Source organism: Rubrivivax sp. A210 (assembly GCF_904426505.1).
In the GTDB taxonomy this organism is placed as follows: domain Bacteria; phylum Pseudomonadota; class Gammaproteobacteria; order Burkholderiales; family Burkholderiaceae_C; genus Rubrivivax.
Genome location: NZ_CAJGBN010000010.1, coordinates 1 through 55,933 on the forward strand (window position 1 = coordinate 1; position 55,933 = coordinate 55,933).

Below are 55,933 nucleotides of genomic sequence, written 5' to 3' on the forward strand. Positions count from 1 at the left end.
TGTCCTCGGCGATGGCTGCCAGGGTCACAGCGGAAGTCGTCGGTGCATCGTTGACGGGCGTGATGTCGAGCGTCGCAGTGCCTGAGACCGACTTGGGATCGGCGCCGCCATTGGTCGTGCCGTTGTCAGTGATGGTGTAGCTGAAGCTCACCGAAGCGTCGTCATTGGCGGCGGGCGTGTAGGTCCAGGTGCCGTTGCCGTTGTCGACGAGGCTGCCATTGCCGCCAGTGATGGCCAGGTTGCTCGCAACCAGCCCATTGCCTTCGATGTCGACGGCATTGCCCAGCAACTGGGCCTGGGTGATGACGCGGCCACCGCTGTCCTCGGCGATGGCGGCCAGCGTCACAGCGGAAGTCGTCGGTGCATCGTTGACGGGCGTGATGTCGAGCGTCGCAGTGCCTGAGACCGACTTCGGATCGGCGCCGCCATTGGTCGTGCCGTTGTCGGTGATGGTGTAGCTGAAGCTCACCGAAGCGTCGTCGTTGGCGGCAGGGGTGTAGGTCCAGGTGCCGTTGCCGTTGTTGACCAGGGCGCCATTGCCGGCCGTGATGGCCAGGTTGCTGGCAACCAGCGCATCGCCCTCGATGTCGCCGGCATTGCCCAGCAGCTGGGCCTGGGTGATGAGGCGGCCACCGCTGTCCTCGGCGATGGCTGCCAGGGTCACAGCGGAAGTCGTCGGTGCATCGTTGACGGGCGTGATGTCGAGCGTCGCAGTGCCTGAGACCGACTTGGGATCGGCGCCGCCATTGGTCGTGCCGTTGTCGGTGATGGTGTAGCTGAAACTCACCGAAGCGTCGTCGTTGGCTGAGGGCGTGTAGGTCCAGGTGCCGTTGCCGTTGTTGACCAGGGCGCCATTGCCGACGGTGATGGCCAGATTGCTCGCGACGAGCGTGTCGCCGTCGATGTCGTTGGCATTGCCCAGAAGTTGGGCCTGGGTGATGACCCGGCCACCGCTGTCCTCGGCGATGGCTGCCAGTGCCACGGCCGTAGTCGTCGGCGCGTCGTTGACAGCGGTCACCGCGATGGTGGCTGTCGCCGTGGATGTGCCGCCATTGCCGTCGCTGATCACGTAGCCGAAGCTGTCGCCCGCCGTGTCGTTGGCGAGCGGCCGGTAGTCGATGCTGCCATCCTGCTTCGCGTAGAGCGTGCCGTGGCTCAGGACCAGTTGCTTCCAGCCATTGGCGGCCAGGTGGCCGGCGTCGCTGCCGCCGGTCAGGCTGGCCCAGGCCGTGCCGTTCAGGCTGCTCATCAGCAGCGTGTCGCTGTCGGGCGCGCCGTCGTTGTCGTTGCTCAGCAGGTTCGCACTGAGCAGTGTGTCTTCGGCCGTGGTGTAGCTGTCGTTGCCGGCCACCGGGGCGACATTGCTGACCGCCCAGGTGAAGCTGCGCGTCACGTTGGCCACGACGCCGTCGACGTCGCTGGCGGTGACCTGCACGGTGTAGCTGGGGGTGGCGCTGGCGTTGCGCAAAAGGGTGCCGCTGATGATGCCGGTGCTGGCGTCGATGGCCAGGCCCGAGGGCAGGCCGCTGGCCGCGAAGGACAGCGTCGCGTTCATGTCGGCAAACTTGTCGCTCACGTCGAACTCGACCACCGCGCCGTCGGTACTCGCCTGGTTGTCGATGACGATGGGGTTCACATAGTTCACCGTCATCGTCACCGTGGCCGTGCTGCTGCCGCCGTTGCCGTCGGCAATGGTGTAGGTGAAGCTGTCGGTGACGGTGGGCGTGCCCGCGGTTGGCTTCACCGTCAGGCTGGTCGGGTCGTAGAGGTAGCTGCCGTCGCTGCGTGCGAGCAGGCGCGCGCCCGAGGCCAGCGTGATGGTGTCGCCGATGTTGCCGGCCAGGCCGTTGACGGCCGTCATGGTGAGGGTCTGGCCGTCGACATCGCTGTCCACGCCGCCCGCTGAGGCGCCATTGCCGTCGTCGCTGATGGCATTGCCGGTGGCCTGCTTGTCCATGCCGATGGAGCGTGGGTTGGCGGCCGCCACCGGGGGCGAGTTGACGGTGATGGAGGCCGTGCTGGTGTCGCTGGCGTCGTTCCAGTCTTGGTAGCTGGCAACCAAGGTCCGCGCGGCTGGCATGGCCGTGAAGTAGGCTGCGGCGGCATTTCGCGTGGCCAGGTCGCCGGCATGTGTGGCGGCGTCGCCCAGGTCGGACTCGAAGAGTCCGTCGGTGGCGGTCTCGGTCAGGGTCACGGTGTAGCCGTTGACCGCGGCGGTGATGCTGCCGCGCCCGGAGTTGTCGAGGTCGGTGATGCGCAGGTAGGCGCGTGCGCCGCTGGCGTAGAGGGCGCCGGCGTCGCCGCCGCCGCTGGCCGTGAGCTGGGTCAGGAAGCGCGCATTGGACGGCGTGCCGAGGTCGGTCTCGGTAACCAGGATGGCGGCACTGGCACTGTCGCTGATGGCCTGTGCGCCGATCTCCAGGCCCTCATGGGCCGTGACACCCACGGTGTAGGCGCCGACGTTGTAGACCGTCTGCCAGGCGTATTCGTAGGTCTTGTAGCCGCGCCCGTCGGCGCCCGCGTCGATGACCGCGGCGTCATCCAGATCGAGGGCCAGGTCACCCAGGGCGCCGGGGCCGTCGATGGCCAGCGTGACGCCCGAGACGTCGTAGTCGCCGAAGGGGTCGGCCACCTTGACGCGCACATAGACCACGCCGCCGGCGTCGACGAAGCCGCCTGCAAGTGGGGTGCCGCCGTTGGCGAAGGACTTGTCGAAGAAGGCCACCTCCTGCACGCCAGCGGTCACCGCATCGGCGTCGACCAGGTTGATGACGGTGGTGGTGGGCAGCTCGATGCGCGAGCGCGTGTTGGCACTGTCGTAGGCGATGCGGAAGGTCTGGCCGGCGGCATTGTTGGTCACCTGCAGTTGCAGGGCCTGGCCGGCTGCGATGGTGCGGGCACCGGCCAGCGGGGCGAAGGTCCAGGTCAGCGTGTGGTCGGCCAGCGAATAGACCGGCGTGCTGGAACTGGCGATGGTGCTGGCGCCCACCTTGAGCGTGGCATTGATGCTGGCGCCGGTGAGGTTGGTCTCGCCGCTGACGTGGCTGACGACCTTGATCACACCGCCCGTGGGCATCACGAAGTCGCTGGCCATGCTCAGGCCCTGGGTGAAGCTCACCGAGGACAGCTGCGATTCGCGTGCGGCGATGCCGAAGCGAAGGTCGCCGGCGGCTGTGGCGCCGCTGCCGGTGAGGCGGTTGCCACCGGCAAAGGCGTCGGTGGAACTGCCCTGCCAGACGATGCCGCTGTTGTTGGCGTCGACACGGATGAGGTAGCTGGAATTCTTGTCCAGGGTCAGGCCGGTGACGGCCAGGGCGATGTCCTGGTAGCCGGTGCCGAGCTGGCTGGTGCTGACCGTGCCGGTCCACAGCGCGGTGCCATCCCAGGCGCTGCGTATGCTCACCGTGGCGGTGGCCGCGGTGCTGCCGGTCTTCTTGAGGCTCAGCGTCAGCGTGTCGACGGTGATGGCGTCCGCCGTGGCCGGCGATCCGGCAAAGCTGAAGGTCTGGCCGGCCGAGGCGCCGTTGCCGACGGGGAAGTCGACCGCGCCGCTGCTGCTGGCGACGTTGACGTAGCCCGAGACGATCTGGATGTTGTCGATGTAGGCACGGTCGCTGCTGCCGTCATTGATGTTCAGCGCAAACTTGATGCCGGTGGCACCGGCCGAGAGCGTGAAGCTCTGCGTGCCATAGGTGGCGGCGATGCTGCTGCCGGCCACCGAGCCCACCGAGACCCAGTTGCCGCCAAGCTGCTGGAAGACTTCCACCGCGTCGGTGTTCTCGTAGTTGCGGCTGGCGGTGGTGGAGCCGTCCTTGATCTGGAAGGTCAGCGTGGAGGAGGCCGGCAGGGCTGTGAAGCCGCGTGACACGGCGCCCCCGTTGACACCGCGCAGGTAGAGGGCGTTGTCGCCGCCGGTGGCGGCCACGCGGATGCCGCCATTGGTGATGTTGTTGTCGTCGCCGATCTCGGTCCAGTTGCCCACCCAGTTGCTGCCGCCGGTGTAGGCGATGGTCGGGAAGCTGTCGCTGATGGTCACCGCCACCGCGCCCGACGAGGCGCCGATCAGCGCCGTGGTGGCGGCGCTGCCGTCGCCGTCGGCCGGGCGCATGCGGTCGAGATTGCCGGCGCTGTCGTCCGAGAGGTAGAGGATCTTGGTCGAACTCGGCGCCGGGATGCCGGCATGGGCCGTGTTGGCGTTGCCGGTGGCGGTGTTGTTGTCGGCGTCGCCCGCCACGCCCGGGCGGGTGGGGTTGTCGAAGGCGGCGCCGTAGACCGGGTCGGTGTAGTCGACCTGGATGCTGTCGCCGGTGCGCATCAGCAGAGTGCCGTTGTTGTTGCCGGCGCCGGCGCTGGCCGAGGTGGCCAAGGTGGCGCGGAAGACGCCGGGGCTGGTCTCGCTGAGCGTCAGATCTTCGGTCTCGCCGGTGGTGCTGTTGGTGACGCGCACCGTCAGCGTGTCGGTGCCGGCCGTGAGGTTGGCGTCGGCATCGTCGACCTGCACACCCAGTGTTGCGCCTTCCTGGAAGGTGGCGGTGGCCGCAGTGAAGGCCGCATCCTTCAGGAAGACCTGGCCGTCGGCGGTGCCGTTGACGCTGATGCTGACGTCTGCGGTCGAGGTCTTGGGCGTGATGGTGGTGCCGGTGCCGGCCGGGTCGCCCGTCATCTGGGCGTCGTTGGTGATGGTGAAGCCGGCATTGGCCAGCGCGGCGTTGACGTCGCTGCGCACCTGCACGCGGTAGCTGATGACGACCTGGTCACCGCGCTTGAGGCCGTCCACCGCCAGGGTGGAGGGGTCGATGTCGGCCAGCGTGTAGCCGCCGTCGGCACGCGCCAGCGGGAAGGGGCTGGTGCCGGTGGCGTCGTCGGCCAGGGTGGTGTCGGACAGCACGGTGCCGTCGGCACGCACGATCTTGATGTGGGTGCTGCCGGCCACGTAGGTGGCGGCGTCGGCCGGGCTGATGGCGTCCTTGATGTTGATGTTGAAGAGATCGATGACCGCGCGGTTGGTCAGCGTGAGGGTGTATTCGATCTGCTCGCTCAACTCGACCGAGCTGTCGTTGTCGCTGACGCCGGCGCCGAACTTCACGGTCGAGGCCTCGCTCGAGCCCTTGGTGAAGACGTAGTCGGGGAAGGGCAGCACGGTCGTGCCCATATCCAGGTAGGGGTTGCCGGCGCCGGCGATGGAAGGGTCTTCGCCCCAGGCGCCGGTGATCAGCGTGCCGTCCAGTGTGTAGACGGTGAGGCCGCTCTGGTTCTTGTCGCTGTCGAACAGCCGGTAGGACTCGAGCGCCGAGATGTCGTACTCGGTGGTGTCGGCGTCGAAGGCGCTGCCGGTGAGGGTGACGCCCTTGGAGTCTTTCACCGTCACCGTGGTGCTGTCGATGTAGAGCGTGGTGTCGGCGGTGGCCGTCACCCACACCGGGCTGCCGTTGTTGCCGGCGGCCTGGTTGAAGTCGTAGCCCGGCCCCCAGCCGACGACGAACTTGGTCGTCAGATAGGTTTCGGGCACCAGCGAATAGCTCCAGTCGTGGGTGGCGTTGCTGGTGGCGTCGGAGTCGATGGTGCTGACGGCGTAGAACTTGGGCGCCGCGCTCAGCGCATCGGCGGCGCGCGTGTAGAAGTGCGCCGCCGAGCCCGGCATCGTCACGTAGTTGGTGGACCTGGCACCGACCACGAGGCTTTGGCCGGTGGTGGTGGCGGTGTCGTAGTAGACGGTGATGGCGCTGGCACCGGGGTTGTAGAGCACCACGGTGGCGGGGTCGGCGGCCAGCGTCGTGCCCACCGGCGCGTAGTAGCTGCTGGCCCATTGCTCGTCGGCGGTGAGCGCGAACCAGCGGTTCTCGTAGGCCGCGCCCACGTCGCCGGCGATGAGGTAGACGCCGATGCCCTTGTCGGCACTGATGCGGCCGCCGGCGAGCAGGCCGCCGTTGACCATGGTGGTCTGGCCCTCGTTGAGCGTGACGGTAGCGTCGATCGTGCCGTCGCCTTCCTTGTCGATGGTCACCGTGGTGCCGTCGACGGTGGCGATGATGTGGGCCGAGGTGTACTCGAACATCCGGTTGGTGCCGGTGGCCGCGGTGTCGACGTTCTGGCCGATGGGCAGGGTGTAGACCTTGCCGGCGTTGCCGGTGTCCACCACCGCCACCGCACCCGCCAGCACCGTGCCGGGTGTGGTGGACCAGCCGGCGCGTGTCACCGCCACGGCCTGGGTCGAGCCGATCTTGTCGCGGCCGTCGTAGTCCACCGTCAGCGGCGTGGCCGGGTTCACGGCATTGGTCAGCAGCAGGGTCTGGCCGGCGCGGATGAGGTCGTCGGCGGTGCCGGGCGCGACGCCGTTGGCGGCGTTGCCGTCGCCCCAGATCTGGGTGCCGCCCAGGTTGCCGGCCGACCAGATGTTGGTGGGGTTGCGGATGTCGGCCTCGTAGCCGTCTTCCCACTGGTCGTAGACGACGATGGTGTCGTTGCCGGTGGCGCTGATGGCGATGACCGTCTGGATGTTGCCCGAGACCGCGGTGGCGCCGGCCACGGCCTTGAGCGCGGTCTGCACATCGGGCTCGGGCAGCGGCACGAAGGAGATCTGGGCCACGTTGTAGGGGCCGGCCACTTCCACCGCCACGTCCCGGCCGTCGAGTTGCAGCATGCGCTGGTCGGCCTCGGCCAGCTGCGAGGCCAGGTTGGCGTCGCCGTGCAGCAACAGCGAGGCGAAGGCGTGGCCCTCGTCGCCCGCGCTGTCGGCCGGGCCGTTGAGCGCGTGGTCGATGGCGTGTCCCACTTCCTCGAGCAGCACGGCTTCGATGGCCGCCGGCGAGGCTTGGGCGGCGTAGTCGGCATTGATGTAGATCGTGGGCCTGCCATTGGTGCCGCTGGCGCTGAAGGCACCCAGCGCGCCTTGCAGCTCGGTGGCGCTTCTGGCTTCGATCTGCAGGCCACCTGCGGGGCTGCGCAGCGTGGCCGCCAGCGCATCGGCGGCGGCCTGCCAGGCCGGCGTGGGCGCCGCCTGGCCGCCGTTGAAGAGCGCGAACAGCTGGCCCTGGGCACCCGGCTGCTGCAGGAAGGCGTCCAGCCGGGCCTCGGCCAGCGCACGCGCATTCGCCAGCGGCGTGGCCGGGTCTTGCGCCGCCTGGGGCAACAGCCAAGGCTCGGTGCCGCGGGCTTCGGTTGCGGGCGCGGCTTCGGTCACCAGCGGCGCCGGTGCCACCGTGGCTTCGCGTGGCAGCGCCACGGCGGCATCGGCCGCGTGCGCCAGGTCGACCCCCGCAGCGGCATCGAACATCAGCCGCGCTTCGAGCGCCTGGATGCGCAGGGCGGGGCGGCGGGTCAGGAGCGGGCGGCGGGGGGTGGACATCTGGGGCCTCGCAGGTGCCGGCCGCGCCGGCGTCGGGATTTGGGGGGTACAGGAAAAAGGGGGCGGTTGGCTCAGGGCGCGCTGCTGCGCTGCACGATCACGCGGCCGCTCATGCCGGCCATCAACTCGGAGGGGCGGCCATTGATGGCGGCCACCACCTTGATGGACTGGCTCACCGGGTCGACGCGGGCGCCCAGGCGCAGCACGCGGGCGCCGTACTCGCGCCCGGTTTCGTCGACGGCGATGCGCACTGCGCTGCCGGCGCGCACCTGGGCCATCCAGCGCGAAGGCATGATGAACTCGACCTCGAGCACGCTGTCGTCGATGACTTCCAGCAGCGTCTGGCCCGGCTGCACGTACTGCTGTTCGCGCACCTTCTGCTCGGCAACGCGGCCGGCAAAGGGCGCGGCGATGCTGCATTTGCCCAGCATGACGCGGATCTGGTTGAGCTCGGCCGTGGTCTTGGCGACCTCGGCCTCGGCCTGGTCCAGCTCCTGGCGGCCGGTGGCGTTCAGCTCGGTCAGCCGGCGCTGGGTGGCGAGCTGCTTCTCGGCCGCGCCCAGCGTGGCCTGGGCGCGTTCGAGCTGGGCTTGCTGCAGGCTGCAGTCGAAGACCACCAGGGTCTGGCCGGCCTGCATGCTGCCGCCTTCGTGTACGCCCAGGGTCTGAACACGGGCGCCGATCTCGGCCGCCAGCGTGGTGTAGCGGCGCGGCGTGAGCTGGGCGCGCAGCTCGGGCGCCGGCGTGGCCATGGGTGCAGCGGTACCGGCGGCCGAGGGTACGAGTGACTGCGCCGCTGCGTTGCCTGCGGAAAGCAGGGCAGCGAGGGCGGCAAGGGTGACGACGCGATTGACCAACTGCCGCCAGGCGGAGCGCGCAAACATCGCGGCCCCGCTCAAAGCTCGAGCAGGCGTTGCCGCACCTGGGCGCGCAGTTGCTCCAGGCTGAGGTCGTCGGCACTCTCCGGCAGCGGGTCCACGCCCAGCGTGCCCTGCAGGCGGCTGACGGCGGCATGCCATTGCGCCAGGGCCTGGAAGCGGCGCAGCTGGCTGATGATGGCCGTGGTCTGGGCGGCAACGCGGTCGAGCTTGCTGCCGGCCCGCGCCTCTTCGCGCTTGAGCGTCTGCTGCAGGATGCGGTCGTCGAGCTGCCAGAGCTGGTCGGCACGGTCGAACTGGCGGCGCGAGCCGGCCAGCTGCTCGCGTGCGATGTGTACCTGGGCCACCAGGGCCGCGTGGGCCGCGAGGCGACGCTGGTCGGCCACCGCAATGGCGGCCTCGGCGCTGCGCTTCTGCGCCGGCAGTGCCAGCAGGTTGAGCAGGTTCATGCTCAGCGTGACGCCGGCCTCGCCCCAGCTGGAATTGACGAGGTAGTTGTCGGTGTCGTGCAGCTGGCCGACGCTGAACGTGAGGTTGGGGTAGGCGCGCGCCACCACCTTGCGCGCCTCGATGGCGGCGATGCGGCGCAGCTGCAGGTGCTCGCGCAGGTCGGCGTTCTGGGCCAGGGCCTGCTCTTCCATGGCCGCGGCCGGCACCGCCAGCGGATCCTTGGCGCCGGGCAACTCGTCGGCCACGAGGGCGATGTTCTGCACCACCGGCGCGTTGACGAGCACGGCCAACTCGAAGCGGGCGGTGGCCAGTTCCTGCTCGATGGATTCGAGCAGACGGATGTTCTCGGTGAGCTGGCGCTGGTAGCGCAGCGTGTCCAGCGGCGAGCGCAGGCGTTCTTCCTCGGCCTTGCGCGAATCGGCCAGGGCCTCGTCGGCCAGGCCCAGGGTGGCGCGCACCTCGCCGCGCAGCTTTTGCGCACTGGCGGCACGCCAGTAGGCCACGCGCACTTCCTGGACCAGCAGATGGGTGGCCTTGCGGCGGCGCTCGGCGGCGGCCTGCAGCCGGCTGCCGGCCTGCTCCACGTTGTAGCTGGCCAGGCCGTAGTCGAGGAGGCTCCAGCTCAGCGTCAGCGAAGTCAGCAGATGCGTCCGGTCCTGGGCGATGGAGGGGTTGGCCAGCGAGGGCTGGCCGGTGATGGAGTCGGTGCTGCGCGCAATGCGGTCGCTGTCGCGCGTGGTGTAGCCGGCGGCGGCCATCAGGCGCGGCAGGCGGTCATAGCCGACTTCGTCGTACTGCCGCAGCGCCAGCGCCTCCTCCATTTGCCGAGCGCGGCGGTCGAGGTTGAACTTCAGCGCGCGTGCGATGGCCTCGTCCAGGCCCAGCGTGTTGCCGATGGCAGGCACGCCCTGGCGCAGCGCGGCCTGGTCGGCCTGCAACTGCTGCTTGTGCTCGTCGGCGCCCAGGGGCTGCACCGGGGGCGTGGTGCAGGCCTGGAGCAGCAGGGCGAGGCTGGCCAGGGCGAGGGTGTTGACTAGCGGGTGGCGCGTCTTGTTGTTCATGGTGCTGCTGATGAACGGGGGAGGGTATGGAGGGGACGCAGCCGGCGGCGGCGGCCCCGCGGGACTGCCTGTCGACTATGCGGAAGGAGGCGTGGTCTGTTCGCGGAAAGTAACGGCGATAGTGGCTGCGTATCAAGGCTTTACTCAGGCAGGCTGGATGGCGTCGAGGCGGAACCTGGACACCTCGACCCCGAGCTCGTTGGCCTGGTCGTGCAAGGCCTTGGCGGCGGCGGCGGTCTGCTCCACCAGCGCGGCGTTCTGCTGGGTCAACTCGTCGAGATCGTGTACGGCCTTGCCGATCTGGTGGATGCCGATGTCCTGCTGAGCCTCGGCGCCGGCCACGCCGGTCAGCAACTCGTCGACCGCCTTCGACGAAGCCACGATGCCGCCGACGATGGTGCCGGCCTGGCGCACGATGCCGACCCCGGCCTCGACCCGCTCGACGCTGCCGCCGACGAGCGACTTGATCTCGCGTGCGGCCAGGGCCGAGCGCTGGGCCAGGCTGCGCACCTCGGTGGCGACCACGGCGAAGCCGCGGCCCTGCTCGCCGGCGCGGGCGGCCTCGACGGCGGCGTTCAGCGCCAGGATATTGGTCTGGAAGGCGATGTCGTTGACGGTGCCGATGATTTCGGAAATGCGCGCCGACGAGTCACGCACCGAATCCATCGTGCGCTCGACCTCGCCCATCACCCGGCCACCGGCGCTGGCGGCGCCGGCGTTTTCGCGCGCCTTGGCCGCGGCATCGGCCACGCGCTTGGCCGTCAATCCCGAGGAGGACGACATTTCCTCCATGGCCGCGGCGGTTTCCTGCAGGTTGGCCGCGGCGCGCTCGGTGCGTGCTGACAAGTCCTGGGCGCCGCTGGCGATCTCGCCGCTGGACTGGACCAGGCCCACGCTTACGGTGCGTACCTTCTGCACCATGCCGCGCAGCGCGGCCTGCATGCGGCCCATGTCGCGCAGCAGTTCCGCGGCTTCATCATGGCCCCGGGGCGTGGAGCGGGTCGTGAGGTCGCCTTCGGCCAGGGCACGCAGGTGCCGCCGCGCGTCGGCCAGGCCCAGAGCCAGATTGAGCTCGAAGCACACGAAGCCGTAGCCGCCCACCGTGAAGGTCAGGGCGATGGCCGCCACCACCACCGCAAGTTGCCAGGAATGCTGGCGCCAGAAGGCCGCCTGGAGGTGATCGACATAGACCCCCGAACCCACCACCCAGCCCCAGGGCTCGAAGGCCATGACGTAGGAAACCTTGTCCACCGGCTGCGCGCTGCCTGGGCGCGGCCACTGGTAGTCGACATAGCCTTGGCCCTGTCGGCGCACCTGCTCGACCATGCTGGCGAAGATGCGCTTGCCGTTGGGGTCCTTGAACTCGGCCAGATCGGTGCCGTCGAGTTCCGGCTTCATCGGGTGCATCACCATGCGGGGCTGCAGATCGTTGATCCAGAAGTACTCCTGGCCGTCGTAGCGCAACGCCTTTACCGTGCGCAGCGCCAGCGCCTGGGCCTGGTCGCGCGTCAGGCTGCCGGCGGCCTCCTGGGCCTGCACGCCGGCCAGTACGCTGTGGACCACCTCGACGAGATTGCGCGTGGCGTCGCGGCGGGACTGCAGGGCCTGCTCGCCCTGGTTCCAGAACTGCCAGACCATCAGCGCCAGCAAAGGCAGCACCACGACCGCCGAGACGAGCATGGACTGCCAAAGGAAGCCGACCCGCTGTAACAGGCGCCGCCCCGGGCTCCAGAGAGGCAGACCCAGGGCGACGTGCAAGGCGCCGCCGCCGGTGGGCTGAGCCGGTGGTTGGAATGGGGCTGTCGCCATGGGTTGTGCTCACTTCTCATGCACCCGGCCAGCCGCAAGGCAACGATCCGGCGCGAGACTGCACTCGCCTCGTTGGTTTCGACAGACCACCGCCAGACTTGAGGGGATTCGACGGCCCGCCCGCCCCCGCCGTCAAGCTAGGGGTACGCGCCGTGAAGTTCTGGCCGAACAATGCGCCGGTGCGCGGCAAGGCGGCTTGGGTCGCATCCCTGCGCACAGTCTGGGGGCCGCACCATGCCTCACTCCAAGCAGCTTGCCACGGTCAGGAAGCGCATCTGGCGCATGAGTGCCGACGCACCTTTCGGCGAGTTCATTGACGCCGGCGAAGCACGCCACTCTCGGCACGCCTTGCCCGATGACCTCGACCGCTGCTGGGCCATGTCCACGCTCGAATTGACGCGCGGGCTCGATGTCCACGAAGAGGACGACGACGAGTCGGCCGTGCTCTTCGCCACCTTGTTCAGGCCCGCTGCTTCTTGATCCCGGCAGGCATTGCCGGTACTTGGTCCGCCGTTCAGCCACGGTCCGTGCGCCCGGTGCGCCAACGGCGCTCGTGGCCAAGCGCGGGCGGGCCGCGGCATGCCGGCCAGGTAAGACATCAAGGCGTCGGGTACTACGTCACGCATCCCGGCGGACGGCCGGTCCGGCTGGCGTTCACGCCCTGGAGCGGCTCCTTACCATGCCGCCATGGAGCCCCGGCACAGCGCAGGACGGGCCAGCAGCCTTGATCTGGCCGACGATCCGGCGGCCCAGGCATCAGCCTTGGCCCGGCCACCCAGGCCGCTGACCCTGGTGCTGCATCTGCTGCTGTTGTGGCTGCTGGCGCCCGCGCTGGTGCTGGTGTTCAAGCACCTCTTCGGCTGAAGGCTTGCTGGATCAGGCGCAGCTGGACAGGGTCGGCCACAGGGCCCGGATCACGCGGTCGGCGTCGTGGCGCACGAGCGACTCGGTCAGCACGAAGGCATCGGCCACGACCCGGCCCACCTGGCCTTGCAGCTTCTCGATCTCGGGTGCCACCGGGTGAGCCCCTTGGGCGGCATAGCGCGCCGCCGCCTGGGCCTGAGGCGCGCCGGTGTTGACGACAACGGTGTCGACCCGGCGGCCAAGGTGGTGTTGCACGGTGCGCAGGAAATCGGCCGCGCCATAGTGGTCGGTCTCGCCGCGCTTGGTCATCACATTGCAGACGTAGACCACTTCGCCGTGGCAGGCGCGGATGGCCGCGGCGATGCCGTCGACGAGCAGGCAGGGCACGACGCTGGTGTAGAGATCGCCCGGGCCCATCAAGACTTTGTCCGCCGCGGCCAGGGCCTCGCAGGCCTGGGGCAAAGCCGTCACGGCGGGGTCGAGGAAGACGCGGCGTATCGGCAGAATGGGCCGAGCGCCGGGCTGGTCGATCTCGGCCTCACCGCGCACAAGGCTGCCGTCGCTCAGCTCGGCGCACAGCGTTGCGCGGGCCAGCGTTACCGGCAGCACGCGGCCGGCGGCGCCCAGCAACTGCTCGGCGCTGGCCAGCGCGCCCAGCAGGTCGCCACCGTTCAAGTCTTGCAGCGCGTGCAGGATGAGATTGCCCAGCGCATGGCCGCCGACCGCGCTGTTGGGCGCGGCCGGGAAACGGTAGCCGAAGAGTTCGCCCCAGAGTTGACTGGCACCCGCCAGCGCAACCAGGGCCTGGCGCAGGTCCCCCAGCGGCAGGGGGCGGCCGAACTCGTCCATCAGGCGCCGCGACGAGCCGCCGGAGTCCGTCATCGCCACCACCGCCGAGAGGCGCACCGCGCGCTTCTTCAGCGCCGAGAGCATGGCAAAGGAGCCCGTGCCGCCGCCGACGGTGACGATGCGCTCGGCAATGCGCTCAGAAATGTGCCCAGTGGAGCGGTCGGTGGCGGTCGGATGGGGCGGCATGTAGGTCGTGCCGGCCACTGCCGGCACGACGATGGTGCCACCGGCTGGCTGCAGCGGGCCGGCGGACCGTCAGTCGTCGCCGGCGTCGACGATGCCGGCCGCAAACCAGGCGCCTGGCACCGGCAGGCCGCCGGGGGTGGTGGGCGCGGCCGAGTTGCGGATCAGCAGGATGGGCAGGTTGCAGGGATTGGGCGGCACCGGGGCGAGATTGGGGGCCACCGGCACGAGCGCGCCGCTGATGGAGAAGTTGCCCTGGGCGTCCACCGCGCCGGCGGGCGAATTCCACGCATTGTTGACACCACCCTCGTTGCAGAACAGCGTGGCCTGCATATTGCGCGGGATGGCGGGGCGGCCGATGTTGTTGCCGCCGCCCAGCAGCAGGCCCTTGGCGCGCAGCTGCAGCATGCCGTTCACGTCGACGCTGGCCTTGAGCTTGAGCAGTTCCCAGGGCCGGCCGCCGGGGGCGATGCCGAGCACGTCGTTGGGCACCGCGACGCCGCCCACGCTGGCGAAGGGCTGGGAGCCGATGGCGCCGCTGAAGGCGACGATCCTGGGCACGCGGTCGTCGGCCTGCGCCGCGCCGGCGCAAAGCAAGGCGGCGAGCAGGGCCGTGGCGGTGAGGGTGTATTGCTTCATTCGTGTCTCCGATGGGGTTTCAGACCAGGCAGCGCACCCGGCAACCGCGGCGCGGCGGGGGCTGCCGCTGTGTACGGCCTTGCACGGCAGCAAATTCCCGCCTGAATCGCTCGGATACCGTGGCGCTCAGATCTCGAAGTTCTCGCCGGGCGCGCTGGACAGCGCCTGCTCGACGCTCTCGCGCGTGAGCGTGGGCACGAAGGTGCGGATGAAATCGAAGACATAGCCGCGCAGCCAGGAGCCACGCTTGACCGCGATGCGCGTGGTGTTGGTGGCGAAGAGGTGGCGGGCGTCCAGCGCCACGAGGTGGTCGTCGCGCACCGGGTCGAAGGCCACCGAGGCGATCACGCCGACGCCGATGCCCAGGTCGACATAGGTCTTGATGACGTCGGCGTCCATTGCTGAGAGCACCACGTCGACCGCGATGGCCTCGCGCCCGAAGGCCTCGTCGATGTGGCTGCGGCCGGTGTAGCCGGCCTCGTAGGTGATGAGCGGAAACTGCGCCAGCCGACGCAGCGTCAGCGACTGGCCGTCGGCCTGCTCCAATGCCAGCGCATGGCCGCGCGGCACCACCACCGCGTGCGTCCAGCGGTAGCAGGGCAGGGTGACGAGATCGGGGTAGTCGGCCAGGGCCTCGGTGGCGACGCCGAGATCGGCGTGTCCGTCCAGCACCAACTGCGCAATCTGCCGCGGCGATCCCTGCTGCAGGTGCAGCGTCACCTGCGGATGGGTGACGCGGAAGTCGCGCACCGCGGTGGGCAGGGCGTAGCGCGCCTGGGTGTGGGTGGCGGCCACGGTGAGCAGGCCGCGGTCACTCTGGGCGAAATCGGCGCCGGCACGCCGCAGGTTGTCGGATTCCTGGAGCAGCCGCTCGACGATGGGCAACACGGCCTGGCCGGGCGGTGTCAGGCCCAGCAGGCGGCGCCCGGCGCGCACGAAGAGTTCGACGCCGAGTTCCTCTTCCAGCTCCTTGAGCTGGCGGCTCACGCCCGGCTGCGAGGTGTGCAAGGCCTCGGCCACCAGCGTCAGGTTGTAGCCCTGGCGCACGGTCTCGCGCACGGCGCGCAACTGCTGAAAGTTCATGGGGAAGCCTGTGGCGGCGGGATACCCGACGGCGGAGTGTCGGCGCCAGAGCAAATGCCGACAACGAATGATGGCGTCTTAGCTGATGCGGTTTCCAAATATAGGCCGCTCAGCCCGCCGAGCCCGTGGCCTCCAGCGCGCGCTCTATGCGCCGCCGCGCCACGCGCGCCTTGGGCACGGGCTGGTCGAACCAGGCGCGCACGTCGTCGTCCAGCCCGAGGCCGTGCATGTAGTTGTAGATGGCCTTCTTGAGCCCGGCGCCGAGCGCGTCGTGGTCGACGCCGGTGGGGTCGACGAAGCCGACGTCGTTCTTGGCGAAGCCCCCCGGTGGCAGCGGCAGCAGGCTGACGCCGAAATCCTGTGGCCGCTGGCCCACCGGCGAATGCACGGTACAGGCGAAGCGGTGCCAGAAGCCGCTGTGGATGCAGCCGGCGGCGAAGAGCTGGCGCACCAGTTCCAGCGCGTCCACCGTGTCCTGCACCGTCTGGGTCGGGAAGCCGTACATCAGGTAGGCGTGGACCAGCACGCCGGCGTCGGCAAAGCCCTTGGTGACGCGCGCCACCTGGTCAACCGAGACGCCCTTGTTCATCAGCGCCAGCAGGCGGTCGGAGGCCACTTCCAGCCCGCCGCTGATGGCGATGCAGCCGCTGTCGGCGAGCTGCCGGCACAGCGCCGGCGAGAAGGTCTTCTCGAAGCGGATATTGCCCCACCAGCTGATGGCCAGGCGGCGCCGCTGCAACTCGGCGGCCATCGCCTTGAGCGCCTTGGGCGGCGCCGCTTCGTCGACGAAGTGGAAGCCGCTCTGGCCGGTTTCGGCGACCACGGCCTCGATGCGATCAACCAGGGTCGTGGCGCTGGCCACGTCGTAGCGGCCGATGTAGTCCAGGTCGACGTCGCAGAAGCTGCATTTCTTCCAGTAGCAGCCGTGGGCCACGGTGAGCTTGTTCCAGCGCCCGTCGCTCCACAGCCGGTGCATGGGGTTGAGCATGTCCAGCAGCGAGAGGTAGCGGTCCAGCGGCAGGCCGTCCCAGGTGGGCGTGCCGACCTCGTTGAAAGGGATGTCGGGCTCGACGAAGTTGACGTAGCGCACGGCGTCGCCGCCGGCCGGGCGCAGAAAAGTGCGCACCAGGCGGCTGGCCGAGCGCCGGCCTTGCAGGTGTTCGAGCAGGGCCAGCAGCGGGCGCTCGCCGGCGTCCAGCGTCACGTAGTCGAAGAAATCGAACACGCGCGGCTCGGCCAGCTCGCGCAGTTCGGTGTTGACGTAGCCGCCCCCCAGCACGGTGACGATGGCCGGGTCGGCCGCCTTCACCGCCTGGGCGATGCGGAAAGCGCCGTAGACCGCACCCGGGAAAGGCACCGAGACCAGCAGCACGGTGGGCCGGTGGCGTTCGATCGCGGCCGCGGCCAGGCGCTGCAGCAGGCGGTCCAGCAGCGTGGGCGGCGCCACCAGCGCCGCGGCCAGGGCGTCGAAGCGGGCCTGGCTCTGGGCCAGGCTCTCGGCATAGCGCACGAACTCGAAGCGCGGGTCGGCGGCCTCGCGGATGAGGTCGGCGATGTCGTTGAGGTAGAGCGTGGCCAGATGGCGGGCGCGGTCCTGCACGCCCAGCGAGCCGAAGGCCCAGGCCATGGGGTCGCCGCCGTCGTCGTCCACATACACCTCCAGCGCCGCGAAGCGAGGCCCTTCGGGCAGAAAGGCGCGGCTGCAGATGCGGTGCGCCAGCGTCGCGTCGCGCCCCTGCAGGAAGGCAATGGTGGGGGCGATGCTGGATGCGTAGGCGTCGAAACGCGCGACGAAGGCGGCGGCGCGCTCGCTGCGGCTGGGTGCGTCCGGTGCCGCGACGATGGCGTCGTGCAACGCCTGCAGCCCGTCGCGCGAGAGCAGTTCCAGCGCCAGCGCCAGCGCCAGGTCTTCCTGCGCCGCGGCCACGCCGCGCGAGCGCAGAAAGCCGGTGAGGTAGGCGGTGGACGGGTAGGGCGTGTTCAACTGCGTCATCGGCGCGATGACGGAGAGCACGCGCGGCGGCGGCACAGGGGCGGGGTCGGGGGTGCTCACGCCCCTATTGTCGGGTGATGAGTCGGCCGTGGCCGGCCTGACCTCGCGCAAGTCCCCGGCCCGGAAAGCCGGCATGATGCGCGCCTTGTCCGCGCTGCAGGGTGCGCGGGCGCAGGCGAAAGGAAAGTCATGAAACGTCGCAATCTGGTCCACCTGGCAGGCGCGCTGGCCGCGCTGCCGCTGCTGGGCCGCCCCGCGCTGGCCGCGGTGGACGCGGTCGAGGGCCGCAATTTCAGCGTGATGTCGCAGCCGCAGCCGGTGTCGGTGGCGGGCAAGGTCGAGGTCATCGAGTTCTTCGGCTACTGGTGCCCGCACTGCCGCGCCTTCGAGCCCAAGCTTGATGCCTGGGTCAAGAAGCTGCCCGCCGACGTCGTCTTCAAGCGCGTGCCGGTGGCCTGGCGCCCGGGGCAGGAATCGGCCCAGCGCCTGTTTTTTGCGCTCGAAGCGCTGGGCGCACCCTCGGGCATCCACGAGAAAGTCTTTGCCGCCGTCCAGCTGCAGGGCCTGGCGCTGGACCAGCCGGCGGCCATCAACGCCTTTGCCGCCGCCAACGGTCTGGACGGCGCCAAGCTGTCCGAGGCGATGTCGGGCTTCGCCGTCAGCTCCAAGGCGCGCATGGCGACCCAGGTTTCCAAGGCCTATGGCGTCGACGGCGTGCCGTCCCTGGTGATCCAGGGCCGCTTCGTCACCTCGCCCGGCACCGCCGGCGGTGAAGATGCCGCGCTGCAAGTGGCCGATGCGCTGATCCGCAAGGCCAAGGGCGCACGCTGACGGCCGAGCCCGGGCTGGCCTTCAATGCCGGCCTCGGGCCGGGGCCGCGTGGCAGCTGATGGCCGCGGCGGCGCCAGAGGGCTCCAGCCGTCGAGTCGGCCTCGGGACCGGCAGGCGCCAGCCGCCGGTCGATTGGGATTGCCCTGCGCCAAGCAAGGGCCTGTCCTACACTGCGCCGCGCAGCATGGGCTGCTTGCCAGGGTGTGCCGCCATGTCGCTTGCCGATCTTGATCGCCGCCATCTGCTGGGGCTGGGCTTGGCCGCGCTGCTGGGCGCCTGCGCCAGCAAGCGCGCTGCGCCCGATCTGGTGGCGGCGCTGGCGCCCACCGGCCGGCTGCGCGCCTGCATCAACCTGGGCAACCCCATCCTGGCCCAGCGCGCCGCGGCCGATGCGCCGGTGGTCGGCGTCTCGGTGGACCTGGCCCGCGCACTGGCCGAGCGCCTGGGCCTGGAGGCCGATCTGCGCGTGGTCGATGCCGCGGCCAAGTCGGTGGCCCTGGTCAAGTCCGGCGAGGCCGATGTCGGCTTCTTCGCGGTCGACCCCCTGCGCGGCGAGGGCATACGCTTCACCGCGCCCTATGTGCAGATCGAGGGCGCCTATCTCGTGCGCCAGGCGTCTCCGTTCACCGACAACGCCCAGGTCGACAGTGCCGGCACCCGCATCATGGTCGGCCGCGGCAGCGCCTACGACCTCCATCTGGCGCGCACGCTGCGCCAGGCCAGGCTGATGCACGCGCCGACCTCGCCCACCGTGGTCGAGCGCTTTCTGGCCGAGGGTGCCGATGTTGCCGCCGGCGTCAAGCAGCAGCTGCAGGCCGACGCCGCGCGCCTGCCGGATCTGCGCCTGCTGCCCGGGCGCTTCATGTTGATCGAGCAGGCCATGGGCCTGCCGCTCACGCGCAGCGCGGCGGCGGCGCAGCTGCTGCGCGACTTCGTCGAGCAGGCCAAGGCCAGCGGCTTCGTTGCCGCGGCGCTGGCGAGGCATGGCATCCAGGGTGCGGTGGTGGCGCCGCCGGCCTGAAACCCATCGCCCGGGTGCGCCGGCGGCTGCACAATCCGCAGCGCATGTTGCGCCCGATTTCACTCCTCGCCACCGCCCTGGCTTCCGCGTTGCTGGGCAGCTTGCTGGGCGCCTGCGCCACGCGCTCCGCCCAGGTTCAGCCCGTGGCCGCCAGTGCCGCCGAGTTCGCCGCCTGGGATTGCCCGCGCATCGATGGCGAGCTTGATCGCGTGCAACAGCGTGCGGCCGAACTGGCCTGGGCCGTGGATGAGCGTGCCGGCAACAACATCGCCGCGCTGGGCCTGGGCGTGATGGTGTTCTGGCCGGCGCTGATCGCGATGCGGCCCGACGGGCTGGAAGCGGCCGACCTGGCACGCCTGAAGGGCCGCGACGAGGCGTTGCGCGGCGTCGCGCGTGACAAGGCCTGCCCGCCGGCGGGCGCGGAGCTGCCGGCGGCGCGTGCCGCGGCGCTGCCGGTGGCGCCGGGCGAACGCCTGGTCTATGAAGAGCGCGGCACGCCGCGCCAGCCCCCCACGCAGGTGGCAATGCGCCTGAGCGCGCTGCGCCGCGGCGAAATCGAGTACGAGGCCGGTGCCAGCCAGCCGCTGCGCCACGACCTCGCCGGCAATGTCGTCGCGGCACCTCCAGGCACCCTGTGGTGGCCGCATCTGCTGCGCGCCGGGATGGCGCTGGGCCAGATCACTGGCGGCGACATGCTGGTCGCCGGCGATCCGCTGGCGCGCGCCCGCCTGCGCGGCCAGGTGGTTGCGGCTGGCCCGCAGACGGTGGCCAGCCGCCGCTTCCAGGTGGTGGTGGTCGAGCTCTATGGGGACGCGAGCCAGGGTGACGAATCGACGCGCGTCGACGGCGTCATCGTCATCGACAGCGCCAGTGGCGTGTTGCTGCGGCTTGACCTGCGCAGCGCCCACAAGGCCTTCAACCTGCAGCGGCGGCTGGTGAGCGTCGAGCCGGCACCTTGAATGGCGGCCGTTGGCGGCGACACAAAGCTTTACAGGCCGCGCACAGCGCCGCTACAGCGGGCGCCCACCATGCAAGGCATCGCAACCGGAACCAGGAATCCATCATGATGAATTCGACCCCCCGCAGTCTCGCGCACCTTGCCACGCCCGGGCGTGCCCTGCTGGCCACGCTGGCGCTGGCGCTTGCCGCCGGTGTGGTGCAGACCTCCAACGCCGCCGGCCCGGACGGCCCCGGTGCCGGCGGCATGCGCCACGAGATGATGGGCGGCCACGGCGGCATGGGCCATATGGGCGGCATGGGCGGCATGGGCGCCATGCACGAAGGCCGCGGCATGGACCGCATGCTCGCCGCCGTCAAGGCCACGCCCGAGCAGCGCACCCAGCTCAAGCCCATCGCCGAAGCCCTGCGGGCCGACATGAAGGCGCTGCACGAATCCGGCGCCAAGCTGCACGAGCAGGGCGCGGCGCTCTTCACCCAGCCCACGGTGGACGCGAACGCGGTCGAAGTCCATCGGCAGCAGATGCTGGCCCACCATGACCAGGTCAGCAAGCGCATGTCGCAGGCCATGATCGACATGAGTCGCGTGCTCACGCCCGAGCAGCGCAAGACCCTGGCCGACCGCATGAGCATGCGGCGCGAGATGATGCAGCACCGCCACGGCGGCGCCGCCAAGTCCTGACCCCGTCCGCCTGAACCTGTCCCCCACCAGGCAGCGGCTGGCGCGCATGGCCGGCCCTGCCCAGACTGGTCTGCCGTGCCCCAACAACGCCTGCTGCTCATCGACGACGATCTGCGCCTCACCGACATGGTGGGCGGCTACCTGCGCCACAACGGCTTCGAGGTCGACACTGCGGGCTCTCTGGCCGCCGGCCGCGACCGCATCCGCCAGGCCGCCTACGACGCGCTGCTGCTCGACCTGATGCTGCCCGATGGCGACGGCCTGGATTTCACGCGCGAACTGCGCGCGCAGCCGCGCACGCGGCGGCTGCCGCTCTTGATGCTCACCGCCCGCGGCGAGCCCACCGACCGCATCGTGGGCCTGGAGATCGGCGCCGACGACTACCTGCCCAAGCCCTTCGAGCCGCGCGAGCTGCTGGCGCGCGTGAAGGCCTTGCTGCGCCGCGCCGCGCCCGACACCGGCGACGATGAGGTCCTGGTCTTCGGCCGCCTCGAAGTCGACCTCGGCGCACGCCAGGCGCGGCTGGACGGCCAGCCCTGCGATCTCACCAGCCACCAGTTCGAGTTGCTCATGGTGCTGGCGCGCAGCCCTGGCCGGGTGCTCACGCGCGACCAGATCATGGATGCGCTCAAGGGCCACCCGCTCGAGGCCTTCGACCGCAGCATCGACGTCCACATCTCGCGCATACGCTCGGTGATCGAGGACGACCCCAAGGCGCCCAAGCGCGTGCTCACGGTGCGCGGGGCCGGCTACGTCTTCGCGAAGAAGCAGGACGCTGAATAGAGCTTCCATGCGCTCCCTCTACCTGCGCATCTACCTCACGGTGGTGGCCGCGCTGGCGCTGTTCGCGCTGGTCTCGGGCTGGATCGTGCGCAGCCATCTCGAAGACCAGCGCAGCCGCGTCGAGGGCGAGATGCGCGAACGCGTCGAGGCCTGGGGTGACCTGATCGAGCGCTCACTGCCGCCGGCCGGGGCTTCGGCCGAGCAGCAGGTCGAGGCCTTGCGCGATTGGTCGCAGCGCCTGCGTCTGCCGATGGCGCTGGACGATGCCGCGGGCCGGCGCCTGGGGGCATCGGAGTCCTTTGCGCGGCGCGAGCTTGATCAGCCGGGCGGGCCGCCGCGGGTGCAACCGATACGCTTCGGGGACGGTCGCACGCTGTGGGTGCCGCGGCACAACCCACGCCGCATGCCGCCACACATGCGCCCACCCGAATTGCGCCCGCCCTGGCTGGGCCCGGCGGGCTGGCCCGACGGCCTGGGCCTGGCCGTGCTGCTGCTGGTGCTGTTCGCGGCCGTGGCCGGTGGCGCCTGGCCGGTGGTGCGGCGGCTGACGCGGCGGCTCGAATCGCTCAAGCAGGGCGTGGAGGCCTTCGGCGCCGGTGACCTGCGCCGGCGCGTGGCCGAGGACGGCCAGGACGAGGTGGCCGCGGTGGGCGCCAGCTTCAACCGCGCCGCCGCGCGCATCGAGACGCTGCTGCGTTCGCACCAGAGCCTGCTGGCCAATGCCAGCCACGAGCTGCGCTCGCCGCTGGCGAGGCTGAAGATGGCGGTGGCGATGGTGGAAGACGCTGCGCCGGCCCAGCGCGCGGCGCTGCGGCAGGAGATCGCCACCAATATCCGCGAGCTTGATGCACTGGTCGAAGAGATCCTGCTCTCAGGCCGGCTCGATGCCGCATCGGGCCTGGATCAGCGCTTGCCCGTCGATCTGCTGGCGCTGGCCGCCGAAGAGGCGGCGCGCGTAGGCGGCAGCGTACAGGGCGAGGATCTGCAAGTGCCAGGCGACGAGCGTCTGCTGCGGCGCGCGCTGCGCAATCTGCTGGAAAACGCCCGCCGCTACGGCGGCGGCGAGGTCGAGGCCGAGATCGCGCGGCGCGGCGACCGTGTCGAGGTGCGCGTGCTCGACCGCGGGCCCGGCGTGCCCGAGGCCTGGCGCGAGCGCGTCTTCGAGGCCTTCTTCCGCCTGCCCGGCCATGCCGAGCGCGAGGGTGGCGTGGGCCTGGGCCTGTCGCTGGTGCGCCAGATCGCCGAGCGCCATGGCGGCAGCGTGGTCTGCGAGGCCCGCGAAGGCGGTGGCAGCTGCTTCGTGCTGAGCTTGCCGGCCGAGGCGGGCCCCCCATGAAAACGACCCCCGCGGCGGGCGCCGCGGGGGTCGTCGGGGTCAGCGGTCAATGGGGTGCGGCTTGCACCCCATGCCTCATCAGCGCACCTTGCCCGCCTTCCAGGCGTTGAGCAGGGTGTCGTAGGCGATGGTTGCGCCCTTGGGCTTTTCATTGGCCAGCTTGGCCCACGGTGCGCCCTTGTCGCTGAGGTACTTGCTCGGGTCTTCCTTCTTGTTGAGCTTGGGCGCGCAGCGGGCCATGCCGGCGCGCTCGAGGCGGGCCATCACCTGGTCCATCTCTTCGGCCAGGTTGTCCATCGCGGCCTGCGGCGTCTTCTCGCCGGTCACGGCCACGGCCACGTTCTTCCACCACAGCTGGGCCAGCTTGGGGTAGTCGGGCACGTTGGTGCCGGTGGGCGTCCAGGCCACGCGGGCCGGGCTGCGGTAGAACTCGACCAGGCCGCCTAGCTTGGGCGCCATGTCGGTCATGGCCTTGCTCTGGATGTCGCTTTCGCGGATGGGCGTGAGGCCGACGATGGTCTTCTTCAGGCTCGTGGTCTTGGCGGTCACGAACTGCGCGTACAGCCAGGCGGCGGCCGTCTTGTTCTCGTCGTGCTTGTCGAAGAAGGTCCAGCTGCCCACGTCCTGGTAGCCGTTCTGCATGCCCTGCTTCCAGTAGGGGCCGTTGGGGCCGGGCGCCATGCGCCACTTGGGCGTGCCGTCGGCATTGACCACCGGCAGGCCCGGCTTGGTCATGTCGGCGGTGAAGGCCGTGTACCAGAAGATCTGCTGCGCGATCTGGCCCTGGGCCGGCACCGGGCCGGCTTCGCCGAAGGTCATGCCGGTGGCTTCCTTGGGCGCGTACTTCTTCATCCAGTCGACGTACTTGGTCAGCGCATAGACCGCGGCCGGCGAGTTGGTGGCGCCGCCGCGCGAGACGCTGGCGCCCAGCGGCGTGCAGCCGTCGGCCGAGGCGCGGATGCCCCACTCGTCCACCGGCTTGCCGTTGGGGATGCCGATGTCGGCGGTGCCGGCCATCGAAAGCCAGGCGTCGGTGAAGCGCCAGCCCAGGCTGGGATCCTTCTTGCCGTAGTCCATGTGGCCGTAGATGGGCTTGCCGTCGATGGTCTTCACGTCGTTGGTGAAGAACTCGGCGATGTCCTCGTAGGCGCTCCAGTTCAGGGGCACGCCCAGGTCATAGCCGTACTTGGCCTTGAACTTGTCCTTCAGGTCCTGGCGCGCAAACAGATCGGCGCGGAACCAGTAGAGGTTGGCGAACTGCTGGTCGGGCAGCTGGTAGAGCTTCTTGTCGGGGCCGGTGGTGAAGCTGGTGCCGATGAAGTCTTTCAGGTCCAGGCCGGGGTTGGTGAAATCCTTGCCCTTGCCCGACATGTAGTCGGTCAGGTTCATGATCTTGCCGTAGCGGTAGTGGGTACCGATCAGGTCGCTGTCCGAAATCCAGCCGTCGTAGATGCTCTTGCCAGACTGCATGCTGGTCTGCAGCTTCTCGACCACGTCGCCTTCCTGGATCAGGTCGTGCTTGACGGTGATGCCGGTGATTTCGGTAAAGGCCTTGGCCAGGGTCTTGCTCTCGTACTCGTGCGTGGTGATGGTCTCGGAGACCACCGCAATCTCCTTCACGCCCTTGGCCTGCAGCTTCTTGGCGGCTTCGATGAACCACTTCATCTCGGCCATCTGCTGGTCCTTGCTCAGCGTCGACGGCTGGAATTCGCTGTCGATCCACTTCTTGGCCTCGGCCTCGCCGGCCCAGGCGGCCTGGCCCAGGGCCAGGGCGGCAGCGGCGAAGGCCACGGCATGCAAGCGCAATTTCATTTCCAGTCTCCTCAGGAGGCACTTCCCGTTCAATTGATGCGACGCCGGCCGGGAAGCATTGGCCGGGGCGCTTTCTCTATCGTAAAGGCTCAGCCGCGGCGCATCACCAGGGCCAGCAGCGCCATCGAGGCAACGAAGCTGAACCAGATCGAAGGCTCGGCCTCGAGGCCGAACCATTCGATCATCTTCTCGCTCACCGCAACGAAGGCCAGGTTGACATAGGCCGCGGAAAGCAGGCCTATGAAGAGGCGGTCGCCGCGCGTGGTGACGATGGGCAGGAAGCCCTTGCGCGCCACGGTGGGTGACTTGATTTCCCACACCGTCATCACGCCCAGCATCAGCACGATGCAGCAGAAGAACACCGCCACCGGCAGCGTCCAGGCCATCCATTCAAACATGGCCCCCCCCCGAAGCGGCCTGCGGCCGCCTCCCCCCCAGGGGGGCGCCGCCAGCGGCCTGGCAGAGCCAGTTCCGCGGTGGCCGCTTGATGAAGACGTTCGAGTCGGTACTCATTGCAGTTCCTTCCGGTCTTCAGACTCGGCCCATCGCGAAGCCCTTGGCGATGTAGTTGCGCACGAACCAGATCACGATGGCGCCGGGGACTATGGTCAGCACGCCGGCAGCGGCCAGCACGCCCCAGTCCATGCCCGAGGCCGAGACGGTGCGCGTCATCGTCGCGACGATGGGCTTGGCGTCGACGCTGGTGAGCGTGCGCGCCATCAGCAGTTCGACCCAGCTGAACATGAAGCAGAAGAAGGCCGCCACGCCGACGCCGGCCTTGATGAGGGGGATGAAGATGGTGAGGAAGAAGCGCGGGAAAGAGTAGCCGTCGATGTAGGCGGTCTCGTCGATCTCGCGCGGGATGCCGCTCATGAAGCCTTCCAGGATCCACACCGCCAGCGGCACGTTGAACAGCAGGTGGGCCAGGGCCACCGCGATGTGCGTGTCCATCAGGCCCAGCGTGGTGTAGAGCTGGAAGAAGGGCAGCAAAAAGACGGCCGGCGGCGTCATGCGGTTGGTCAGCAGCCAGAAGAAGACGTGCTTGTCGCCGAGAAAGCTGTAGCGGCTGAAGGCATAGGCCGCGGGCAGGGCCACCACCAGCGAGATCACGGTGTTGATGGCGACGTAGATCATCGAGTTGATGTAGCCCGAGTACCACGAGACGTCGGTGAAGATGGTCTTGTAGTGCTCGATCGTGAAGTTCTTGGGCCACAGGCTGAAGGCCGAGAGGATTTCCTCGTTGGTGCGGAAGGACATGTTGACCATCCAGTACACCGGCAAGATGGCGAACACCAGGTACAGCAGCAGGAAGATGCTGCGTTTCTTGAACCGCTTATCCATGGCCGGCCTCGCTGGCGTCTTGCGTGCCCACGCGCTGCATCCAGTTGTAGAGGATGAAGCACAGCAGCAGGATGATGAGGAAGTAGATCAGCGAGAAGGCCGCCGCGGGGCCGAGGTCGAACTGGCCCACGGCCTTCTGCGTCAGGTACTGACTGAGAAAGGTGGTGGCGTTGCCGGGCCCGCCGCCTGTCAGCACGAAGGGCTCGGTGTAGATCATGAAGCTGTCCATGAAGCGCAGCAGCACCGCGATCATCAGCACGCCGCGCAGCTTGGGCAGCTGGATGTAGCGGAAGACGGCGAGCTTGCTGGCGCCGTCGATGCGCGCCGCCTGGTAGTAGGCGTCGGGGATGGCGCGCAGGCCGGCGTAGCAGAGCAGGGCCACCAGCGGCGTCCAGTGCCAGACATCCATCACCAGCACCGTGAGCCAGGCGTGGGTGGCGTTGCCGGTGTAGCTGTACTCGATGCCCAAGGCGGCCAGCGTGGCGCCGAGCAGGCCGATGTCGGTGCGGCCATAGATCTGCCAGATGGTGCCGACCACATTCCAGGGGATGAGCAGCGAGATCGCCACCGTCACCAGCACCGCCGAAGACCGCCAGCCCGTGGCCGGCATCGAGAGCGCCAGCGCGATGCCCAGCGGAATCTCCACCAGCAGCACGCTGAGCGAGAAACCCATCTGGCGCAGCAGCGCGCCCTGCAGGTCGTCGTCGCGCATCACGGACTTGAACCATTCGGTGCCGACGAAGACGCGGCGCTCGGGCGAGATGATGTCCTGCACCGAGTAATTGACCACCGTCATCAGCGGCAGGATGGCCGAGAAGGCCACGCACAGGATGACCGGCAGGATCAGCAACCAGGCCTTCTGGTTGACGGGCTTGATGGCGCTCATGCAATGAGTTCCTCGTTGCGGTACCAGCAGGTGTGGCTGCCGACGATGGACAGCCAGACCGCCTCGCCGAGCTTGGGGATGGCCTGCTCGGGGCTGAGGCGGGCGCGCAGGATGGGCGCGTCGGCGGCCTCGCCCAGGCGGGTGGTGAGCAGCCAGTAGGTGCCGATGTCCTGCACCTGTACCACCACGCCGGGCACGGCGCCCACGCCGCCGGCAGCCGCCAGCCGCACGTATTCAGGCCGTATGCCCAGGGTCAGCGGGCCAGCGCCGGCGAGGCCGTTGGCGGGTGCGGCGAACACGCGCCCGGCCACGCGCACGCCGTCGTCCACCGCCTGCGCCGGCAGGAAGTTCATGCCCGGCGAGCCGATGAAGTTGCCGACGAAGGTATGGCGCGGGCGCTCGAAGAGTTCGCTGGCGCTGCCGATCTGCACCGCGCGGCCTCGCGTCATCACCACCACCTGCTGGGCGAAGGTGAGCGCCTCGACCTGGTCGTGCGTGACGTAGATGAGCGTCAGCTTCAGTTCGGCATGGATCTGCTTGAGCTTGCGCCGCAGCTGCCACTTGAGGTGCGGGTCGATCACCGTCAGCGGCTCGTCGAAGAGCACGGCCGAGACGTCCTCGCGCACGAGGCCGCGGCCGAGCGAGATCTTCTGCTTGGCGTCGGCGGCCAGGCCGGCGGCGCGCGTGCCCAGCTGGCCCGACAGTTCCAGCATCTCGGCGATGCGGCCCACGCGCTCCTTGATGCGGTCGGCCGGCACGCCGCGATTGCGCAGCGGAAAGGCCAGGTTCTCGGCCACCGTCATGGTGTCGTAGATGACCGGGAACTGGAACACCTGCGCGATGTTGCGCTGCTGCGGGCTCAAGGCGGTGACATCGCGGCCGTCGTAGCGCAGGCCGCCGTGGGAGGGCGTGACGAGGCCCGAGACGATGTTGAGCAGCGTCGTCTTGCCGCAGCCCGAGGGGCCCAGCAGCGCATAGGCGCCGCCGTCCTCGAACGTCATCTTCAGCGGCAGCAGCGCGTAGTCTTCGTCGCGCTGCGGGTTGGGCCGGTAGGCGTGGGCGAGGTCGAGATCGATGCGGGCCATGTCAGTTATTCCCCGCCGTGGTGCTGGCCGCCGGCGCGATGAGCAGATCGCCGCGCGCATCGAAGACATGGACCTGGGCCGGGTTCAGGTAGAGCGTGAGGGCCGAGCCCAGCGTGAAGGCGTGCACGCCGGGCAGCTGCGCCACCAGCTCGCCGATGGGCGTGGCAACGTGGACGAAGCTGTCCGAGCCCGAGATCTCGGCCAGCTCCACCTGGCCCGGCAGGCTGAGGTCGCCAGGCCGGCCGTGTACGCGCAGGGCGCTGGCGCGTATGCCCACGGTGAGCGCCTGAAAGCCCGTGCTTGGGTGGCCGGGCGGCACGCTCAGTGGCAAGGTCAGCCCGGCCGGCAGCGCGATGCCCGCGGCCGCGGCATGGGCCTCGACCAGGTTCATCGGCGGGTCGCTGAAGGCGCGCGCCACGCGGATCGAGCGCGGCCGGTGGAAGACCTCGGCCGTGGGCCCGTACTGCAGCAGTTCGCCGGCGTCCATCACCGCGGTATAGCCGCCCAGCAGCAAGGCCTCGGTGGGCTCGGTGGTGGCGTAGACCACGGTCGATTCGCCGCTGGCAAACAGGGCCGAGAGCTCGTCGCGCAGCTCTTCGCGCAGCTTGTAGTCGAGGTTGACCAGGGGCTCGTCCAGCAGCATCAGCGGCGCCTTCTTGGCCAGTGCGCGCGCCAGTGCCACGCGCTGCTGCTGGCCGCCCGACAACTCGGCCGGCAGGCGCTTCAGAAAGGGCTCGATGTGCAGGCGCCGCGCCAGTTCGTCCACGCGCGCAGCGATGGCGGCGCGGTCCAGCGCGCCCTGCAGCTTGAGCGGCGAGGCAATGTTGTCGGCCACCGTCATCGAGGGGTAGTTGATGAACTGCTGGTAGACCATGGCGACATTGCGCTCGCGCACCGGCACGCCGGTGACATCCTGTCCGTCGGCCAGCACGCGGCCGGCGCTGGGCTTGTCCAGCCCGGCCATCACGCGCATCAGCGTCGTCTTGCCGGCCTGGGTGGCGCCCAGCAGCACCGTTACCGCACGCGGCACCAGGGCCAGATCCATCGCATAGAGGTGGTGGGCCGCCCCCCAGCGCTGGGCGATGCCCTCGAGCCTCAACTCCATGTCGTCTCCTTGGAGGCCGCCGCGGCGCTGGCGGCCTCGGGCCAGTGGCTGCGGCACCAGTCGGCCACGCGCGCACGCGCGGCGGCGTCCATGTGCAGGCCCAGCTTGCTGCGGCGCCAAAGCACGTCGTCGGTGCTGCGCGCCCATTCATGCGCGTGCAGATAGTTGAGTTCGGCTTCGAAGAGGCCGGGGGCGACCTCGGCACCGAGGGTGCCGGCAGGCCCGGCGTCCAGCACCAGGCTCACGCGGCCCCCGTAGGCGCGCGCCAGGCGTCGCACCAGCGCCTCAGGCAGCGCCGGGTGCTTCTTCGTCAACGCCTGCACGAAGCGCTCGAAGTCGGTGTCGGGACGCTGGGGCGGCCCTATCCAGGCCGAGAGGTCGCCGCCGGGCAGGAAGGTGCCCTCGGTCCAGGCGCCCTTGGCCACCGCCAGCGGCGGCGAGAGGCGGTCGGCCGCTTCCTCGGCGAGCTTGCGGAAGGTGGTGATCTTGCCGCCGAAGACGCTGAGCAGCGGCGCCGCCGAGGTGTCGAGTTCCAGCGAGTAGTCGCGCGTTACGGCGGCCGGGTTGCCCGATTCGTCATCGATCAGCGGGCGCACGCCGGAGTAGGACCAGTGCACGTCGGCGCGCCGCACCGGGCGCTCGAAATAGCGGCTGGCCTGCTCGCAGAGGTAGACGATCTCTTCCTCGTCGATCTTGGCGTCGCCGATGGGGCCGCGGTACTCGACATCGGTGGTGCCGATGAGCGTGAACGCGCCCTCGTAGGGGATGGCGAAGATGATGCGCTTGTCGGGGTTCTGGAAGATGTAGGCGTGGTCGTGCTCGAACATGCGTGGCACGACGATGTGGCTGCCCTTGACCAGGCGCAGCGCGCGTGTCTTGGGTGCGTGGGCGTGCTCGGCCAGGAACTGCGCCGCCCAGGGGCCGGCCGCGTTGACCAGTGCCCGCGCGGTCAGCCGCCGCGTCGCGCCGCCGGCTTCGCGCAGCGTCAACTGCCACTGCGTGGCCTCGCGTTTGGCATCGATGCAGGCGCAGCGCGTCAGCACGGTGGCGCCGCGCGCCGCGGCGTCCAAGGCGTTCAGCACCACCAGGCGGGCGTCGTCGACCCAGCCGTCTGAATACACGAAGCCGCGGCTGAAGCGCCGCTGCAGCGGCTTGCCGGCCGCATGGCTGCGCAGATCGATGCTGCCCGAACCCGGCAGCACCTCGCGCCGCGCCAGGTGGTCGTACATAAAGAGGCCGATGCGGATCATCCAGGCCGGCCGCATGCCGGGGTCGTGAGGCATCACGAAGCGCAGCGGCCACATGATGTGGGGCGCGCTCTTGAGCAGCACCTCGCGCTCGGCCAGCGACTTGCGCACGAGGCCGAACTCGTAGTACTCCAGGTAGCGCAGGCCGCCGTGGATGAGCTTGGTGGAGGCGCCCGAGGTGTGGGAGGCGAGGTCGTCCTTCTCGCACAGCACCACGCGCAGGCCGCGGCCGGCGAGGTCGCGTGCGATGCCGGCACCGTTGATGCCACCGCCCACCACCAGCACGTCACAGTGCGCGGGGGGCTCGGGGCTGGGGCGGGGCTCGGTCATGGGCATGCAGGCGTCGCGGTGGGCCGGGGCTGTTTTCGTTCCGGAGCGATTCTGTTCGTTTGATGTTCCTTTTATATCGGTAACTACCCTAGTTTGCACTGTTGCGTGTTCGTTTAGATTCGCTTGCCATGAATCCCAGCCCGCGCCAGTTGCAGCTGCTCGACGCCGTGCGCCGCCTCAACAGCGTCTCGGTGGAGGCCCTGGCCGAGCAGTTCGGCGTCACCTTGCAGACGGTGAGGCGCGATGTGCGCCTGCTTTCGGATGCCGGCCTGCTGGCGCGCTTTCACGGCGGCGTGCGCGTGCCCAGCTCGACCATCGAGAACATCGCCTACCGCCAGCGCCAGCAGCTCAACGACGAGCCCAAGCGCCGCATCGCCCGCGCGGTGGCGGCCGAGGTGCCCAACGACTGCTCGCTCATCATCAACATCGGCACCACCACCGAGGCCATCGCACGCGAGCTGCTGGGCCACAAGGGCCTGCGTGTCATCACCAACAACCTCAATGTGGCGGCCATCCTCTCGGACAACCCCGACTGCGAGGTCATCGTCGCCGGCGGCGTGGTGCGCTCGCGCGACCGCGGCATCGTCGGCGAGGTCACGGTCGACTTCATCCAGCAGTTCAAGGTCGACATCGGCCTCATCGGCGTCTCGGCCATCGAAGCCGATGGCACGCTGCGCGACTTCGATTACCGCGAGGTCAAGGTGGCGCGCGCCATCATCGGCCACTCGCGCGTGATCTGGATGGCAGCCGACCACAGCAAGTTCAACCGGCCGGCGATGGTGGAACTGGGCCGGCTGGACCAGGTTGACATGCTGTTCACCGACCAGGCCCCGCCCGAGCCCTTTCCTGCCATGCTCGCCGACGCCGGCGTCACGTTGAAGGTGTGCAACCCATGAAGACCCATCTGCTGGCCCTGGACCAGGGCACTTCCAGCTCGCGCAGCATCGTCTTCGACGGCCAGGGCCGCATCGTCGCGATGGCCCAGCGCGAGTTTCGCCAGATCTACCCGCAGCCGGGCTGGGTGGAGCACGACCCGCTGGAGATCTGGGAAACCCAGATTGCCACCGCACGCGAGGCCCTGGCCAAGGCCGGGCTCACGGCGGCCGACATCGCCTCCATTGGCATCACCAACCAGCGCGAGACCACGGTGGTGTGGAACCGCCGCACCGGGCAGCCCATCTACAACGCCATCGTCTGGCAGGACCGCCGCGCCGAACCCACCTGCGCCGCGCTGCGCGCCCAGGGGCTGGAAGAACTGTTCCGGCGCAAGACCGGCCTCATCGTTGACGCCTATTTCTCGGGCACCAAGCTCAAGTGGATTCTTGACCATGTGGACGGCGCCCGCGCCGCGGCCGAGCGCGGCGAACTCGCCTTCGGCACCGTCGACAGCTGGCTGCTGTGGCAGCTGACCGGCGGCGCGGTACACGCCACCGACGTGAGCAATGCCGCGCGCACGCTGATGCTGGACGTCCACGCCAACCGCTGGGATGAAGAGCTGCTGACCATCCTCGACATCCCGCCGGGGCTGCTGCCGGCCGTGCATCCGTCCAGCCATGTCTATGGCCACACCCAGGCGCAGTGGCTGGGCGCGGCCCTGCCGGTGGGCGGCATGGCCGGCGACCAGCAGAGCGCGCTCTTCGGCCAGGCCTGCTTCAAGGCCGGCCTGGCCAAGAACACCTATGGCACGGGCTGCTTCATGCTGATGCACACCGGCGCGCAGTTCCAGGCCAGCCGCAACGGCCTCATCACCACCAGCGCGGCCCAGCCCGGCGCCACGCCGGAATTCGCGCTCGAAGGCAGCGTCTTCATCGGCGGCGCGGTGGTGCAATGGCTGCGCGACGGCCTGCGCGCCATCCAGGGCAGCGGCCAGGTCGAGGCGCTGGCGCAGAGCGTGCCCGATGCCGGTGGCGTGATCTTCGTGCCCGCCTTCACCGGCCTGGGCGCGCCCTACTGGAAGGCCGAGGCGCGCGGCGCCATCGTCGGCCTCACGCGCGGCAGCACCGTGGGCCACATCGCCCGCGCCGCGCTGGAAAGCATCGCCTTCCAGAGTGCCGCCCTGCTGCAGGCCATGGCGCGCGACGCTGCCGCCGCCGGCGACGCCGCGGTGAGCGAGCTGCGCGTGGACGGCGGCGCCTGCGTCAACGACCTGCTGATGCAGTTCCAGGCCGACCTGTTGGGCATCCCGGTGGTGCGGCCCAAGGTCATCGAGACCACGGCGCTGGGCGCGGCCTACCTGGCCGGGCTCTCGTGCGGCGTCTGGCGCGATCTCGATGAACTGTCGGAGCAATGGCAGGTGGAGCGCCGCTTCCTGCCGACGATGGCGCGCGAGCGTGCGGCCGAACTGATGGCAGGGTGGGACAGGGCGGTGAGGCAGGCGACGGCGGCATAGCGCCGTCGCGCCCGCCTTCACGGCGCCTTGCCGGCGCCCTTGCTCGACACCCAGTGGCGAGCCCGCTCTTCCAGCCAGCCCTCGCCGCGGCGCAGCGCGAGCCAGGTGTTGAGGAAGTTGAGGAAGTCGGGATCGCCCTTGCGCACGCCGAAGGCGGCGGGCGTGTAGCTCACCGGCTGGTCGCGTGGCAGGAAGAGCTTGGCCGGCGCGCGCTGCAGCAGCGCTTCGGGCGCCAGCGTGGGCACCAGCGCCGCATGGGCATCGCCGCTGGCGACCACCATGGATTCGTTGCCATCCACGCGCACGATGCGGGCGCGCGGAAACAGGCGCCGTGCCAGCTTCTCCTGCGCCGTGTTGGAGTAGACGGCGATCTTCACGGTGGGCTTGTCGTAGTCGGACAACTGGCGCCACTTGCCGGCCAGCGCGCGGTTGGCGACGAGGTAGACGCCTTCGTTGACGGTCGGCTCGGTGAAGTTGATGACCATCGCGCGCTCGGTGCTCATCCACAGGCCTGTGGCCAGCAGGTCGAAACGGCCGTCGCGCAGGTCCTGGATCATCACCAGCGGATTGGTCACGATGAAGTCGACGCCGACGTCCATCTCCTGCGCCATGCGGCGCATCACATCGACGCTCAGGCCGCTGAATTCGCCGCTGGCATCGCGCATCACCATCGGCTCGACCGTGATCACGCCCACGCGCAGCCGCCCGCGCTTGCGGATGGTGGCCAGGGTGTCGATGCCCGGAGCCTGCATCACCGGCGCCACCTCGGTGCCGGGCGGAGCGGGCGTGGCCGGCACGATGGCCGAGACGGGCAGGTCGCCGACGGCCGGCTTGGTCTGTGCCTGCGCAAGGCCGGACACGGCGACGGCCAGGGCCGCCAGCCAAGGCGCGAGGTACCGGGCCGCCCGGTGGGCGCGATGGAAGGTCATGTTCAAGCTTGTTCCTCCTCGAATGGGCGTGGGCGCCTGGGGCAACGTGGGCGCTGCAGGCCGATCATGGCATCAGTCGCGGGCGCTGACTGAGGCGCCATGTCAGGGCCTGCGTCCCATCGCGACCACACCGCTCCGCCCCATCACCCGCCCCATCTCCACCGACAGCGCCACCCCCGCCAGCACCAGCCCCGTCGTGCTGGCCAGCCAGAAGCCGCGTGCGCCCTGCCATTCAAGGGGCACGCTGCCGGGCAGGTCGAAGGCCAGCACCCAGCCGCCGCCCAGGCCCACGCCCCACATCGCGGTGACGTAGATGACCAGCGGCACGGTGGCCACCTTGTAGGCTCGCAGCACGAAGGCGGCAATGATCTGGGCGCCGTCGGCGACATGGAACAGGGCCACCCAGGCCAGCAGCGGCAGCGCCGCGGCCATCACCGCGGCGTCGCTGGTGTACAGGCCCAGCACCTGCTCACGCCAGAAAAAGACGGCGCTGCCCACCACGGCGGCAAAGCTGCAGCCCAGCAGCAGGCTGTGGCCGCCCAGGCGGCGCGCATCGGCAAGGTCGCCAGCGCCTATGCGCTGGGCCACCAGGGTGCTGCCGGCATTGCCAATGGCCAGCGGCATCATGAAGAGCAGCGACACCAGATTGACGGCGATCTGGTGGCCGGCCACCGGCGTCGTGCCCAGGCGCGAGATGAAGATGGCCATGAAGGTGAAGCCGGTCACCTCGACCATGATCGAGGCGCCCATCGGCAGGCCCAGTCGCAGTTGCTCCAGCAGCGGCGCGCGCCGTGGGCGGTCGAGGCCGCGGCCGAGCAGGGCAAAGGGCGCGTAAAAAGCGTCACGCTTGAGCACCCAGGCCGAAAGCAGCAGCTGGGCCCACATCGCCAGCGCGGTGGCGATGCCGCAGCCGGCCGCGCCCAGGGCGGGCAGGCCCAGCGGCGCCAGCCCGAACACCAGTGCCGCCGACATCGGCGCCTTCACGGCCAGCCCGCCCAGCTGGATGGCCATCACCGCCTTGGGCCGCGAGACGCCGTTGTTGAGGGCGCGAAAGACGGTGAACAGCAGCGAGGCCGGCAGTGCCAGCGCCACGCCCAGCAGATAGGCCCGCACCTTGGCAGCCACCTCGGGGCCGGCGCGCGCCAGCGCCAGGAAGGGCGCCGGAAACACCAGCACGGCGCAACCCAGGGCCGACAGGCCGAGTGCGATCCACACCGCCTGGTGGGCCTGGCGGCCGGCCTCGGCGTCGCGGCCGGCGCCATGCAATTGGCCGGCGATGGGCATCAGGGCCATCAGGATGCCCATGCAGCCGATGAAGACGGTGACGTAGGTGGCGCCGCCCACCGCCAGCGCCGCCAGGTCGGCCGCCGAGGCGCGGGCGACCAGCAGGGTGTCGATGGTGGCGAAGGCCAGCACCGAGACCTGGCCCACGAAGACCGGCCAGGCCAGCGGCAGGATGCGGCGCAGGCTGGCCCCCGGCGAGTGGCCCGGCTGCGGCGGCAAGGGCAGGCTCACGCGGCGGCGCGGTTCAGGCGGGGGCCGCGGGCGGGTCGGCAAAGACCTCCGGCGGCGGGTGGTCGGCACCGCTGGCGCGGCGCGCACGCTCGGCATAGCGGTTGAAGCGCCAGGCCGTGGCCTCCAGGCTGATGCGGCGCCAGACGGCGCGCTTCTCGGCCGGTGTGTAGCCGGGCCAGTGCTGCACCTCGTCGAAGCTGCGCCCGCAGCCCTTGCAGATGGCGTCGCCCTGGCTGGTTGAGCAGATCGCGATGCAGGGCGCGTCGGGCGTGGTCGCGTACCAGGCCAGCCAGGCGGCGTGTGCGGCCACGGGCATGCTGACCTCGTCGCACAGCGACTCGCGGTGGTAGACCATCAGGCCGTAGACCCCGGCCAGCGCGCGCACCTCGGCGCAGGCGCTGATGCCGTCGGGCGAGGGCGAGCGCTCGCGCCACCAGTTGATGGCGGACTCGATGTCGGTGATGTGGATGCCGGCCATGGGGGCTGCGAGTGTAGCCACGCGCCCATGCCCTCGGCCGGGCTGGCTCAGTCGGGCGTGAAGCCGGCCTCGACGATCTGAGCCGCGATCACCTCGCGCGGCAGCGTGCTGTTGACCTGGACGCGGTGGCTGGGCAGGTCGATGGCAACTTCGGCGGCCGGGTCGGCGGCCTTCACGGCCTCGGTGACGCTGCGCACGCAGTGGCCGCAGGTCATGTCGGGAACTTCGAACTGGATCATGGGCTGGCCTTCAAGGCGATGTTGTCGAAAGGAAGCGTGAGTGTGCGCCTTCAATATGGCGGCAATTCGACGCCGATCAAGCCCGGCCGCAGCCTGGGTGAACTTGGTGACCTGGGACACGCTTGAAGTGGGCCCGGGGCGGCATCATCGCCAACCATGACTTCCGCCCGCGCCGCCGCCCAACCCAGCCCCTGGAGCCTGCCCGTCGACGGCATGACCTGCGCCTCCTGCGCCGGCCGCGTCGAGAAGGCAGCGCGCAAGGTGCCCGGCGTGCTGCAGGCCGGCGTCAACCTGGCCACCGAGACGCTGAGCGTCGCCACCGCGCCCGGATTCGAGCCTGCCGCCCTGCGCCAGGCGGTCGAGAAGGCCGGCTATGGCGTCGCCACGTACACGCTGCAGTTGCCCATCGGCGACATGAGCTGCGCCTCTTGTGTCGCGCGGGTCGAGAAGGCTATCGCCCGCGTGCCGGGCGCGCTGGCGGTGAGCGTCAACCTCGCCACCGAAACCGCCACCGTGACGCTGGCGGCGCGCGAGGGTGATGCGGCGGCGGCCGAGGCGGTGAGCGCGGCCGTGGTCAAGGCCGGCTACCGCGTGCTGGCGCCGGCGCGCGCCGACAGCCCGGCAACCGCGCGCCGCCTGGGCGAGGGCGCGCGGGTGGTGACGGCCGCGCTGCTGTCGCTGCCGCTGGTGCTGCCCATGCTGGGCCTGGTGTTCGGCTGGCACTGGATGTTGCCGGGCTGGTGGCAGCTGGCGCTGGCGGCGCCGGTGCAGTTCTGGCTGGGCGCACGCTTCTACCGCGCCGGCTGGGGCGCGCTGCGCGCCGGCGCCGGCAATATGGATCTGCTGGTGGCGATGGGCACGACGGCGGCCTTCGGCCTCAGCGTCTGGGGCCTGCTCGCGGCGCCGGCGGGGGCCATGCCGGCGCTCTATTTCGAAAGCTCGGCCGTCGTCATTGCGCTCGTGCTGCTGGGCAAGTGGCTGGAGGCGCGCGCCCGCCGCCAGACCGGCGAGGCCATCCGCGCGCTCAATGCGCTGCGCCCGGCCACGGCGCGCGTGCGCCGCGCGGGCGGCGATGTCGACCTGCCGCTGGCCGAGGTGCGCGTGGGCGATCTGGTGGTCGTGCGGCCGGGCGAGCGCATCGCCGTCGACGGCGTCGTCGTCGAGGGCGAGAGCGCGGTCGACGAATCGCTCATCACCGGCGAAAGCCTGCCGGTGGCGCGCGGCCCGGGTGGCCGCGTGGCCGGCGGCGCCGTCAACGGCGACGGCCTGCTGCTGCTGCGCACCAGCGCCATCGGCGCCGAAACCCTGCTGGCGCGCATCGTGCGCATGGTCGAGTCGGCCCAGGCCGGCAAGGCGCCGATCCAGCGCCTGGTCGATCGTGTCAGCGCCGTCTTCGTGCCGGCCGTTGCCGGCGTGGCGGCGCTCACGCTGCTGGCCTGGGGCCTGGGTCTTGGCGCGGCGGTGGGCGACTGGACGGCGGCCGTGCTGCACGCGGTGGCGGTGCTGGTGATCGCCTGCCCCTGCGCGCTGGGTCTGGCCACGCCGGCAGCCATCATGGCCGGCACCGGCGTGGCCGCCCGCCACGGCATCCTGATCAAGGACGCCGAGGCGCTGGAGCTGGCCCACGCCGTGCGCGTGGTGGCCTGGGACAAGACCGGCACCCTCACCGAGGGTCGGCCACGCCTCGTGGATGCCCAGCCGCTGGCCGGCGACAAGGCGACCCTGATCGTGGCTGCCGCCGCGCTGCAGGCCGGCAGCAGCCACCCGCTGGCCCGCGCGGTGCTGGAGGCCGCCGCCGCCGATGGCCTGGCCGTGCCGGCTGCCAGCAGCCTGCGCGCGGTGCCGGGGCGCGGCGTGGCCGGCGAGGTGGCCGGCCGCGCGCTGCGCCTGGGCAGCGCGCGCTGGATGCAGGAAAGCGGCGTCTCAGTCGCTGCCCCGGATGCGGCGGCGGCGGTGGACCAGGGCCACACTTTGTCTTATCTGGCCGGGGCCACGGCCGCCGGCGGCTGGGAACTGCTGGGCCGGCTGGCCTTTGGCGACACCCTCAAACCCCAGGCCGCCGCCGCGGTGAAGCGACTGGCGGCGCTGGGCGTGCGCAGCGTGCTGGTCTCGGGCGACAACCGCGGTGCCGCGGCGGCAGTGGCGGCAGCGCTGGGCATCAGCGATGTGCGTGCCGAGGTGCTGCCCGAGGACAAGGCCCGCATCGTCGGCGAGCTCAGGCGGGGCGGCGTCAAGGTGGCGATGGTGGGCGACGGCATCAACGACGCGCCGGCGCTGGCGGCGGCCGATGTCGGCATCGCGATGGCGCACCCGGATGGCGGCGGCACCGATGTGGCCATGCACGCGGCCGGCATCACGCTGATGCACGGCGACCCGGCCCGCGTGGCCGACGCGCTGGCGATCTCGCGCCGTACCCACGCCAAGATCCGTCAAAACCTGTTCTGGGCCTTCGTCTTCAATGCCGTGGGCATTCCGCTGGCCTCCTTGGGCTTGCTGAGCCCGGTGATCGCCGGCGGCGCGATGGCCTTCAGCAGCGTCACCGTGGTCAGCAATGCGCTGCTGTTGCGGCGCTGGAAGGCCGCGGCGGCAGACTGAGCAAGCCGCGCCGGCCTATCCCATCGCCAGCGAGTCGCACAGCGTGTTGAGCTGCTCGGCCTCGGTCGGCTCCAGCTTGCCGGCGCGCATCAGCGTGGCGCGCTGCACGCCGCGCAGGCGGAAGTAGATCTCGTCTTCCAGCGCCTCGACCTCGGCCGCGTCGGCGCCGGCCATCGCGCCCGGGTTCCACATGCCGCTTTCGTTCCAGCCGGTGCGCAGGCGCTGCAGCAGGAAGTCGGCCAGGGCCAGCGCGTCCTGCAGCGCCGGCACGCTGGCCTCGGCCTTGAGGCGGGCGACATTGGTCTCGGCGCTGGCCAGCACTTCGCCCAGCGCTGCCAGGCGGGCCTGGATGTCCTCGTGCTCCATCACCGCGGGCGAGGGCGGCTGGGCGCAGGCGGCCTGGCTGACGCGGCCGACCCAGCTGAGGTCGTACTCGCCCGGCACCGTGCGCAGCGCCACGCTGGCGTGCAGCAGCTGGCGGCCTTCGCCGCGCAGCGCCGTCAGCGTGGCCTCGGTGACGGCGAGCAGGCGGCCCAGCGGCGAGATGCGCTCGGCCGGCAGTGCGTGCGGATAGCCCGAACCGTCGAGCCGCTCGTGGTGCTCGGCGATGGCGCGCGAAACCACGGAGGGGTAGTTGGTGAGCTGGGCAATGAGCAGGTGGCCGACGTGGGGGTGAACCACCAGCTGCTGGTAGCTGAGGAAGTCGAGCTCGCGGTCGGCCTCGGCTTCGCCGTGGCGGGGATCGATGTACATCTCGCCCAGGTCGTGCAGCAGGCCGCAAAGCATGGCCAGGCGGATCTCGGGCGTGTCGCCACCATTGCCGGCCATCAGCGCGCCGGCCAGGGCCATGCCGGCCATGGCGTGCTCGAAGCGCTGCGGACGTGCCGTCTGGCTGGCCGAAAGCAGCAGCTGGGCCACCGGATTGAGCGGCAACTGGGCCGCCTCCTTGACCAGGCGGGCGGCATGGGGCGCCAGCAGCGGCGTCAGCGCGGTGTCGCCCTGCACCAGCCTGTCGATGGCTTCGACCAGGGTCAGGGTGTTGACGCCGTCCTCGGCGATGAGGCAACTTTCCAGCGGCTGGCGCAGCTGGCGGTCGATCAGCTTGCGCTGCAGCGCCGCCGAGACCGGCTGCTTGCTCGACCAGAGCTTGATGCCCGAGATGTCGAAGATGTCGGTCGCCGCGATGATGCTGCGCGTCTCGCTGGCCTCCAGGATGGTGGCCAGGGCATGCGGGTTGGCGGTGCCGAAGGTGTTGTCTTGCCGGGGGGAGGTGCTCATGGGTGGGTCCGCTGGGCTTTGCTTCGTGCCGGGTTATCGGCCGGCGCGGGCCAAACCGTAGCCGCTGTTGTGCAAGCATTCGCAAGCCTCATTTTGCGCCCCGGCCACTGCAGCGCCGTGGCGACGGCGGGCGCGGTGGAACAATCGCCGCCGCCCCGACCTTTTTCCGCATCTTTCCCGCATCGCTACGGAGATCATCCATGACCCTCAAAGGCAAGACCGCCCTCGTCACCGGTTCCACCAGCGGCATAGGCCTGGGCATCGCGCTCAGCCTGGCGCGCCAGGGCGCCAACCTCGTGCTCAACGGCTTCGGCGATGTTGAAGGTGCCAAGGCCGCGGTGGCGGCGTTGGGCGTGCAGGTGGCCTACCACGGCGCCGACATGGGCAAGCCGGCCGAGATCGAGGCCATGATGGCGCACGCTGCGGCCACCTTCGACGGCGTCGACATCCTCGTCAACAACGCCGGTATCCAGCATGTGGCCAACATCGACGAGTTTCCGGTCGAGCGCTGGGACGCCATCATCGCCATCAACCTCAGCTCGGCCTTTCACACCACGCGGCTGGCGCTGCCGGGCATGAAGGCGCGCAACTGGGGCCGGATCATCAACCTCGCCAGCGTCCACGGCCTGGTGGCCTCGGCGGCCAAGAGCGCCTATGTGGCGGCCAAGCACGGCCTGGTCGGTTTCACCAAGACCACGGCACTGGAAGTGGCCACCAGCGGCATCACTGTCAATGCCATCTGCCCGGGCTGGGTGCTGACGCCGCTGGTGCAAAAGCAGGTCGACGCCCGCGCGGCACGCGACGGCATCAGCGACGCCAAGGCGCGCGAAAGCCTGCTGGGCGAGAAGCAGCCCTCGCTCGAATTCACCACGCCCGAGCAACTGGGCGAGCTGGCGGTCTTCCTGTGCTCGGCGGCCGCCGCCAATGTGCGCGGCCAGGCCTGGGCCGTGGATGGGGGCTGGACGGCGCAGTAGGCGCGGCCAGGAAGAAGCAGCAGCCGGCGCCACAGCCGGCGCCGATGGACAGGGAGAGAAGATGAAGAAGTCGATGCTGATCAGGCCGTTGCGCGCCGTCTTGGCACCTGCACAAGTGCTGGCCGCCGCGCTCGTGCTGGGCGCTTGCGCGACGCCTCCGGCTTCGCCCGAGGCGCCGGCGGCGCCGGCCGAGCCGGTGCTGGTGACGCGCACCTCCGACACCACGATCTGGGCCACGCCCGAGGCCGCTGCGGCGGCTGCCACTGCGGCGGCCGCGCCGCGGCCGGCGCGCAGCATCACGCCTGCGGCACGGCCGGCGCATCGCAGGCCACGCCCCCGACAGCTGCGCCAGCAGCTGCGCCGGCAGCCGCGCTGCCTGCCGCTGCGGCCGAATCCCAGCTGGCACGCCGCGTCTATTTCGATTTCGACCGCTATGCCATCGACGAGGACTACGTCCCCATGCTGCTGGCCCATGGCCGCGCGCTCGCCGACGAGCCGGGCCGCACACTCGTCGTCGAAGGCCATGCCGACCAGCGCGGCGGCGCCGAATACAACCTGGCCCTGGGCCAGAAGCGCGCGCTGGCGGTGGTGAAGGCGTTGCGCCAGTTCGGGGCGGCCGAATCCCAGCTCGAGCCGGTGAGCTTTGGCGACAAGCGTCCGCTCGCCCTGGGTGATACCGAAGAAGCCTGGGCGCGCAATCGGCGCGTCGAGCTGAAGCCCCGTTGAGGCCCGCGGTGCGCCGGCCTCAGGCCGGGGCCGGGCGTGGCTGCAGCGTCTGGCGCTGCAGCCAGGGGCTGATGCGGTAGCGCTCGCCGCGGTAGTGCGCGTCCAGCGCGGCAATCACGGCGCGCAGTTCGGCCGTGCCCCAGCGGGCCAGCCATTCGAAGGGTCCAGCCGGCCAGTTGAGGCCCAGCTTGACCGCAGCGTCGGCGCCGGCGCTGCTGCACACGCCCTGCAGCACCGCGTCGGCGGCCTCGTTGACGAGCATCGCCACGGTGCGCGCGACGATCAGCCCGGGGCTGTCGGCCACCGGCAGCGGCGCCAGGCCCAGCGCCGCCAGCCAGGCCGGCGCCTGCGCGCGCCAGGCCGGGTGGGCGCCGGGCGCCACCGCATAGGCGATGGGCGTGGCCGGGGCGCAGGGCAGGGCCAGAGGGCGGTCGAAGACGGCGATGTCGGCCAGCCCCAGGGCCTGGGCCAGGTCTTGCGCGCTGCGCCCGTCGCTCAGCACCAGTCGGGCGCGCGCCACTTCGAGGCCGGTCCAGCCGCCGGCATACAGCCGCGCCGGGCGCCGGCCAAGGGGCTGCAGCACGCGGGCCGTCTGCTGCTCCAGCCATTCGGCCACCGCGCAGCTGCCGTGTACCGTGAGCTCCAGCGCATGGGCCGGTGCATCAAAGTGCGGCGCAGGCAGGGCCGGCGCACCCGCGGGGTAGCGGTAGAAGCCGCGCCCGCTCTTGCGGCCGAGCAGGCCGCCGTCGACCATCTCGCGCTGCAGCGGGCTGGGGCGGTAACGCGGGTCGTGGTAGTTGGCCTCCCAGACCGAGGTCGTCACCGCGAGATTGGTGTCGTGGCCTATCAGGTCCATCAGCTCGCAGGGCCCGAGACGAAAACCCGCGCCGCGCAGGCAGGCGTCGATGACCTTGGGTGCGGCGGCTTGCTCCAGCAGCAGGGCCAGGGCTTCGGCGTAGTAGGGGCGGGCGATGCGATTGACGATGAAGCCCGGCGTGCTCTTCGCATGCACCGCCTGCTTGCCCCAGGCCTGGGCCAGTGCCTGTACGGCCGCCGCCGCGGCAGGATCGGTTTGCAGGCCCGAGACCACCTCCACCAGCGCCATCAGCGGCACCGGGTTGAAGAAATGCATGCCCACCACGCGCCCGGGGCGCTTGAGGCCGGCGGCCAGCGCGGTGATGCTGATGGACGAGGTATTGCTGGCGAGCAGGCAATCGTCGCCGACCACGGCCTCGAGCTGGCGCAGCAGTTCGCGCTTGGCCGCCAGGTCCTCGACGATGGCCTCGACCACCAGGCCCACGCCGGCGGCCTCGGCCAGGCCGGCGATGGGGTGGAGGCGCGCCAGCGTGGCCGCTGCCGCGGCTTGGCTGAGGCGGCCCTTGGCAGCCAGGGCCTGCAGCGTGGTGCCGAGCCTGGCCAGGCCCAGGGCGGCGGCGCCCTCGCGGCTGTCGAGCAACAGCACCTCGTGGCCGGCCTGGGCCGCGACCTGGGCGATGCCCAGGCCCATCAATCCGGCGCCGACGACGAGCACCGGGATGGCCGCCTCGTGCAGGGTGGAGTCACCAGGGGACAGGGAGGATGCGGCAGTGGACATGGCGGCGGCGGGTCGGCGTGGTCATCAAGCCCCGGCACAGTGCTGGCGAGGCAATCAAGCGCCACGATAACCCGCCCGGCCTGCCGCCGGCCAAGGCCGCATGCGAAGACGGGCGCGCGCTAACATCCCCGCCGCCCGGCCAGTCGCCCCTGCAGGAGCTTGCGATGACGAAACTTGAATTCATGCTCAACGGACGCGCCATGGCGCTGGAGGTCGAGCCGGCCACGCTGCTGGTGGACCTGCTGCGCGGCCCGCTGGCGCTGACCGGCACCCATGTGGGCTGCGATACCGCGCAGTGCGGAGCCTGCACGGTGTTGCTGGACGGCCAGGCGGTCAAGAGCTGCAGCCTGCTGGCGCTGCAGGTGGCGGGCCGCGCCGTCACCACCATCGAGGGCCTGGCTGCGGCCGACGGCAGCTTGCATCCGGTGCAGGAGGCCTTCATCGCCTGCCACGGCCTGCAATGCGGCTATTGCACGCCCGGCATGATCCTGGCCGCCACCTGCCTGCTGCGCGAGAACCCGCGCCCGGCCGAGGCCGAGATCGTGCATGCGCTCGAAGGCAATCTCTGCCGCTGCACCGGCTATGTGAACATCGTCGCCTCGGTCCAGCAGGCGGCGCGCACGATCAACGGGGAGGCGGCATGAACGCCGCCGCCGATGCTGCCGGCCGCTACGGCAGCGGCGCCCAGGTGCGCCGCATCGAAGACCCGGCCCTGGTGCAGGGCCGGGGCCGATACACGGGTGACGTGACGCCTGAAGGTGCGGCCCATCTGCGCTTCGTCCGCTCGACCCAGGCCCACGGCCGCATTCTTGGCATCGACAGCTCGGCGGCCCTGGCCGTGCCCGGCGTGCTGGCGGTCTACACCGGCGCTGACCTGGCGGCGGCCGGCATCAAGCCGCTGGCGCCCGCGGCGGGCTTTCGCCGCCCCGACGGCAGCGCGATGGACGCGCCGGCGCGGCCGGTGCTGGCGCAGGACATCGTGCGCTTCGTCGGCGAGGCCGTGGCCCTGGTGGTGGCCGAATCGCGCGAGGCCGCGCGGGCCGCGGCCGACGCGGTGGTGGTGGACATCGAGGCCCTGCCCGCGGTGGCCGATGCGCTGGCGGCGGTGGCCGAAGGTGCCGAGCCGGTCTGGCCCGGCGCCCACGGCAATGTGCTGGCCCAGGCCCGCCACGGTGATGCTGCCGCCGCCGAGGCGGCCTTTGCGCGCGCTGCCCATCGTGTGCAGCTGGACCTGGTCAACCAGCGCCTGGCGCCGGCCACGATGGAGCCGCGCTCGGTGCTGGCCTGGCTGGACGAAGGGCGGCTGACGATGCGGCTTTCCAGCCAGATGCCCAGCGCGGTGCGCGACGGCCTGGCGGCCTGCCTGGGCCTGCAGGCCGAGGACGTGCGCGTGCTGGTGGGCGACGTCGGCGGCGGCTTCGGCATGAAGACCGGCATCTATCCCGAGGATGTGGCGGTGGCCTTTGCCGCGCGGCAGCTGGCCCGGCCTGTCAAGTGGCAGGCCGAGCGCGTCGAGGATTTCCTGGCCGCGGTACACGGCCGCGACCTGCTCAGCCACGCCGAGCTGGCGCTGGACGCCGATGGCCGCGTGCTGGCACTGCGCCTGCGCTCGCTGGCCAATGTCGGCGCCTACCCCACGACGCCTGGCGTGGCCATCCAGTTGCTCATCGGCCCCTGGGTCACGACCAGCATCTACGACATCCCGGTCATCAACCTCGACATTCGTGCCGTGCTCAGCCACACGGCGCCCACCGGGCCTTACCGCGGCGCCGGCCGGCCCGAGGCCATCTACGCCACCGAGCGCCTGATGGACGCTGCTGCGCGCGCCATTGGCATGGACGGGGCCGAGCTGCGCCGCCGCAACATGATCCGCCCCGAGCAAATGCCTTACCGCAACGCCATGGGCCAGACCTATGACAGCGGTCAGTTCGCCCGGATGCTGGACCAGGGCCTGGAACTGGCCGACTGGGGCGGCTATGCGGCAAGGCGCGAGGCCTCGCGTGCGCGCGGCCTGCTGCGCGGGCGCGGCATCGCCACCTTCCTGGAATGGACCGGCGCCAACGCGCTGGAAGAGCAGGTGCAGGTGCGCGTCACTGCCGATGGCTTCGTCGAGCTGACCTCGGCCACCATGGCCATGGGCCAGGGCATTGCCACCAGCTACGCCCAGCTGGCGGTGGATGTCTTCGGCGTGCCGCTGGAGCGCATCCGCATCCTGCAGGGCGACACCGACCGCGCCAATGGCTTCGGCAGCGCCGGCAGCCGTTCGCTCTTCACCGGCGGCGCCGCGGTGCAGGTGGCATCCAAGGCGGCGGTCGACCAGGGCAAGGAGTTGGCGGCCCAGGCGCTGGAGGCGCCAGCGGCCGACATCGAATACGCGGCCGGCCGCTACACCGTGGCCGGCACCGATCTCGGCATCGGCCTCTTCGATCTCGCGCGGCGCCAGCCGGCCGCGGTGATCCTGGCCGAGGGCGGCGCCAAGGCAGCGGCGCCGAGCTGGCCCAATGGCTGCCATGTCTGCGAGGTCGAGATCGACCCCGCCACCGGCCAGGTGCGCGTCGTCGCCTACGCCTCGGTCAACGACATCGGCCGCATCGTCAGCCCCACCATCGTGCGCGGCCAGGTCGAGGGCGGGGCCTTGCAGGGCATGGGCCAGGCCTTGTGCGAGCGCATGGTCTACGACGAGCAGGGCCAGCTGCTGAGCGCCAGCTTCATGGACTACGCACTGCCCGGCGTCGACAGCTTCCGCGGCTTCAAGACCGCCTTCGACGAATCCGTGCCCTGCCTCACCAACGGCCTGGGCAGCAAGGGCGTGGGCGAGCTGGGCACCATAGGTGCCACACCCGCGGTGGTGAATGCCGTCGTCGATGCCCTGGCCCAAGCCGGCCAGGGGCGCGCGGCCGAACGCGTGCAGATGCCGCTGACGGCCGAGACCGTGTGGCGCGCACTGCGCGGCGAGTACCCGGCTTTCTCGCCCTTGCCCGCACTGCCTGGCTGAACAGGCCGATGGCCGGGGCGGCCACCCTGCGGCGGGTGGGTGGATGACACGCCGGGGTCACGGCCGGCGTCTACGATGCGCCTCCCGTCACCTTGGCGGGCAGGAGGCAAGCCAATATGAAGACATCCATCACCACCTGGCGGCGCGTTGCGCTCGCCGCCGCCCTCGTTCTCGCCGGCACCGCCGCCCAGGCCCACGATGGCCGTGGCCGTGAAGGCGCCAATGCCCTGCCGGCGCCGCTGGTCATAGGCCACCGCGGCGGCGGCAGCGGCTACCTGCCCGAGCACACGCTCGAGGCCTATGCGCTGGGCATAGAACTGGGCGCCGATTTCGTCGAGCCCGACCTCGTGGCCACCAAGGACGGCCACCTGATCGCCCGTCACGAACCGAACCTGAAGGACACCACCAATGTGTCCGCGCTGCCGCAGTTCGCGGCGCGCCGCCGCACCGTGATGCTGGACGGCATCCCCACTGACGGCTGGTGGGCGAGCGACTTCACGCTGGCCGAGATCAGGCAGCTGCGCGCCGTGCAGCCGGTGGGCGCGCGCAGCCAGGCCTTCAACGGCCGGTTCCAGATTCCGACGCTGGAAGAGGTGATCGCGCTGGCCAAGAACAAGGCGCGCGAGCAGGGCCGAACCATCGGCATCTATCCCGAGACCAAGCACCCCACCTACCACCAGCAGATCGGCCTGGCGCTCGAAGACCGGCTGCTGGCCGCGCTCACGCGCGCCGGCTGGAATCATCGCGAGGCGCCGGTCTTCATCCAGTCCTTCGAGACCGCCAACCTGCGCTACCTGCGCAGCAAGACGCGCGTGCGCCTGGTTCAGCTGGTGGATGCCGACGACCTGGCGGCCGACGGCACCATCACCTTTGCAGCGCCCTTCGACAAGCCCTATGACTGGGTGGTGTCGGGCCGCGCCGGCCTCTTCAAGGACTTGCTCACCCCCGCCGGCCTGGCCGAGGTGGCGAGTTACGCCGACGGCATCGGCCCCTGGAAGTACTACATCCAGAGCACGGCCTGCAAGGCGCTGAACGCCGCCGGCGGCTGTGCCGACGTGAATGGTGACGGTGCCGTCAACGAGGCTGACCGCGTGGCCGTTCCCGCCACCGACCTGGTGCAGCGCGCCCATTCTCTGGGCCTGGTGGTCCACACCTGGACCTTCCGCAACGAGCGCAATCGCCAGCCGCTGGACGACGGCATTCAGCCTTCCAACGAGTACACGCGCTTCTTTGACCTGGGCGTGGACGGCGTGTTCTCGGACTTCGCCGACACCGCCTATGCCGCACGCGTGCAGTGGCAGCTCAAGACCGACCCCGCCTATGCCCGCTGCCTGGTGCAGGGCCGCGGCTGCGCCAAGCGGGACTGAATCGTCTGAGGATCAAGCCCTCGGGCATGGGGCCGCCCGGTGCGCTGCTTGCGCGCCGGGCGGCCCTTTTCATTCCAGCCCCAACCCCAGCACCAGTTGGGCGGCGGCCAGGTCTTCCAGCGCCGCGCCCACCGACTTGAAGAGCGTGATCTCGCTCGCGTCGCGGCGGCGGCCCTGGCCAGTGCGCAGCAGTTCGGCCAGTTCGGCCACGATGTGGGCACGCGTGATGGCGCCGCGCGCCAGCGGCTGGGTCAGGTCGCCGGCCTCGGCCAGGGCACCGGCATAGGTGTCGACGACGATGGTGGCGCGCTGCACGGCGGCGTCGTCCACTTCGCGCATCCCGGGCTTGAAGCCGCCCACCAGATCGAGGTGGGTGCCGGGTGCCAGCCACTCACCCCGCACCAGCGGCGTGGTCGAGGTGGTGGCGCAGCAGACGATGTCGGCCGCGCGCACCGCCGCTTCCAGATCGGGCGCGGCGGCAGTGGGCAGGCCTTGCGCGGCCAGTTCTCGGGCCAGGGCCTTTGCGGCCTCGCCTTTGCGGCCCCAGATGTCGATTTGCGTCAGGGCCGGCCGCAGCGCCGCGTGGGCGCGTGCCATCCAGCCGGCCAGCCGCCCGCTGCCGACGATGAGCAGCCGGCTGGCATCGCCGCGCGCCAGATGGCGGGCCGCCAGTGCCGAGGTGGCGGCGGTGCGGCGCAGGGTGATCGCCTCACCGTCCAGCAACGCCAGGGCTTCGCCCGTGCTGCGGTCCAGCGCCAGCACGCAAGCCTGCACCGTGGCCGCGGCGGCCGGCATCACGGTGACCAGCTTGACGACGACCAGACGCGCGTTCCAGGCCGGCATCAGCAGCAGCGTGTCGGCTGCCGAGAGCGCATGGCCGTGGCGCAGCGGCTGCGCGACGCCGGCCACGAAAGCGGCCTCCAAGGCCTGGGCCAGCGCCGGCCAGGGCAGGGCGGCGTGGACTTCGGCGGCGGTGTAGACCCGGGTCAAGCGGCAGGCTGGCCGGGCTCAGGCCGCGGCCTGTGCCGCGCCCAGGATGCGCGTCAGCGCGGCATCCAGGTGGCCCACGCTGCGCTCCACCTGGTGCAGCTTGTCCAGGCCGAAGAGGCCGATGCGGAAGGTCTTGAAATCGGCCGCCTCGTCGCACTGCAGCGGCACGCCGGCGGCGGTCTGCAGGCCTTCGCCGAGAAAGGCCTTGCCGGTGTGCAGGCCGGCGTCGTCGGTGTAGCTGACCACCACGCCGGGCGCCTGGAAGCCGTCGGCGGCGACGCTGCGCAGGCCGTGGCGGGCCAGCAGCGCGCGCACCTGGCGACCCAGTGCCCACTGCTCGGCGCGCAGCTTCTCGAAGCCGTAGGCGCGCGTTTCCAGCATCACGTCGCGCGTGCGTGCCAGTGCGTCGGTGGGCATGGTGGTGTGGTAGGCGTGGGCGCCGCCCTCGTAGGCTTCCATGATCTGCAGCCACTTCTTCAGATCGGCGGCGAAGCTGGTGCTGGTGGTGGCGTCGATGGCGGCACGGGCACGTTCGCCCAGCATCACGAAGGCGCAGCCGGGCGAGCCGCTCCAGCCCTTTTGCGGCGCGCTGACGAGGATGTCAACGCCGGTGGCCTGCATGTCCACCCAGACCGCGCCGCTGGCGATGCAGTCGAGCACGAAGAGGCCGCCCACCGCGTGGACGGCGTCGGCCACGGCCCGCAGGTAGTCGTCGGGCAGCAGCAGGCCGGCGGCGGTTTCGACATGGGGCGCGAAGACGACGTCGGGGCGCTGGGTCTGGATGGCGTCCACCACCTCGGCGATGGGCGGGGGCGCATAGGGCATCTGGCGGCCAGGGCCGGTGGGGCGGGCCTTGAGCACGCTCTGCTCGGCGGGGATGCGGCCCATCTCGAGGATCTGGGTCCAGCGGAAGCTGAACCAGCCATTGCGGATGACCAGGGTCTTCTTGCCGCTGGCGAACTGGCGCGCCACCGCCTCCATGCCGAAGGTGCCGCTGCCGGGAATGACGACCGCCGCCTTGGCGTTGTAGACCTCCTTGAGCACGCTGGAGATGTCGCGCATCACGCCCTGGAAGCGGCGGGACATGTGGTTGAGCGCGCGGTCGGTGTAGACCACCGAGAACTCGAGCAGGCCGTCGGGATCGACGTCGGGCAGCAGGGCGGGCATGGCAGTCTCCTTTTTTTGAATGGCCAATGGAAAGGCGGGCCAGCTTAGCACCGGCCCGCCGTCGCCAGGATGTCCGGGGCCTTCAGCTGCCCAGCATGGCCGGCACCTCGGCCGGCACGATGAGCGGCGTGCCCGTGGCCGCCTGCACCTGGGCCACGCTGACGCCCGGTGCCAGCTCCTGCAACACCATGCCTTCTGGCGTGGGCCGCAGCACGGCCAGCTCGGTGACGATGAGGTCGACGCAGCGCGTGGAGGTGAGCGGCAGCGACAGCGCATCGACGATCTTGTGCTCGCCCTTGGCGGTGTGCGTCATGGCCACGATGACGCGGCGGGCGCCGGTCACCAGGTCCATCGCGCCGCCCATGCCGGGCACCATCTTGCCCGGCACCATCCAGTTGGCAAGGCGGCCGTTGCGGTCGACCTGCAGGCCGCCCAGCACCGTCACGTCGAGGTGGCCGCCGCGGATGAGGCCGAAGGACATCGCGCTGTCGAAGGTGGCGGCGCCGGGCAGGGCGCTGATGGGGCGGCCGCCGGCGTCGGTGAGGTCGTCGTCTTCCAGGCCGTCCTCGGGCACCGACTGCATGCCGATGATGCCGTTCTCGCTCTGGAAGAAGATGTGGGCGTCGCGCGCCACCAGGCCGGCCACCAGGGTGGGCAGGCCGATGCCGAGGTTGACGAGGGTGCCGGGCCGCAGTTCGCGCGCCACGCGCGAGGCGATGATCAGCTTGTCATCCACGGGCCGTCTCCTTGGCGATGATGTAGGTGACCACCACCGAGGGCGTCATCACGGCGTCGGGCGGGATCACCCCGACCGGCACGATTTCCTGCGGCTCGGCGATCACCACGTCGGCGGCCATGGCGATCAGCGGGTTGAAGTTGCGCGCCGTCAGCGCATAGGCGAGGTTGCCGATGTGGTCGGCCTGGCGCGCATTGACGAGGGCGAAATCGGCACGCAGCGGCAGTTCGACCAGGAAGGTGCGGCCATCGATCTCCAGCGTGCGCTTGCCTTCGGCCACCGTGGTGCCCACGCCGGTGGGCGTGACCACCGCGCCGAGGCCGAAGCCGCCGGCGCGCACGCGCTCGGCCAGCGTGCCCTGGGGCACGAGCTCGACCTCGAGCTCGCCGGCAATCATCTGCGCCTGCGTCTCGGGATTGGTGCCGATGTGGCTGACGATCACGCGCCTGAGCAGGCGTGCGCTCACCAGCTTGCCGATGCCGACGCCGGGCTTGGCGGTGTCGTTGGCGATGACGGTGAGGCCGGTCTTGCGCTGACGCACCAGCTCGTCGATGAGGCGGTGGGCCGAGCCCACGCCCATGAAGCCGCCGATCATCAGCACCGCCCCGTCGGGGATGCGGGCGACGGCGTCTGCTACCTTGATGGTCTTGCTCACGTTGTGGCGTCCTTGCACTTGGCCGCCCGTCCTTCGAGGGCGGGCATGGCGGGCGTTCCAGCCGCAATGCTGATCCGCCGCGCGGGCCAGGCATTGCGGCATGTCAAGGGCCCTGCGCCGGCCGCGGGACAATGGCGCGCATGAACCTGCTCGACGATCCCCGCCACGACCGCGAAGTCGGCCAGCGCCATGGCACGCGCGACACCACCCGCATCGACGACACGCGCATCGACGCGGTGCGCCCCCTCATCACGCCGGCGCTGCTGATGGAGAAGCTGCCGGGGTCGGATGCCACGCTGGCCCTGGTGGAGCGCAGCCGCGAGGCCATGGCGCGCGTGCTGCGCGGCGAGGACGACCGCCTCGTCGTGGTCGTCGGCCCCTGCTCCATCCACGACCACGGCCAGGCGCTGGACTACGCGGCGCGGTTGGCCGCCGCCGCGCCGGCGCTGCAGGACGCCCTGTTGCCGGTAATGCGCGTCTACTTCGAGAAGCCGCGCACCACGGTGGGCTGGAAGGGCTATATCAACGACCCCCACCTCGACGGCAGCTTTGCCATCAACGAGGGCCTGGAGCGTGCGCGCCGCCTGTTGCTGGAGATCGTCGAGATGGGCCTGCCGGTGGGCACCGAGTTCCTCGACCTGCTGAGCCCGCAGTTCATCAGCGATCTGGTGGCCTGGGGCGCCATCGGCGCACGCACCACCGAGAGCCAGAGCCACCGCCAGCTGGCCTCGGGCCTGAGCTGCCCGGTGGGTTTCAAGAACGGCACCGATGGCAGCGTCAAGGTGGCCAGCGACGCCATCGTCGCTGCCGCCGCGCCGCATGCCTTCATGGGCATGACCAAGATGGGCCAGGCCGCCATCTTCGAGACCCGCGGCAATGCCGATTGCCACATCATCCTGCGCGGCGGGCGCCAGCCCAACTACGGCGACGCCGATGTGGCCGCGGCCTGCGCGGTGCTGCGGGCATCCGGCCTGCGCGAGCAGCTGATGATCGACCTCTCGCACGCCAACAGTGCCAAGCAGCACCGGCGCCAGATCGAGGTGGCGGCCGACATCGCCGGCCGCATCGCCGGCGGCGAGCGCCGCATCATGGGCGTGATGATCGAGAGCCACCTCGAGGAAGGCCGGCAGGACCTGGTGGCCGGCCAGCCGCTGGTGCGCGGCGTCTCGATCACCGATGCCTGCATCAGCTGGGCCCAGACCGAGCCGGTGCTGGCCGCGCTGGCCGCGGCCGTGCGGCAGCGGCGCGCCCTTTGAGGGCTGTCAGGTTCCCTTGAGGAAGAGCTTGATGACGCCCTTGATGGCAAAGCCCAGCAGGCCGAAGCCGAGCGCGAGAAAGAGCACGAAGGTGCCGAAGCGCCCGGCCTTGGACTCGCGTGCTAGCTGCACGATGATGAACACCATGTAGAGCATGAAGGCACCGACCCCGAAGGTCAGGCCGAACTGCGCGATGTCTTCTTCGCCGTAGCCGAACATCAGGGTCGCTCCGGAAGTTCACTGGCATCCACCAGGTCGCGGTAGGCGTGCCAGCTGGCATGGGCCAGCCAGGGCACGGCGACGACCAGGCCCAGCAGGGCGGGGATCATCGCGATCAGCGTGATGACGATCAGGCACAGCGCCCAGCAGGCCATGGTCACGGGGTTGGTGAGCACGGCGCGCCAGCTCGTCAGCACGGCGGCACGGATGCCGACCTCGCGGTCCAGGAACAGCGGCAGCGCCACCACGCTGGAGGCGAACACCGGCGCCGCCAGCACCGCGCCCAGGGCCAGCCAGGCCTCGAAGAGCCAGGATTGCTCATCCAGCATGACGACGCGGATGAAGTCGATGGGCTTGTTGACCGGCGCCGCAGCGAACTCGGTGATCAGCGAGGCCGAGGTCATGACCCAGCCCGTGCCCGAGAAGGCGAGCAGGATGCCGAAGATGATCAATCGGCCGTCGCGGGGGCGCCAGATCGCCAGCGACTCGGCCACCGGGATGCGGCGCCGGCCGCGCTCGATGCCGCGGCTGACCAGGTACAGGCCGGTGGCGATGATGGGCGCCACCAGCAGAAAGCCGCTGAAGGCGCCGGCCAGCAGCCAGAAATGGTCGCGCGCCACCCAGAACAGCAGGCCGCCGAAAAGCGCGGCGGCGGCGCCGTGCAGCAGGCCGGGGCCGGGGCTGCGCATCAGGTCGCGCCAGCCGCGGCGCAGCCAGGCCAGGGGGCTGCGCGGCGGCAGGTCGCGCACGCGCAGGCGCTGCATCTGGTCTTGGGTGGCGGGCGGGATCTTCATCGTTGCGGCGGCTCAGGTGCGCAGTCTAAGGGGCCGCGGTCGCCAAGAAACCGCGGGGCGACCCTGCGCCCCGCGCCTGCCGCTCGCGGCTGAGTGATCGGCCCTCGATGGATCCTTGATCAGCCCTCGATCAGCGCCATCGCATCGCGGGCCGCCACCCGCCCTTCGTCGGTGGGCACCACCCACAGTTCCACCGTGCTGCTGGCGGCGTGGATGGCGGCCACGGCGCTGCCGGTGGCCGCCTTGTTGGCGGCCGGGTCCAGGCGCACGCCCAGGAAGGCCAGGGCCTGGCAGACCTCGGCGCGCAACTGTGCGTCGTGCTCGCCGATGCCGCCCGTGAAGGCGATCAGGTCCACCCCGCCCAGGCAGGCCGCCAGCGCACCGCACTCGCGCACCACGCGGTAGGTGAAGAGGGCGATGGCGCGCGCCGCGGCCGCATCGGGGCTGGCGCGCAGGCTGCGCATGTCGGCCGACAGGCCCGAGACGCCGAGCAGGCCCGACTGCTTGTAGAGCAGTTTCTCGATGGCTGCGCCGTCCTGGCCCTGGCGCAGCAGGTGCAGCAGCACGCCGGCGTCGATGGCGCCGCTGCGCGTGCCCATCATCAGGCCATCGAGCGCCGAAAAGCCCATGGTGGTGGCGATGCTGCGTCCGCCGCGCACGGCGCACAGGCTGGCGCCATTGCCCAGGTGGGCCAGCAGCAGGCGGCCCTCGCCCCGCGCGCTGCACTGGCCCAGCACGCCATTGACGTACTGGTAGGACAGGCCGTGGAAGCCGTAGCGGCGCACGCCTTGCTGGAAAAACTCTTCCGGCAGGGCGAAGCGCTGTTCGACCTCGGGCGTGTGGGCGTGGAAGGCGGTGTCGAAGCAGGCCACCTGGGGCACGCCAGGGCAGGCGCGGCGGAAGGCGCGCACGCCGGCCAGGTTGTGCGGCTGGTGCAGCGGCGCCAGCGCGTCCAGGCTTTCGAGATAGGCCTGAATCTCGTCGTCGATCAGCACCGAAGCCGCGAAGCGGCTGCCGCCATGCACGACGCGGTGGGCCACGGCCACCAGCCGCGTGCCGCCATCGGCCTCGACGGCGGCGATGACGGCGCGCAGCGCCGCCTCGAACGACGATTCGCCCTCCTGTGGCACCAGGGCCTGCGTGGTCTTGTCGCGGCCGGGCGGCTTGACCGTGATCTTGGCGAGGCCACCGGGCTCGAGCCCCTCGGCCAGGCCGGCCAGCCCGGCCTCGGCGACGCGGCCCTGGCGCACCGGGTAGACGGCGAACTTCAGCGACGAGGAGCCGGCGTTGACGCTCAGCACCGCCTGGGGTCTGTCCTGCAGCATGCTCATAGGGGTTTGGTGCGGTAGCTGTGGGCCAGCAGCACGGCCAGCGCGGCCGAGGCCAGGCGGGCGGTGGCGCCGTCGGCTCGGCTGGTCAGGGCGATGGGCACGCGGGCGCCGAGCACGACGCCGCTGACCATGGCGCCGCCCAGGTATTCCATCTGCTTGGCCAGGATGTTGCCGGAGATGAGGTCGGGCACGACCAGGATGTCGGGGTGGCCGGCCACCGGCGAGACGATGCCCTTGATGGCCGCCGCCTCGGCCGAGATGGCGTTGTCGAAGGCCAGCGGCCCGTCGATGATGCCGCCGGTGATCTGGCCGCGGTCGGCCATCTTGCACAGCGCCGCGGCGTCCAGCGTGGCCGACATCTTGGAGTTGACGCTTTCCACCGCCGCCAGCACCGCCACCTTGGGCTTCTTGCAGCCCAGCACGATGGCCAGGTCGATGGCGTTCTGCACGATGTGCATCTTCTCGTCCAGCGTGGGGCTGATGTTCAGCGCCGCGTCGGTGACGAGCAGGGGCTTGTGGTACATCGGCACGTCGAAGCGGAAGACGTGCGACAGGCGCCGTTTGGTGCGCAGTTCGGGCCGCGAGAGCACGGCCTTCATCAGCTCGTCGGTGTGCAGGCTGCCCTTCATCAGCGCCTGCACCTCGCCGGTGGCGGCCAGCGCGGCGGCGCGTTCGGCGGCGGCATGGCTGTGCGGCACGTCTTCGATGCGGGCCGAACCCAGGTCGAGCCCGGCCTCTTCGGCCACCGCCAGCAGGCGGTCGCGTGGAGCCACGAAGACCGGGGTGAAGAGGCCTTCGCGGGCGGCATCGAGGGCACCGCGCAGCGATTCGGTGTCGCAGGGGTGGACGATGGCGCAGCTCAGGCGCTCGAGCCGGGCCGCCTGCTGCAGCAGCTGCTGCACGCCGGCGGCGGCGTCGAAGACATGCCAGCGCAGGCCGCTGGCACGCGCCACGCGCTGCTTGTGCGCCGGCGCGCGCACGATGGCCTCGCCCATCATCAGGTCGGGGCCGTCGACGCGCTTGACGCGGCATTCCAGCGTGACGTGCGAAGTGGCCGCATCGCGCGCCGTCACGCGCACCGAGATCTCGAGCTCGTCGCCGACGCAGGCCGGGCCGATGAAGCGCATGCGCTGCTC

At 70.6% G+C, this 55,933-nt stretch carries 46 protein-coding genes (1 of these 46 cut by a window edge); 17 read left to right on the forward strand and 29 right to left on the reverse strand.

All coding sequences use genetic code 11. The features are described 5' to 3' along the window. The 4 genes from JMV16_RS07860 to JMV16_RS07875 all read right to left on the reverse strand — a co-directional run. On the reverse strand, nt 1–7,345 hold a 7,345-nt coding region (locus tag JMV16_RS07860; RefSeq protein WP_201493700.1), incomplete at its 3' end, for a beta strand repeat-containing protein. Between the two features lie 71 nt (nt 7,346–7,416). Continuing rightward, on the reverse strand, nt 7,417–8,097 hold the full coding sequence (locus tag JMV16_RS07865; RefSeq protein ID WP_236580407.1) for an efflux RND transporter periplasmic adaptor subunit: 681 nt from the start codon (nt 8,095–8,097) through the stop codon (nt 7,417–7,419). A 143-nt stretch (nt 8,098–8,240) separates the two neighbouring features. Then, on the reverse strand, nt 8,241–9,734 hold the full coding sequence (locus tag JMV16_RS07870) for a TolC family protein (RefSeq protein ID WP_201493702.1): 1,494 nt from the start codon (nt 9,732–9,734) through the stop codon (nt 8,241–8,243). Nucleotides 9,735–9,878: 144 nt separating this feature from the next. Then, nucleotides 9,879–11,414 (reverse strand): methyl-accepting chemotaxis protein, encoded by a 1,536-nt coding sequence (locus tag JMV16_RS07875; protein ID WP_201493703.1) that lies wholly within the window; start codon nt 11,412–11,414, stop codon nt 9,879–9,881. Nucleotides 11,415–11,777: 363 nt separating this feature from the next. Here JMV16_RS07875 and JMV16_RS07880 point away from each other — a divergent pair, with 363 nt between their 5' ends. Next, nucleotides 11,778–12,023 carry a hypothetical protein gene (locus JMV16_RS07880; RefSeq protein ID WP_201493704.1) on the forward strand — a complete coding sequence of 82 codons (246 nt, stop codon included), beginning with the start codon at nt 11,778–11,780 and terminating at the stop codon, nt 12,021–12,023. A 207-nt stretch (nt 12,024–12,230) separates the two neighbouring features. Beyond that, complete coding sequence (locus tag JMV16_RS07885) at nt 12,231–12,407, forward strand: hypothetical protein (RefSeq protein ID WP_201493705.1); 177 nt, start codon at nt 12,231–12,233, stop codon at nt 12,405–12,407. Between the two features lie 12 nt (nt 12,408–12,419). Here the strand turns inward: JMV16_RS07885 and JMV16_RS07890 are convergent, their stop codons facing one another. From JMV16_RS07890 to JMV16_RS07905, 4 genes are all read right to left on the reverse strand, one after another. After that, the gene (locus tag JMV16_RS07890; RefSeq protein ID WP_201493706.1) at nt 12,420–13,442 is read right to left on the reverse strand and encodes a uridine diphosphate-N-acetylglucosamine-binding protein YvcK; all 1,023 of its coding nucleotides are present in this window, start codon (nt 13,440–13,442) and stop codon (nt 12,420–12,422) included. A gap of 69 nt (nt 13,443–13,511) precedes the next feature. Continuing rightward, nucleotides 13,512–14,078, reverse strand: coding sequence for a hypothetical protein (locus JMV16_RS07895; RefSeq protein ID WP_201493707.1), 567 nt, complete (start codon nt 14,076–14,078; stop codon nt 13,512–13,514). 126 nt (nt 14,079–14,204) lie between these two features. Continuing rightward, nucleotides 14,205–15,161 (reverse strand): CysB family HTH-type transcriptional regulator, encoded by a 957-nt coding sequence (locus JMV16_RS07900; RefSeq protein ID WP_201493708.1) that lies wholly within the window; start codon nt 15,159–15,161, stop codon nt 14,205–14,207. A gap of 109 nt (nt 15,162–15,270) precedes the next feature. Further along, entirely contained in the window at nt 15,271–17,154 is a 1,884-nt protein-coding gene (locus JMV16_RS07905; protein ID WP_201493761.1) for a B12-binding domain-containing radical SAM protein, read from the reverse strand. 189 nt (nt 17,155–17,343) lie between these two features. Here JMV16_RS07905 and JMV16_RS07910 point away from each other — a divergent pair, with 189 nt between their 5' ends. From JMV16_RS07910 to JMV16_RS07935, 6 genes are all read left to right on the forward strand, one after another. Next, on the forward strand, nt 17,344–17,985 hold the full coding sequence (locus JMV16_RS07910; RefSeq protein ID WP_201493709.1) for a thiol:disulfide interchange protein DsbA/DsbL: 642 nt from the start codon (nt 17,344–17,346) through the stop codon (nt 17,983–17,985). A 211-nt stretch (nt 17,986–18,196) separates the two neighbouring features. Next, complete coding sequence (locus JMV16_RS07915) at nt 18,197–19,006, forward strand: transporter substrate-binding domain-containing protein (protein ID WP_201493710.1); 810 nt, start codon at nt 18,197–18,199, stop codon at nt 19,004–19,006. Nucleotides 19,007–19,050: 44 nt separating this feature from the next. Continuing rightward, nucleotides 19,051–19,965: a hypothetical protein gene (locus tag JMV16_RS07920; RefSeq protein WP_201493711.1), complete on the forward strand. Its 915-nt coding sequence runs from the start codon at nt 19,051–19,053 to the stop codon at nt 19,963–19,965. Between the two features lie 107 nt (nt 19,966–20,072). Then, on the forward strand, nt 20,073–20,645 hold the full coding sequence (locus JMV16_RS07925; RefSeq protein WP_201493712.1) for a Spy/CpxP family protein refolding chaperone: 573 nt from the start codon (nt 20,073–20,075) through the stop codon (nt 20,643–20,645). A gap of 75 nt (nt 20,646–20,720) precedes the next feature. Then, the gene (locus JMV16_RS07930; protein WP_255511416.1) at nt 20,721–21,428 is read left to right on the forward strand and encodes a response regulator; all 708 of its coding nucleotides are present in this window, start codon (nt 20,721–20,723) and stop codon (nt 21,426–21,428) included. A gap of 7 nt (nt 21,429–21,435) precedes the next feature. Beyond that, nucleotides 21,436–22,764: a sensor histidine kinase gene (locus tag JMV16_RS07935; protein WP_201493713.1), complete on the forward strand. Its 1,329-nt coding sequence runs from the start codon at nt 21,436–21,438 to the stop codon at nt 22,762–22,764. A gap of 78 nt (nt 22,765–22,842) precedes the next feature. Here JMV16_RS07935 and JMV16_RS07940 read toward each other — a convergent pair whose 3' ends face one another. The 7 genes from JMV16_RS07940 to glpD form a co-directional block, all read right to left on the reverse strand. Further along, nucleotides 22,843–24,576, reverse strand: coding sequence for an ABC transporter substrate-binding protein (locus tag JMV16_RS07940; RefSeq protein WP_201493714.1), 1,734 nt, complete (start codon nt 24,574–24,576; stop codon nt 22,843–22,845). Between the two features lie 89 nt (nt 24,577–24,665). Beyond that, nucleotides 24,666–24,974 (reverse strand): DUF2160 domain-containing protein, encoded by a 309-nt coding sequence (locus JMV16_RS07945; protein ID WP_201493715.1) that lies wholly within the window; start codon nt 24,972–24,974, stop codon nt 24,666–24,668. Between the two features lie 133 nt (nt 24,975–25,107). Continuing rightward, nucleotides 25,108–25,917, reverse strand: a complete 810-nt coding sequence (locus JMV16_RS07950; RefSeq protein ID WP_201493716.1) for a carbohydrate ABC transporter permease — start codon at nt 25,915–25,917, stop codon at nt 25,108–25,110. Further along, a complete protein-coding gene (locus JMV16_RS07955) occupies nt 25,910–26,803 on the reverse strand; it encodes a carbohydrate ABC transporter permease (RefSeq protein WP_201493717.1) in 894 nt (297 codons plus the stop codon). Before JMV16_RS07955 ends, JMV16_RS07950 begins: the two co-directional genes overlap by 8 nt. After that, the gene (locus JMV16_RS07960; RefSeq protein ID WP_201493718.1) at nt 26,800–27,888 is read right to left on the reverse strand and encodes an ABC transporter ATP-binding protein; all 1,089 of its coding nucleotides are present in this window, start codon (nt 27,886–27,888) and stop codon (nt 26,800–26,802) included. The genes JMV16_RS07955 and JMV16_RS07960 overlap by 4 nt, the downstream gene beginning before the upstream one ends. Nucleotide 27,889: 1 nt before the next feature. Continuing rightward, on the reverse strand, nt 27,890–28,993 hold the full coding sequence (locus JMV16_RS07965) for an ABC transporter ATP-binding protein (RefSeq protein WP_201493719.1): 1,104 nt from the start codon (nt 28,991–28,993) through the stop codon (nt 27,890–27,892). Then, entirely contained in the window at nt 28,984–30,570 is a 1,587-nt protein-coding gene (gene glpD, locus JMV16_RS07970; RefSeq protein WP_201493720.1) for a glycerol-3-phosphate dehydrogenase, read from the reverse strand. The genes JMV16_RS07965 and glpD overlap by 10 nt, the downstream gene beginning before the upstream one ends. 128 nt (nt 30,571–30,698) lie before the next feature. Here glpD and JMV16_RS07975 point away from each other — a divergent pair, with 128 nt between their 5' ends. After that, entirely contained in the window at nt 30,699–31,466 is a 768-nt protein-coding gene (locus tag JMV16_RS07975; protein WP_201493721.1) for a DeoR/GlpR family DNA-binding transcription regulator, read from the forward strand. Continuing rightward, entirely contained in the window at nt 31,463–32,959 is a 1,497-nt protein-coding gene (gene glpK, locus JMV16_RS07980; RefSeq protein WP_201493722.1) for a glycerol kinase GlpK, read from the forward strand. Before JMV16_RS07975 ends, glpK begins: the two co-directional genes overlap by 4 nt. Nucleotides 32,960–32,976: 17 nt before the next feature. On the opposite strand, the gene JMV16_RS07985 is transcribed toward glpK, so the two are convergent. The 4 genes from JMV16_RS07985 to JMV16_RS08000 all read right to left on the reverse strand — a co-directional run bounded on the left by JMV16_RS07985 (nt 32,977) and on the right by JMV16_RS08000 (nt 36,120). Continuing rightward, a complete protein-coding gene (locus JMV16_RS07985; RefSeq protein ID WP_236580412.1) occupies nt 32,977–33,888 on the reverse strand; it encodes a transporter substrate-binding domain-containing protein in 912 nt (303 codons plus the stop codon). Nucleotides 33,889–33,990: 102 nt separating this feature from the next. Then, complete coding sequence (locus JMV16_RS07990; protein WP_236580408.1) at nt 33,991–35,403, reverse strand: MATE family efflux transporter; 1,413 nt, start codon at nt 35,401–35,403, stop codon at nt 33,991–33,993. Between the two features lie 13 nt (nt 35,404–35,416). After that, nucleotides 35,417–35,881: a DUF3717 domain-containing protein gene (locus tag JMV16_RS07995; protein ID WP_201493763.1), complete on the reverse strand. Its 465-nt coding sequence runs from the start codon at nt 35,879–35,881 to the stop codon at nt 35,417–35,419. Between the two features lie 47 nt (nt 35,882–35,928). Then, nucleotides 35,929–36,120 carry a heavy-metal-associated domain-containing protein gene (locus JMV16_RS08000; RefSeq protein ID WP_201493725.1) on the reverse strand — a complete coding sequence of 64 codons (192 nt, stop codon included), beginning with the start codon at nt 36,118–36,120 and terminating at the stop codon, nt 35,929–35,931. A gap of 156 nt (nt 36,121–36,276) precedes the next feature. Between JMV16_RS08000 and JMV16_RS08005 the strand changes: the two genes are divergently transcribed. Next, nucleotides 36,277–38,715 carry a heavy metal translocating P-type ATPase gene (locus tag JMV16_RS08005; protein WP_201493726.1) on the forward strand — a complete coding sequence of 813 codons (2,439 nt, stop codon included), beginning with the start codon at nt 36,277–36,279 and terminating at the stop codon, nt 38,713–38,715. A 15-nt stretch (nt 38,716–38,730) separates the two neighbouring features. On the opposite strand, the gene JMV16_RS08010 is transcribed toward JMV16_RS08005, so the two are convergent. Then, nucleotides 38,731–39,993, reverse strand: a complete 1,263-nt coding sequence (locus JMV16_RS08010; RefSeq protein WP_201493727.1) for an HD-GYP domain-containing protein — start codon at nt 39,991–39,993, stop codon at nt 38,731–38,733. 200 nt (nt 39,994–40,193) lie between these two features. Here JMV16_RS08010 and JMV16_RS08015 point away from each other — a divergent pair, with 200 nt between their 5' ends. Both JMV16_RS08015 and JMV16_RS08020 read left to right on the forward strand, forming a co-directional pair. Further along, on the forward strand, nt 40,194–40,967 hold the full coding sequence (locus JMV16_RS08015; RefSeq protein WP_201493728.1) for a 3-hydroxybutyrate dehydrogenase: 774 nt from the start codon (nt 40,194–40,196) through the stop codon (nt 40,965–40,967). A gap of 144 nt (nt 40,968–41,111) precedes the next feature. Continuing rightward, nucleotides 41,112–41,693 (forward strand): OmpA family protein, encoded by a 582-nt coding sequence (locus tag JMV16_RS08020; RefSeq protein ID WP_236580409.1) that lies wholly within the window; start codon nt 41,112–41,114, stop codon nt 41,691–41,693. Nucleotides 41,694–41,712: 19 nt separating this feature from the next. Here the strand turns inward: JMV16_RS08020 and JMV16_RS08025 are convergent, their stop codons facing one another. Continuing rightward, the gene (locus JMV16_RS08025; protein ID WP_201493729.1) at nt 41,713–43,287 is read right to left on the reverse strand and encodes a 3-hydroxyacyl-CoA dehydrogenase; all 1,575 of its coding nucleotides are present in this window, start codon (nt 43,285–43,287) and stop codon (nt 41,713–41,715) included. A 164-nt stretch (nt 43,288–43,451) separates the two neighbouring features. Between JMV16_RS08025 and JMV16_RS08030 the strand changes: the two genes are divergently transcribed. From JMV16_RS08030 to JMV16_RS08040, 3 genes are all read left to right on the forward strand, one after another. Then, nucleotides 43,452–43,931, forward strand: a complete 480-nt coding sequence (locus JMV16_RS08030; protein WP_201493730.1) for a (2Fe-2S)-binding protein — start codon at nt 43,452–43,454, stop codon at nt 43,929–43,931. Further along, entirely contained in the window at nt 43,928–46,282 is a 2,355-nt protein-coding gene (locus tag JMV16_RS08035) for a xanthine dehydrogenase family protein molybdopterin-binding subunit (RefSeq protein WP_201493731.1), read from the forward strand. The genes JMV16_RS08030 and JMV16_RS08035 overlap by 4 nt, the downstream gene beginning before the upstream one ends. A 116-nt stretch (nt 46,283–46,398) precedes the next feature. Then, a complete protein-coding gene (locus JMV16_RS08040; protein ID WP_201493732.1) occupies nt 46,399–47,649 on the forward strand; it encodes a glycerophosphodiester phosphodiesterase in 1,251 nt (416 codons plus the stop codon). 69 nt (nt 47,650–47,718) lie between these two features. Here JMV16_RS08040 and JMV16_RS08045 read toward each other — a convergent pair whose 3' ends face one another. The 4 genes from JMV16_RS08045 to JMV16_RS08060 all read right to left on the reverse strand — a co-directional run bounded on the left by JMV16_RS08045 (nt 47,719) and on the right by JMV16_RS08060 (nt 51,197). Then, nucleotides 47,719–48,639 carry an ornithine cyclodeaminase family protein gene (locus tag JMV16_RS08045; protein WP_201493733.1) on the reverse strand — a complete coding sequence of 307 codons (921 nt, stop codon included), beginning with the start codon at nt 48,637–48,639 and terminating at the stop codon, nt 47,719–47,721. A gap of 18 nt (nt 48,640–48,657) precedes the next feature. After that, a complete protein-coding gene (locus JMV16_RS08050) occupies nt 48,658–49,806 on the reverse strand; it encodes an aminotransferase class V-fold PLP-dependent enzyme (protein WP_201493734.1) in 1,149 nt (382 codons plus the stop codon). Between the two features lie 82 nt (nt 49,807–49,888). Further along, the gene (locus JMV16_RS08055) at nt 49,889–50,542 is read right to left on the reverse strand and encodes a 3-oxoacid CoA-transferase subunit B (RefSeq protein WP_201493735.1); all 654 of its coding nucleotides are present in this window, start codon (nt 50,540–50,542) and stop codon (nt 49,889–49,891) included. Further along, nucleotides 50,535–51,197: a CoA transferase subunit A gene (locus tag JMV16_RS08060; protein WP_201493736.1), complete on the reverse strand. Its 663-nt coding sequence runs from the start codon at nt 51,195–51,197 to the stop codon at nt 50,535–50,537. The genes JMV16_RS08055 and JMV16_RS08060 overlap by 8 nt, the downstream gene beginning before the upstream one ends. A 140-nt stretch (nt 51,198–51,337) precedes the next feature. Between JMV16_RS08060 and JMV16_RS08065 the strand changes: the two genes are divergently transcribed. Next, nucleotides 51,338–52,453 (forward strand): 3-deoxy-7-phosphoheptulonate synthase, encoded by a 1,116-nt coding sequence (locus JMV16_RS08065; RefSeq protein ID WP_201493737.1) that lies wholly within the window; start codon nt 51,338–51,340, stop codon nt 52,451–52,453. Nucleotides 52,454–52,459: 6 nt separating this feature from the next. Here the strand turns inward: JMV16_RS08065 and JMV16_RS08070 are convergent, their stop codons facing one another. The 4 genes from JMV16_RS08070 to JMV16_RS08085 all read right to left on the reverse strand — a co-directional run. After that, on the reverse strand, nt 52,460–52,672 hold the full coding sequence (locus JMV16_RS08070) for a DUF2788 domain-containing protein (protein WP_201493738.1): 213 nt from the start codon (nt 52,670–52,672) through the stop codon (nt 52,460–52,462). Further along, nucleotides 52,672–53,466: a DUF2189 domain-containing protein gene (locus tag JMV16_RS08075; protein WP_201493739.1), complete on the reverse strand. Its 795-nt coding sequence runs from the start codon at nt 53,464–53,466 to the stop codon at nt 52,672–52,674. Before JMV16_RS08075 ends, JMV16_RS08070 begins: the two co-directional genes overlap by 1 nt. Before the next feature lie 119 nt (nt 53,467–53,585). Next, nucleotides 53,586–54,791: an acetate/propionate family kinase gene (locus tag JMV16_RS08080; RefSeq protein ID WP_201493740.1), complete on the reverse strand. Its 1,206-nt coding sequence runs from the start codon at nt 54,789–54,791 to the stop codon at nt 53,586–53,588. A gap of 2 nt (nt 54,792–54,793) precedes the next feature. Next, nucleotides 54,794–55,933 carry the 3' portion of a bifunctional enoyl-CoA hydratase/phosphate acetyltransferase gene (locus JMV16_RS08085; protein WP_201493741.1) on the reverse strand. It continues 270 nt past the right edge of the window, so only the last 1,140 of its 1,410 coding nucleotides appear in the window; the start codon falls outside the window, past its right edge; it ends in the stop codon at nt 54,794–54,796.

What these genes read in the sequence shown, in the direction of transcription:
- JMV16_RS07920 (WP_201493711.1), top strand. Translation starts at nt 19,051, where the DNA reads ATGTTGCGCCCGATTTCACTCCTCGCCACCGCCCTGGCTTCCGCGTTG.
- JMV16_RS07925 (WP_201493712.1), top strand. Translation starts at nt 20,073, where the DNA reads ATGAATTCGACCCCCCGCAGTCTCGCGCACCTTGCCACGCCCGGGCGT.
- JMV16_RS07905 (WP_201493761.1), bottom strand. Translation starts at nt 17,154, where the DNA reads ATGACGCAGTTGAACACGCCCTACCCGTCCACCGCCTACCTCACCGGC.
- JMV16_RS08080 (WP_201493740.1), bottom strand. Translation starts at nt 54,791, where the DNA reads ATGCTGCAGGACAGACCCCAGGCGGTGCTGAGCGTCAACGCCGGCTCC.
- JMV16_RS07910 (WP_201493709.1), top strand. Translation starts at nt 17,344, where the DNA reads ATGAAACGTCGCAATCTGGTCCACCTGGCAGGCGCGCTGGCCGCGCTG.
- JMV16_RS08035 (WP_201493731.1), top strand. Translation starts at nt 43,928, where the DNA reads ATGAACGCCGCCGCCGATGCTGCCGGCCGCTACGGCAGCGGCGCCCAG.
- JMV16_RS08000 (WP_201493725.1), bottom strand. Translation starts at nt 36,120, where the DNA reads ATGATCCAGTTCGAAGTTCCCGACATGACCTGCGGCCACTGCGTGCGC.
- JMV16_RS07895 (WP_201493707.1), bottom strand. Translation starts at nt 14,078, where the DNA reads ATGAAGCAATACACCCTCACCGCCACGGCCCTGCTCGCCGCCTTGCTT.
- JMV16_RS08010 (WP_201493727.1), bottom strand. Translation starts at nt 39,993, where the DNA reads ATGAGCACCTCCCCCCGGCAAGACAACACCTTCGGCACCGCCAACCCG.
- glpK (WP_201493722.1), top strand. Translation starts at nt 31,463, where the DNA reads ATGAAGACCCATCTGCTGGCCCTGGACCAGGGCACTTCCAGCTCGCGC.
- JMV16_RS07885 (WP_201493705.1), top strand. Translation starts at nt 12,231, where the DNA reads ATGGAGCCCCGGCACAGCGCAGGACGGGCCAGCAGCCTTGATCTGGCC.
- JMV16_RS08040 (WP_201493732.1), top strand. Translation starts at nt 46,399, where the DNA reads ATGAAGACATCCATCACCACCTGGCGGCGCGTTGCGCTCGCCGCCGCC.
- JMV16_RS08030 (WP_201493730.1), top strand. Translation starts at nt 43,452, where the DNA reads ATGACGAAACTTGAATTCATGCTCAACGGACGCGCCATGGCGCTGGAG.
- JMV16_RS07875 (WP_201493703.1), bottom strand. Translation starts at nt 11,414, where the DNA reads ATGCTCGTCTCGGCGGTCGTGGTGCTGCCTTTGCTGGCGCTGATGGTC.
- JMV16_RS08050 (WP_201493734.1), bottom strand. Translation starts at nt 49,806, where the DNA reads ATGCCCGCCCTGCTGCCCGACGTCGATCCCGACGGCCTGCTCGAGTTC.
- JMV16_RS07865 (WP_236580407.1), bottom strand. Translation starts at nt 8,097, where the DNA reads ATGGCCACGCCGGCGCCCGAGCTGCGCGCCCAGCTCACGCCGCGCCGC.
- JMV16_RS08070 (WP_201493738.1), bottom strand. Translation starts at nt 52,672, where the DNA reads ATGTTCGGCTACGGCGAAGAAGACATCGCGCAGTTCGGCCTGACCTTC.
- JMV16_RS07935 (WP_201493713.1), top strand. Translation starts at nt 21,436, where the DNA reads ATGCGCTCCCTCTACCTGCGCATCTACCTCACGGTGGTGGCCGCGCTG.
- JMV16_RS07870 (WP_201493702.1), bottom strand. Translation starts at nt 9,734, where the DNA reads ATGAACAACAAGACGCGCCACCCGCTAGTCAACACCCTCGCCCTGGCC.
- JMV16_RS08075 (WP_201493739.1), bottom strand. Translation starts at nt 53,466, where the DNA reads ATGAAGATCCCGCCCGCCACCCAAGACCAGATGCAGCGCCTGCGCGTG.
- JMV16_RS07955 (WP_201493717.1), bottom strand. Translation starts at nt 26,803, where the DNA reads ATGAGCGCCATCAAGCCCGTCAACCAGAAGGCCTGGTTGCTGATCCTG.
- JMV16_RS07960 (WP_201493718.1), bottom strand. Translation starts at nt 27,888, where the DNA reads ATGGCCCGCATCGATCTCGACCTCGCCCACGCCTACCGGCCCAACCCG.
- JMV16_RS07915 (WP_201493710.1), top strand. Translation starts at nt 18,197, where the DNA reads ATGTCGCTTGCCGATCTTGATCGCCGCCATCTGCTGGGGCTGGGCTTG.
- JMV16_RS08005 (WP_201493726.1), top strand. Translation starts at nt 36,277, where the DNA reads ATGACTTCCGCCCGCGCCGCCGCCCAACCCAGCCCCTGGAGCCTGCCC.
- JMV16_RS07890 (WP_201493706.1), bottom strand. Translation starts at nt 13,442, where the DNA reads ATGCCGCCCCATCCGACCGCCACCGACCGCTCCACTGGGCACATTTCT.
- JMV16_RS08025 (WP_201493729.1), bottom strand. Translation starts at nt 43,287, where the DNA reads ATGTCCACTGCCGCATCCTCCCTGTCCCCTGGTGACTCCACCCTGCAC.
- JMV16_RS07940 (WP_201493714.1), bottom strand. Translation starts at nt 24,576, where the DNA reads ATGAAATTGCGCTTGCATGCCGTGGCCTTCGCCGCTGCCGCCCTGGCC.
- glpD (WP_201493720.1), bottom strand. Translation starts at nt 30,570, where the DNA reads ATGACCGAGCCCCGCCCCAGCCCCGAGCCCCCCGCGCACTGTGACGTG.
- JMV16_RS07950 (WP_201493716.1), bottom strand. Translation starts at nt 25,917, where the DNA reads ATGGATAAGCGGTTCAAGAAACGCAGCATCTTCCTGCTGCTGTACCTG.
- JMV16_RS08065 (WP_201493737.1), top strand. Translation starts at nt 51,338, where the DNA reads ATGAACCTGCTCGACGATCCCCGCCACGACCGCGAAGTCGGCCAGCGC.
- JMV16_RS07900 (WP_201493708.1), bottom strand. Translation starts at nt 15,161, where the DNA reads ATGAACTTTCAGCAGTTGCGCGCCGTGCGCGAGACCGTGCGCCAGGGC.
- JMV16_RS07995 (WP_201493763.1), bottom strand. Translation starts at nt 35,881, where the DNA reads ATGGCCGGCATCCACATCACCGACATCGAGTCCGCCATCAACTGGTGG.
- JMV16_RS07975 (WP_201493721.1), top strand. Translation starts at nt 30,699, where the DNA reads ATGAATCCCAGCCCGCGCCAGTTGCAGCTGCTCGACGCCGTGCGCCGC.
- JMV16_RS08015 (WP_201493728.1), top strand. Translation starts at nt 40,194, where the DNA reads ATGACCCTCAAAGGCAAGACCGCCCTCGTCACCGGTTCCACCAGCGGC.
- JMV16_RS07945 (WP_201493715.1), bottom strand. Translation starts at nt 24,974, where the DNA reads ATGTTTGAATGGATGGCCTGGACGCTGCCGGTGGCGGTGTTCTTCTGC.
- JMV16_RS07965 (WP_201493719.1), bottom strand. Translation starts at nt 28,993, where the DNA reads ATGGAGTTGAGGCTCGAGGGCATCGCCCAGCGCTGGGGGGCGGCCCAC.
- JMV16_RS07985 (WP_236580412.1), bottom strand. Translation starts at nt 33,888, where the DNA reads ATGACCTTCCATCGCGCCCACCGGGCGGCCCGGTACCTCGCGCCTTGG.
- JMV16_RS07880 (WP_201493704.1), top strand. Translation starts at nt 11,778, where the DNA reads ATGCCTCACTCCAAGCAGCTTGCCACGGTCAGGAAGCGCATCTGGCGC.